Origin of the sequence: Kineococcus rubinsiae (assembly GCF_011839805.1) — a bacterium.
GTDB lineage: Bacteria > Actinomycetota > Actinomycetes > Actinomycetales > Kineococcaceae > Kineococcus > Kineococcus rubinsiae.
In genome coordinates, this window is the sequence record NZ_VWPY01000018.1 from 1 (window position 1) to 57671 (window position 57671).

Genomic DNA, 57671 nt, shown 5'->3' on the forward strand with positions numbered 1-57671 from the left:
TGGCCCCCAGGACCGCCACCAGCAGGACGCCCAGCGCGCAGAAGAGGAACGCGTCGGCCGTGGAGCGCAGGTAGATCCCGTAGCCGACCGCACCCTCGGCGAGGAACACCCCGCCCAGCAGCGCCGCCCCCGACACCGCCCACCGCAGCGACCGCGCGCGGCGCCAGCACCACCCGGCCGCCCCCAGGACCGGGCCGCCGACCACCCCCGCGACCGCCCACTGCACCACCATCGCGGGGTTGACCCCGAAACCCCGCAGGGCGGAGAGGACGTGGTAGCCCGCGACCTCGCCGGAGCACACGAGGACCCCGGCCACGACGGCGACCCACCAGCGCCTGCTCCACACCCCGACCAGGAAGGCCGGGGCGACCCACGGACCGACCGCGTTGGCCAGCCCGGCCAGGGGTCCGGGCAGCACGGTCTGCAGACCCGAGGTGGCGGCACCCCACACCAGACCCACCAGGACCGCTGCATCGAGCACCGCGGCGGCGCGGGAAGGGGAGTCCGCCCCGGGGCGCCCACCGACCCGTGCGCCGGAGGGGCTCGTTGTGACGGACGGGTTGGTCATGGTCCGACAGTGACGCACCGCGGACGCCCTGCCGTCCCCGCACGGTCTGATCCTCGGCACCGAGATCGTCATCCCCGCGGTTGACCACCGGGACCCCCGCTCCCCCGGGTCGTCCCGCCGCCACCGTCCTGGCGCTGGGGAACGCGCGGCCGGCGGGTCGCTCAGGCCTCGCGGCGGGGGTCCTCCAGCACGTCACGCCACGAGTGCTGGGGGTCGAACCCGAGGAGGCGACGGGCCTTGTCGATGCTGTAGAAGGTCTCGTCGCGGCCCATCTCGCGGCGCACCTCGACGCCGGCGTAGAAGGTGTCGATGACCTCCTGCGTCGTCGCGGCGACCGACATGTCGGCGTTGGCGACGTTGAACACCTCGAAACCGAGCCCGTCGGTCTCGAGCGCGCGCAGGGTCATCTGGCCCAGGTCGCGGGTGTCGATGTAGGCGAACACGTTGCGGCGCCGCAGGGACGGGTCCGCCAGGAACGCCGGGAACTTCTCGGCGTACTCGTGGGGCTCGATGACGTTGTTGATGCGGAAGCCGTAGACGTCCGCGCCGCTGCGGGCGTGGAAGGAGCGCGCGACGACCTCCCCCGCCACCTTCGAGATCGCGTAGGAGTCCTCCGGCACGACGGGGTGCTCCTCGTCGACGGGCACGTAGAGCGGCTTGCGCTCGCCCTGCGCGAAGCAGATGCCGTAGGTCGTCTCCGAGGAGGCGAAGACGACCTTGCGGATGCCGAGCCGGGTCGCCGCCTCGAGGACGTTGTAGTGCGCCACGATGTTGGTCTCGAACGTCAGGGCGTCGGGGGCGAGGAAGGCCGAGGGGATCGCCGCGAAGTGGACGACGGCGTCGTACGCCGACGCCGTACCCGCCGGACGGGGCGGCTGGTCGAGGTCGGCCGTCGTGGGGATGCCCGCCATGGCCGAGTACACCTGGCCGGCGTCGGTCAGGTCGACCCGGAGGTCGGTGACGTCGGGGTGCCTGAGCGGGGTGAGGTCGACGTTGGTGACCTGGTGACCCTGGGAGGCCAGGTAGGGAGCGACGTGGTGACCGGCCTTGCCGCTGCCGCCGGTGAAGAAGATGCGCATGCGTGCAGCCAACCACCCTGCGGCGGACCCGGCGCGACGGTCCGCCGGGCCACGATGAGTTCCGCGCCTCCCGGCGGTCCACACCGTCGACGATCCTCACGACCAGCGACAGGAGCACCCCGTGCCCGAGACCCCCCGGGGACCCGCGTCCTACTTCCCCTCCATCGAGGCCAGGTACGGACAGCCGATCGCCCACTGGCAGCAGCTGCTGCGCGAGCACCGCACCGAGAACCCCGGGGTGCGTCACGGCGAGCAGGTCACCTGGCTCAAGACCGAGCACGGCCTCGGCCACGGCCACGCCAACGCCCTGGTGGCCGCCACGCGGGCGGAGGACGACGGCGCCTGAGGACGCACCGCCCTCCCCCGGACGACGCGGCGCCTAGACCTTGCCGCGCAGCAGACGGCGGAAGTAGACCTGCGGCAGGACGTGGCGGTCGAACCAGAACGCCGAGGGGCGGGGCGCGAACGGGTTCAGCAGCGGCAGCGGGCGGGGGCCCTTGCGGTCGGCCTGCACCAGCATCAGCCGTCGGCGGCTGGTCGTCACCGGCATGACGGTGTAGCCGTCGTAGGAGTGCAGCCGGCGACCCCTGGACGCCGCGGCGATGTTGTGGGCCAGCACCTTCACCTGCTTGCGCAGGGCCCCGCCGGAGGACCGCGTGGCGATCCCGGCCGCGTCACCGATCGCCCAGACGTCGTCGTGGCGGCGGGACCGCAGCGTCTCGGGGTCGATGTCGACGAGGCCCGCGGGTGAGGGGCCGCCCAGCCCGCTCTCGGTGATCCACTCCGGGGCGCGGTAGTGCGGCACGGCGTGCGCGTAGGCGACGTCGTCCAGGCGTCGCGTCCCGGTCGGGGTGGCGATCTCCACCGTGCGGAGCACCGGGTCCACGCTCGCCAGCCGGGACCGGCGCAGCACCGTCACGCCGTAGCGGGCGAAGGCCGCCTCGAGGTGCTCGTCGGCACCCGCCACCCCCAGCGGCTCGGCGTCGGGCAGGACCACGGTGACGTCGAGGTTCCCCAGCACCCCGGCGCGGCGCCAGTAGTCGCACGCCATGAGGGCGGGCTTCAGCGCGGTCGGCCCGCACGGCGCCGGCTCGGGCGGCACGGTGAACACCACGGACCCCTCGCGGAGCCCCTTCAGCGCCGGCCACACCAGGGGCGCGGAGCTCGGGACGTACGTCGAGCCGGCCCACCCCGCGGTGTAGGCGTCCTGCAGCCCGGGGGTGGCCGCCCAGTCCTCGCGCATGCCCGGGCAGACCACCAGGGTCGTGTAGCCGATGGTCGCGCCCCGGCGGGTCAGCACGGTGCGGGCCGCGGGCTGGACCGAGGCCACGGCGTCCTGGACCCAGCGGCACCCCGGGGGGACCACCGTGCTCGTCGGCCGCTCCACGTCGGCGGGCGTGGCCTGGCCGCTGCCGACGTAGTTCAGCAGGGGGCGGTAGCGGTGCACCGGGGACGGTTCGAGCAGCACGACGTCGCGGGCCCCGTCCCTCAGGAGCTTGGCGGCCAGGGAGATGCCGGCGTTGCCGCCACCGACGACGAGGACCTCGGCGTGGGGGACGGGCTCGCCGGTACGGGGGCCGCGGAGAGGGGTGGGCACGAGCTCACCTTGATCGCCGCGACCGCTGCCCGCCAGTCGGTGGCCCGGCCCCGGCCACCGGCGGGGTTCAGAGGCCCGTCATGCGCTGCAGGTGCTCGGGGTAGCGGGCTCCGCGCACCGTGATGCGCGAGGCCGCCGCCTCGATGTCGGCGAGGTCCTGCGCGCCGAGGTGCAGGTCGGCGGCGGCAGTGTTCTCCTCCAGGCGCGACAGGCGGCGGGTCCCGGGGATCGGGACGATCCAGGGCTGCCGGGCGAGCAGCCACGCCAGGGCCACCTGGGCCGGCGTGGCGCCCAGGGTTCCGGCGACGCGGGTCAGCAGGTCGACCAGGGCCTGGTTGGCCGTCCGGTTCTCCGCGGTGAAGCGCGGGATCCCCGCGCGGACGTCACCGGTGCCGAAGCTCGTGGTGGCGTCCACCGTGCCCGTGAGGAAACCCTTGCCCAGCGGGCTGAACGGCACCAGGCCGATGCCCAGCTCGGCCAGGGTGGGCAGCACCTCGGCCTCCAGCGTCCGCTGCCACAGGGAGTACTCGCTCTGCAGTGCGGTCACCGGCTGCACGGCGTGCGCGCGGCGGATGGTCGCGGCCGCGGCCTCGGACATCCCGAAGAACCGCACCTTGCCGGCCTCGATGAGTTCCCGGACCGCGCCGGCCGTCTCCTCGATCGGCACGTCCGGGTTGACGCGGTGCTGGTAGCACAGGTCGATCACGTCGGTGCCGAGGCGCCGCAGGGAACCCTCGACGGCGGCCCGGACCTCCTCGGGTCGGCTCCCGAGGCCGGTCTGCCTCCCGTCGGCGTCGAACGTGAACCCGAACTTGGTGGCGATGACCACCTGGTCGCGGACCGGGGCCAGGGCCTCGCCGACGAGCTCCTCGTTGACGAAGGGGCCGTACACCTCCGCGGTGTCGAAGAACGTGACCCCGCGGTCGACGGCGCCGCGCAGGACGCCGATCATCTCGTCGCGGTCACCAGGGTTGGGCCCGTAGCTCTGGCTCATGCCCATGCAGCCCAGGCCGATCGCCGAGACCTCGAGGGCCGAGCCGGCCGCGGCGCTGCCGAGGGTGCGCCGGTGCCCCGCAGCTCCCGGCGGGGTGGGGATGGCGCCGGTCACGGGCGCACCAGCACCTTGAGGGCCTCGCGGGCGTCCATCGCGCGGTAGCCCTCGGGGACCTCCTCGAGGCCGACGGTGCGGTCGAACACGCGGCCCGGGTCGATCGTCCCGTCCAGGACCGTGGGCAGGACGTCCTCGAGGTAGGCGCGCACCGGTGCCGGCCCGCCGTTGAGCGTCACGTTCCGGCCGAACAGCGAGGCGAACCCGATCGGCGCCTCCTCGTACTGCGGCACCCCGACCCGGCTGATGACCCCGCCGGCGCGCACGACGCCGTAGGCCTGCTCGTAGGCGGGCAGGTGCCCCACGGCCTCCAGCACGACGTGCGAACCCTGCCCGCCGGTGAGCTCGCGGACCTTCGCGACGCCCTCCTCGCCGCGCTCGGCGACCACGTCGGTGGCGCCGAACTCCCGGCCGAGGTCGGTGCGGGAGGTGTGGCGGCCCATGAGGATGATCCGCTCGGCGCCCATCTGCCGCGCCGCGAGGACCGCGGAAAGCCCGACCGCACCGTCGCCGATGACGGTGACGGTCTTGCCGGCCTCCACCCGGGCCATGAAGGCGGCGTGGTAGCCGGTCAGGTAGACGTCCGACAGCGTCAGCAGCGAGGGGTACAGCGCCTCGTCGACGCCGGCGAGCCCGCCGGGGACCGTCACCAGGGTTCCGGCGGCCTGCGGGACGCGGACGGCCTCGGCCTGGGCGCTGGAGAAGAACCCGCCGTGGGGGCAGGCGGTCTGGAACCCCTCGCGGCAGAGGTCGCACGTGTTGTCGGAGAACGCGAACGGGGAGATGACGAAGTCGCCCACGGCGACCCCGGTGACCGCGGAACCCGTCTCCTCGACGACGCCGATGAACTCGTGGCCCATCGGCTGACCCTGCTGCGACGGCTCCATCGAGTGGTAGGGGTGCAGGTCGGACCCGCACACGCAGGCCCGGACCACGCGCACCACGGCGTCGGTGGTTTCCTGCACCGCGGCGTCGGGGACGTCCTGGACGCGCACGTCACCGGCGCCGTACATCACTGCTGCTCGCACGTTCGTCTCCTCTGGGGCTGGAACGGGTTCGGGCGGTGCGGCACTGCGCACCGGGCGACCGGGGCCGGGCGCCGGGCGCCGGAGCACCGCAGCGCGCGTGCTCGCCCCGTCCCCCGAGGCTAGGTCGCCGCACCCCCGCCCTCCAGCCGTGAAGGGCGCCCTGTCGGGGCACCCCCGGTCAGGGCACCGCTGCGCCGGAGCTGCCCGCTCCCCCGGAGGTGCCCGCTCCCCCGCCCGGTGGCCGCCACGCCCCGGCCGGACCGGTGGTCGTCAGGATCCGCTGGACGATCCCCTGGAGCTGACGGCGCTGCGCCCCGGTCAGGGGTTCCAGGACCAGCCGCCGGACCGTGGCGACGTGCCCGGGCGTCGCCCGCTCGACCTCGGTCCGGCCGAGGTCGGTGAGGATCGCCAGGGTGTAGCGCCCGTCACCCGGATCGGGCGCGCGGCGGACCCACCCCCGCTGCTCCAGACGCGTCACCGCCCGGGAGAGCCGGGTCAGCGAGCTGTTCGCGTGACCCGCCAGGACGCTCATCCGCAGGGAGCCCTCGTCCGCGGCGCCGAGGGCGAACAGGACGCCGAACTCGAAGTGGGTGACGCCGGCGGCCGCCCCGAGCTGGGCGTCGAGCGCGGCGGGCAGCCACTCCAGCAGCGTCGCCAGCCCGGACCAGGTCAGCAGCTCGTCCGCGGTGAAGCCCGGGACGTCGCCGGGCGCGGCCGCGTCGGGCGGCGGGGTGGGAGGCACCCGCACAGCCTAGATGAGTTGCTCAGGCAAGTCGTCACGACCTACAGTCACGTGCTCAGGCAAGTCATCGAGACGGGACGGGCGAGACGTGGACCTTGAGCTGGCGGGCCGGAAGGCCTTCATCAGCGGTTCGACGCGGGGCATCGGCTACGCCGTGGCGCAGGCCCTGGCCGCCGAGGGCGCCGACGTCGTCCTGCACGGCCGGAGCGGGGCGGGGGTCCGGGCGGCCGTGACGCGCCTGGAGGCCGAGGGGCACGGGGTCGCGGTCTCCGGCGTCGCGGCGGACTTCGCCGACCCCGGGCAGGCCCGGGACGCGGTCGCCTCCCTCGGGCCCGTCGACGTCCTGGTCAACAACCTGGGGGTGTTCGAGGTCCGGCCGTTCGCGGAGATCGCGGACGAGGACTGGCACCGGTTCTTCGACGTCAACGTCATGAGCGCCGTGCGCCTCTCGCGGCAGCTCCTGCCCGCCATGCTCGCGGACGGCTGGGGGCGGATCGTGTTCGTCAGCAGCGAGGCCGGGGTCGACGTCCCGGCCGACATGCTCCACTACGGGGTCAGCAAGGCGGCGCTGCTCGCGCTGAGCAACGGCCTCGCCAAGCTGACCCGGGGCACCGCGGTGACCGTCAACGCCATCGTGGGCGGCCCCACGTACTCCGACGGTGTGGCGCAGGCGGTCCGGGGCATCGCGGACGCCCGGGGCCTCGCCGAGGCCGACGTGAAGGCGGCCGTCGTGGCCGGGAACACCACGTCCCTGGTGCAGCGGTTCCTGGAACCGGCGGAGCTGGCCGGCCTGGTGGCCTACCTGGCCAGTCCCCGGTCCGCGGCCGTGAACGGCAGCGCGCTGCGCGCCGACGGCGGGACGCTGACGCAGGTGCACTGACGGCCCGGACCGGCCGGCGGGGCGGGAACGGGCCCGCCGGCCCGCACCGGCCCTAGGCGCCGGCCCCGCCGTCGACCGGGACGATCGCGCCGGTGACCATCGAGGCGCGCTCGCTCAGCAGCCACGCGGCGACCTCGGCGACCTCCCGCGGCTGGGCCATCCGCCCCAGCGGGGTCGAGGCGCTGATCTGGTCGACGATGCCCGGCGTCGCGGCTTCCCACGCGTCGATCATCTCCGTCGCGGTGCCGCCGGGGGTGATGCCGTTCACCCGGATGCCCTCGGGGCCCCACGTCACGGCGGCCGTCTCGGTGATGCTGTTCAGCGCCCGCTTCATGGCCCCGTAGACGGGCAGGTGGGGGTTCGCGCGGCGGCTGCCGATGCTCGAGGTGTTGACGATCGCGCCACCGCCGCCGCGGCGCATGAGGGCCGCCTCGGCGGTCATCGCCGTGTAGTGCGCGCGGAAGTTGACCGCGAACTGCTCGTCGAGGTCCTCCTCGCTCGTGGTGTCCAGCGGGCCCGGCTGCTGGATGGCCGCACCGTTGTTGAACGCCCCGTCGAGGCGTCCGTGCAGGTCGTCGACCCGCTGCACCGCAGCGCGGACGCTCGCGGGGTCCGCCAGGTCGAGGGCGACGGCGTCGGCCACGCCGCCCGCGCCGCGGACGTCGGCGACGACGCGCTCGAGGGCGTCGGTGCCGCGGGCGGCGAGCACGACGGCGGCGCCCTCCGCGGCGAAGAGGCGGGCGGCGGCCGCGCCGATGCCGCGGCTCGCGCCGGTGATCAGGACGACCTTGCCGGTGAGCAGGCCGATCGGGGTGCCGGGGTTCTCGTTCGTCATGCCGGGATCGTTCCCCCGGGAGGCGGGGCGGAGGCAGGCACAGGCGGTACCAGGATCGCCGGCCGCGCAGCGGGCACACTCGGGGCATGGACAGGCGAGAGCTCGGAGCGTTCCTGCGCAGCCGGCGCGAGCGGCTGGCGCCGCAGGACGCCGGCCTCGTCGCCGGGTCCCAGCGCCGCACCCCCGGGCTGCGGCGCGAGGAGGTGGCCGTGCTCGCGCACATCTCCACCGAGTACTACGTGCGGCTCGAGCAGGGCCGGGCGCCGCGCCCCTCGGCCGAGGTGCTGGCCGGCATCGCGGCGGCGCTGCGGCTCACCGACGTCGAGTCCGCGCACCTGCACCTGCTGGCGGGCACGGCCCCGCTGCGCACCGGCCGCCACCGCCGCGACGTGCGCCCGAGCATCCTGGCGCTGCTCGAGCGGGTGCCCCTGACCGCGGGGTTCGTCGTCTCCGCGACGTTCGAGGTGCTGGCGTGGAACGACCTGGCGGCGGCCCTCATGGAGGACTTCGCGGCCCTCACCCCGGCGGAGCGCAACCTCGCCCGCGCCGCGTTCCTGCGCCCCGCGCGGGCCGGGGACCGACCGCTGTACGGCGTCTCGGACGCGAGCGAGTTCGGGCTGCACGTCGTCCTGGAGCTCCGCGCGACCCTCGCCCGCTACCCCGGCGACCCGGCGGTGGTGGGGCTCGTCGAGGAGCTCCGCGCGGGCAGCGAGCAGTTCGCGCGGCTGTGGGAGCGCCACGACGTCCAGGCGGCGCCCACGCTGCGCAAGACGTTCCACCACCCGGTCGTGGGCGAGGTCACCGTCGACTGCGACTCGCTCGCCCTGACCGAGCGCGACCAGCACCTCGTCCTCTACACCGCTTCGCGAGGTTCCCGGGACGCCGAGGCGCTGGCCCTGCTGGCCGTCCTGGGCACCGAGCGCATCGGTGTGGATTCGGCGACCTGACGGCGCGCGAACCCTCGCGACCCGGTCCGGAGAACCCGAGCCGCGCGGGCCTCAGAGGACGAGGCGCTCGAGCAGCGGGAACTCCTCGCACGGGTCGTCGACGTCGCCGAAGTGCCCGCGGGGCCGGACGACCTGGGTCCCGCCCAGGTGCTCGAGCAGGACCCGCCCCTGCGCGGCGTCGCAGCCGTAGGGGTCGACGACGGAGTTCACGAACACGAACTCCCCGGCCCGCTCGCGGATGCGCGCCCAGTCGTAGCTCTCCTGCAGCACGGGTTCCTCGTTGTCGTTGGGGCGCGTGGAGTACCCCGCGACCAGGACCGCCTGCGCCACCGGCGTCTTGAGGTGCTCCAGCAGCGCCAGGAGGAACGCCGCGCCGCCGGAGTGGCCGATCAGCACGGTGTCGGCGCCGAACTCGTGGGCCGCGAGCACGGTCGGCAGGAAGGTCGCGACCGGGTCCACGTTCAGCCGCGGCAGGTGCGGCACCTCGACGGTGTACCCGCGCGCCCGCAGGCGCCCCGCCAGCCACGGGTACCAGGCGACGTCGGGGTTCCCGCCCGTGCCGTGGACGATGACCGCCCGCCGGGCCTGCGCTCGTTCCTCCACGTCAGTCCCCTCCCGGGGCGGCGGCGACGAGCCGGCCCGCACCCTCGATCGTGAGCGGGTGCTCGGCAGCCGTGACGAACGCGCTCTGCCCCCGCTCCAGCCGCAGCTCCCCCGCCGTCGAGGTCGCCGTCACGGAACCCTCCAGGCACAGCAGCGCCCGCGGGACGGGCCGCTCCCACGTCGTCGCGCGGTGCACGTCGAGGACGGTGAGCGCGAAGTCGTCGACGCCCGGGTCGAACAGCAGCTCGTCCTCGCCCACGCGGCGGGGTTCCAGCAGCGGCGCCGGCAGCACGCGGAAGTCGACGACCTCCAGCAGTTCCCCGACGTCGACGTGCTTGGGCGTCAGGCCGCCGCGCAGGACGTTGTCGGAGCTGGCCATCAGCTCCACGCCCGTGCCGGACAGGTAGGCGTGCACGTTGCCCGCCGGCAGGTACAGCGCCTGCCCGGCCTCGAGGCGGACCTGGTTGAGCAGCAGCGACACCAGCACGCCCGGGTCCCCGGGGTGGTGCCCGGCGAGCTCGACGACGCACCGGGCGGAGGGGTCGTCGAGCTCCGCGCACGCCGTGGCGACGGCCTCCACGAGCGGGGCGACGGCCTCCGCCGGCGCGGTCAGCGCGTGCGCGGTCGCGGCCCGCAGCGCCTCCGTCTGGTCGGGGTCGGCGAGGTCCAGCAGCAGCTGGTCCAGCAGGTCGGTCGCGTCCGGCGGCAGGGCCGGCAGTTCCAGGCCCGCGAGCAGCTCGTGGGCCAGGGCGGGACGGCGGAAGCCCGCCATGGCCGCGAACGGCTCCAGCGCGAACAGCAGCTCCGGCTTGTGCTCGGTGTCGCGGTAGAGGCGCTCCGGGGCGTCCGCGGCGAGGCCCGCCGCCTCCTCCTCGGCGTACCGGCGCGCCGCGCGCTCCCGGTCCGGGTGCACCTGCAGCGACAGCGGCGCCGCCGCGCTGAGCACCTTCAGCAGGAACGGCAGGCGGTCGCCCGTGCGCCCGCGCCCCAGGACGCCGTCCGGGTCGGCGGCCACGACCTCGTCGAGCCCCCGCCCGGAGCCCTCGACGGTCGAGGGCGCCGACGGGTGCGCGCCGATCCACAGCTCGGCCTGCGGGGACCCGTCGGCCTCGACCCCGAGGAGGTCGGCGATCGCGGAGGTGGACCCCCACGCGTAGGGCTGGACGCGGTTGGTGAGGCGCTGCACGGCGGCGAGCCTAGCCAGCCGGGCCCCACCGCGGGGCGCTCTCGCGGCCTCTCCCGGGTCCCGCCACCGGGCCCCGCCGACGGCCTCGCGGGCCCGGGCCTCGTCATGACGGCCGGGAGGCCCGGGCAACTAGGCTCGCGGGCATGAGCGTTCTGGTGACGGGTGGCGCGGGCTACATCGGCTCGCACGTGGTGCGACTGCTGCAGGAGCGGGGGGAGTCCGTCGTCGTCGTGGACGACATGAGCAACGGCGTCGAGGAGCGCGTCGGCGGCGCGACCGTCGTGGAGGTCGACCTCGCGAGCGACGCGTCCACGGCGCTGCTGGGTGCGGCGATCGCCGCGCACGACGTCAGCGCGGTCGTGCACTTCGCGGCCCGCAAGCAGGTCGGGGAGTCGGTCGCCAAGCCCGCGCGCTACTGGCACCAGAACGTCGGCGGGACGGCGAACCTGCTGCAGGCCATGGAGGACGGCGGCGTCGGCAAGCTCGTCTTCTCCTCCTCCGCGGCGACCTACGGGGCGCCCAGCACCGACGTCGTGCGCGAGGACGGCCCCGCGGAACCCATCAACCCCTACGGCCAGACGAAGCTCGTCGGCGAGTGGATGACGCGGGCGGCGGGCCGCGCGTGGGGCCTGCGCGCCGCGAACCTGCGCTACTTCAACGTCGCCGGCGCCGGCTGGCCCGACCTGGGCGACACGGCCGTCATGAACCTCATCCCCATCGTCTTCCAGGCGCTGGCCGAGGGCCGCGCGCCCGTCGTGTTCGGCGGCGACTACCCGACGCCGGACGGCAGCGCGGTCCGCGACTACGTGCACGTGCACGACCTGGCCGCCGCGCACCTCGCCGCCCTGGACCACCTCGACAGCGACGACCGCCCGCACGACGTGTTCAACGTCGGCACGGGCGTCGGCGCCTCCGTGTTCCAGGTCCTCGCCGAGATCCGCGCCGTGACCGGCATCGACGTCCAGCCCGAGGTCCGCGAGCGCCGGGCGGGCGACCCGCCGCAGCTGGTGGCCGACGTCAGCCGCATCCGGGAGACCCTCGGCTGGTCCGCGAGCAAGGACCTGCACGACATCGTCGCCTCGGCCTGGGAGGCCCGCCCCGGCGCACGCTGACCCGCCCCTCCTCCGTGGCCGAGCCCGCCCGGTCACGGAGGGGTCACGGGCGATGCACGCATCTGCACACGATCCGCGCACCACGGGGCCGCGGCGGGAGGTCGTGCGTCCGGGGCGTTGCTAGGGTCGATCAGCGGTCGGGGCGGGTCCAGGACCCGCCCGGTCGGCACGTGAGCGCCACCGTGCGAGCCGAGCAGCGGCACGCGGTGCGCGCCGCCGCCGTCCCGGGGCCGCCCGACGTCCGACCGCCAGGAGAGTCCCGCTGTGATCGATGCCCTCGGCAACCCCCGCTCCGTGCTGCTGCTCGGCGGCACGTCCGACATCGGGCTGGCCGTCGTCGAGCGCCTCAGCCCGGAGCGGTCGCTGCAGGTGACGCTGGCGGCGCGCCCCGGCCCCCGCCGCGACGCCGCGGTGACCCGGCTGCACGCGCGCGGGCACGAGGTGCGGACGGTGGACTTCGAGGCCACCGACCTGGACTCCCACGACCGGGTGCTCGAGGAGTCCTTCGCCGCGGGCGACGTGGACGTCACCGTCCTCGCCTTCGGCCTGCTGGGCGACGCCGAGCAGCTGTGGCAGGACCCGGCCGCCGCGATCGAGCTGGCGACCGTGAACTACACCGCCCCCGTGAGCCTCGGGGTGCGCCTCGCGCATCGTCTCGGCGGGCAGGGGCACGGCGTCCTGGTCGCGCTGTCCTCCGTCGCCGGGGAGCGCCCGCGCCGCTCGAACTTCGTCTACGGCTCCACCAAGGCCGGCTTCGACGCCTTCTTCACGGGCCTGCGCGAGGCCCTGCGCCCGGCCGGGGTGCGCGTCGTCGTCGTGCGGCCCGGCTTCGTGACCACCAAGATGACGCAGGGGCTGAAGGCCGCGCCCCTGTCCGTGTCCGCCGAGCGAGTGGCCGAGGTGACCGTGGACGCCGTGCGCTCCGGCAAGGAGACGGTGTGGGCCCCCGAGCCCATGCGCTACGTCATGTCGGCCCTGCGCCACGTCCCGGCGCCGGTGTTCCGCCGCCTGCCCATCTGATCGCCGGAGCCGGTCCTGTCGAGCACACGGTCCGCCCCCGGGTCCGGGGGGCAGCCCTTCGTCGAGCGCCGCTCGAGCGAGAGGGTCCCGCCGGCCCGCCGCGGCTCCGCCCGCACGCCGCGTCCCGCGGCGGCTGAGCGCGGCGCCCGCGCCGACCGCCTCGCGGGGCTCGCGGCGCTCGCCCTGGGTCTGCTGGTCTTCACCTGGCGCCTGGCCACGCCGAGCCCCTGGCGCGACGAGGCCGTCACGGTCGCCGTCGCCTCGCGCAGCGCCCGAGAGATCTGGGACCTCGTCCAGACCGTCGACCTGGTCCACGCGCCCTTCTACTTCCTGGCCCACGCCCTGTTCGGCGCCGGCGTCGACGTCACCGAGGTGCGCAGCATCTCCGTGGTCGCGGCCGCGCTCACCGGCCCGCTGCTGTACGGCACCGCGCGGCGCGCGGCCGGGGGCGGGCGGACGGGGCGCCTCGCGGGGGCGATCGCGGCGCTGCTGTGGGTGTCGATGCCCTTCGCCAGCCGCTACGCGCAGGAGGCCCGGCCCTACGCCGTGGTCGCGCTGCTCGTGACGGCCTCGACGTACCTGCTGCTGCGGGCGAGCACCGGGCGCTCCGGTGACCGCGCCCCGCACGGCTGGTGGGTGGCGTACGCGCTGTCCCTGCCGGCCATCGTGGCGACCAACACCGTGGCGCTGCTCGTCGTGCTCGGCCACGCCGGCTGGATCCTCTCCGGACCGGCGCGCCACCGCTGGCCGGGGCTCCTCGCCGCGGGCGCGGGCGCGCTGCTGTGCCTGCCCCTGCTGTGGGCGCAGAGCACCCAGCAGGCGCAGGTCGCGTTCCTGCAGCGTCCCGAGGCGCACGAGCTGGTGGCGCACGCGACCTTCGCGCTCGGCTCCCCCGCCGGCGCGGTCGTCGCCGCAGTCGCGGCCGTCGTCGCGGTCGTCCTCGCCCGCGCCCGCCGCCTGGTGCTGCTGGGGGCGCTGTGGGGGGTCGTCCCCGTCCCGCTGCTGTGGCTGGTCTCGCAGGTCCACCCGTTCTGGACGACCCGCTACCTCGTCTTCGTGGCCCCCGGGACGTGCCTGCTGCTGGCCGCGGTCGCGACCGTCGCCCTGCCCGCCGCCGTCCCCCTGGGCCGGCGGGTGCGCGGCGCCCTGCCCGTCGCCGCGGCCGCCGTCCTCGTCGCGGCGATGACCGCCACCGGGCTGCCCATGCAGGTCGTCTTCCGCAGCCCCGTGATCGGCCACGGCGAGAACATGCGCGCCACAGCCGCCTACGTCGAGCGCGAGAAGCAGGCCGGCGACGCCGTCCTCTTCCTGCCCGACGGCGACTACCGCTACCGCGTGATCAACCAGCTCTACCCCGCGGCCTTCGCGGGCGTGCGCGACGTCGCGCTGGCCCGCACGGCCGAGGAGTCCTCGACGCTGGTCGGCGTCGAGCGCACGCCCGACGACCTCACGGCCGCGATGGCCGGGGTGCAGCGCGTCTGGGTCATCGGCGGGCCCGGGCCCGTGGTCACCGCGAGCGCGGGCGACAAGCGCAAGGCCGAGCTGCTCGCGCAGGGCTACCGGCTCGTGTCCGAGCACGACGAGCGCGCCTTCAGCGTCCGGCTCTACGTGGCGGTCCCCGCCGCCGGCTGAGCACGGCCCCGCGGGCCCCTGAGGCCCGCTCACCCGGTCGGCTCAAGCTCCCTTGATCGTCCGCCGACAGAGGTTCGTGCCTTCGCCCCGCCTGTCCGACGCACCCGTCGTGAGCCGTGCCCGTCGCTCCCCGGCGCCCTCCTCGCGCCTCATGGCCGGCGACGAGGCCGCTCAGCTGCACCTGCTGCGCCGCGCGACCCACGGCCCCACCCCCGAGTCCCGCGCCGAGATCGCGCGCCTGGGCACCCGCGGCTGGCTGGAGGCGCAGCTCAACCCCGCCTCGATCGACGACAGCGCCCTCGAGGCGTTCGTGCGCCGCTTCCCGAACTACCAGCGCTCCGCCGAGGACGTCGTCCGCGGCGGCTACCAGGCGGTGGAGTGGAACCTCATGTTCGACGTGGGCCGGATCACCCTGGCCCGCCAGATCTGGTCGCGCCGGCAGCTGCTGGAGGTCGTGGTCGACGTCTGGAACAACCTCCTGCACGTCGCCTGCCCCAGCTCCGACGTGTGGTCGAGCCGGCAGGACTACGACCGCACCGTGATCCGGCGGCACGCGTTCGGCTCCTTCGCGGACATGCTGGTCGACTCGGCCCGCAACCCCGCGATGCTGCAGTTCCTCGACAACTCCAGCTCCCGCGCCGGCGCCCCGAACGAGAACTACGCCCGCGAGCTCCTCGAGCTGCACACCGTCGGCGTCGACGCCGGCTACACGGAGGCCGACGTCAAGACCGGTGCCCGGCTGCTGACGGGCCTGCGCGCCAACGACGCCGGCGTGTCCGTCTTCGACGCCTCGCGCCACGACGCCGGCGGCGGCACGGTCTTCGGGTTCAGCTACCCGGCCCACGCGCCGGGCGACGGCTTCCGCTGGATCGAGGCCTACCTGCGCTACCTGGCCGTCCACCCGGCGACCGCCGCCCGCGTCTGCCGCCGCCTCGCCGTGCGCTTCGTCAGCGACGAGCCGCCCGCCTCGCTCGTCGACCGGATGGCCCAGGTGTGGCGCGCCGGGGGCGCCCAGATCGTCCCCGTGCTGCGGACGCTGTTCACCTCGCCGGAGTTCGCCGCCTCGGCCGGGGCGAAGGTCCGCACGCCGCAGGAGGACTTCGTCGCCGCGCTGCGCACCCTGGGCACCGGCATGGAGGCCTCGGGCACCGCCGGCATCGTCAAGCTCTACTGGCACACCCTGGACTCGGGACACGCGCCGATGGCCTGGGGCGCGCCGAACGGCTACCCCGACGTCGCCGCCGCGTGGGCCTCCCCCAGCGGCACCCTGCTGCGCTGGAACCGGCACATGGACTTCGCGGGCGGCTGGTACCCGAAGGAGCTGCAGTTCAAGCCCGCCAACCAGCTGCTGGACGCGCTGCCCTCCACGTGGGGCGGCCTCGTCGACGCGCTCGCGCTGCGGCTGATCGGCTCGCCGCTCGGCGCCGAGGAGCGCGCGGCCCTGCTGCAGTACACCGGCCGCGGCGCCGGCACGCCGCTCGGCTCCGGGGACCGCTGGGTGCAGAACAACGTGCAGTACCTCGTGGCCCTCGTCCTGGACTCCCCGACCTTCTGCAAGAGGTGACCTCCCCCATGGCGCTCCCGACCGCCCGTCCCACCGCCACCGGCCTCCCCGTGAAGAGCAGGGCCGCCGACCGCTGCGCCTGCGACGAGGGCGCGGCCGCCGCGTCGCAGCTCTCGCGCCGCACCGTGCTCAAGGCCGCCCTGGGTGCCGGCACGGCCGGGGCGACGGCCTTCGCCGTGGGCGACGTCTCCACGCAGGTCTCCTGGGCCGGCTCCGGCTGGACCGGGGAGACCCTGGTGGTGCTCAGCCTGCACGGCGGCTTCGACGGCCTGTCCGCCGTGGTCCCCGGCGGCGACCCCGGCTACTACGCGGCCCGCCCGAACATCGCCGTGCCGCGCGCGACGCTGCTCGGCCTGGACCAGACGTTCGGCCTGCACCCGGCCATGGCGCCGCTCATGCCGTTCTGGCGCAACGGCACCTTCGGCGTCGTGCACGCCGTCGGGCAGGACAACCCCTCGCGCTCGCACTTCGCGGCCATGCAAGAGATGGAGCGGGCCGCCCCGGGCACCTCGGTGCGCACGGGCTGGATCGACCGCACACTGGGCAGCACGGGCACCGGCTCGGTGCTCAACGGCGTGCAGATCGGGGTGCAGTCGCCGCCCTCCTTCGCCGGCCCGGTGCAGGAGACGACGATGAACTCGATCGACGCCTTCTCCCTCATCGGCCCCGGCGACGACCGCGCCACCTGGCACTCGGTGCTGCGCAGGATGCACACCGGCGCCACGGCGACCGTGGCGCAGCCCGCCACGACGCTGCTGACGGCCATGGAGGACGTGGCGCGGATCCGCACCGCGGCCACCGGCCCCGCCAACGGCGCGGCCTACCCGGCGGGCGACCTCGGGGCGGCGCTGGCGCAGTCGGCGACCCTGATCCGCTCGGGCGCCCCCGTGCAGGTCCTCACCATCGACTACGGCGACTGGGACATGCACGCAGGTCTCGGGCGCGTGGACGCCGGCTGGATGCGCGACAAGCTCGTGGAGCTGTCCTCGGCCCTGGCGGCCTTCGCCACGGACCTCGGCGGCAAGCTCGCCACGACCACCCTGGTCACGCTGTCGGAGTTCGGCCGCCGCGTCGGGGAGAACCTCTCCGGCGGGCTGGACCACGGCCACGGCAACGCCGTCCTGCTGCTCGGCGGGCCCGTCGTGGGCGGCCGCGTGCACGGCCGGTGGCCCGGCCTGGGCGCCGGTCAGCTCCTCGACGGCGACCTGGCGGGCACCACCGACTACCGCGCCGTCATCGGCGAGGTGCTCACCAAGCGGCTCGGCGCCGGCACCCTCAGCGACGTCTTCCCGGGCTTCCGCGGCGACGCGCTGGGCGTCGTCCGCAGCCGCTGACCGGACCGCCGCGACTCTCCCCACCCTGTGAGGGGCCTGGGAGATCGCTCTCCGTCCCGCGCGTCGCCCCCGCCACGGGGGCGACACGTGGGACGCTTGTGACGTAGAGTGACCTTGTGATCACAGGTGTGTTACAGAGTTGTTCACTCCTGCACCTTGTCTCACACGGCTACCGCCTCGTACGTTGCGTAACGATCCGGTCGCACGCTCAAGCTCCCCCCCGACCAGGCCGATGCCTGACACGAGCGTTCACCCATGTGGGTGCGACCTCCCGTTGATGTCGATCCAGAGCGAGGCCTCCATGCGCGCCACCGGCAACCCCCCGCACAGCCCTGCCCGCGTCTCCCGGCGGGCCCTGCTCGGAACCGGCGGAGGCCTCGGAGTGCTGTCCGCCCTCGCGTGCTTCGGCGCCCCGAGCGCCTCCGCGCTCTCGGCGGCACCGCTGCAGCTCGGCGGCGGGACGCAGGCCTTCAGCCTCGCCGCCCACGCCCCCACCGGCGGCGCCCGCGTCCTGCGCGCCGGGGGCGGGCTCACCACCGTCGCGGTCGAGGTCAGCGGGGGTCACATGCTCGGCGTGACGTTCCCCGCGGGCGCCTCGACCGACACGATCTCCGTGCGCACCCGCGTCGGCGGCACGTGGAGCGCGTGGGCGGACCTGCCCCTGAACGACTCCGAGCCCGACCCGGACTCCCTCGACGCCCGCACGGCCGTCGCCGGTTCCGACCCCCTGTGGGTCGGCGCCCTCGGGAGCTCCGCCACCGTCGAGGTCCGCCTCCCCGCGGCCGACGTCGCCACCGCCGAGCTGCACGTCGTGGACGCCGGCAGCAGCCGCACGCTGCTGAGCGCGGACGCGACGGACACCGACGTCGAGACCGACACGGACACCGAGATCGCCGCCGGCGACACCGACCTGCCCCCCGTGAGCACGCTCTCCGTGGCCCGGCCCACGATCAACTCCCGCGCCGCCTGGGGCGCCGACGAGTCGCTGCGCAAGGGCGTCGCGAGCTACAGCGACACCATCAAGGCGTGTGTCGTGCACCACACCGCCGACGGGGGTTCCTACGGCCGCGCCGACGTCGCCGCCGTCATGCGGGGCATGTACCGCTACCACACGGTGAGCCTCGGCTGGAGCGACCTCGGCTACAACTTCGTCGTCGACCGCTTCGGCGGGATCTGGGAGGGGCGCGCGGGCGGCACGAACCTGCCCGTCGTCGGCGCGCACGCCGGCGGTTTCAACACCGACACCTTCGGCGTCTCGATGATGGGCGACTTCACCTCCGTCGCCCCCTCGGCCGAGACGCTCGAGTCCGTGGCGCGCGTCATCGCCTGGAAGCTCTCGATGTACGACCTCAGCGCCAAGGGTTCCGCGGTCCTCACCTCCGCGGGCGGCGGGACCGCGCGCTACAAGGCGGGCACCACCGTCACCCTGCGCACGATCAACGGCCACCGCGACGTCGGGTTCACCGCGTGCCCCGGCAACGTGGGCTACACGAAGATGGACTCGATCCGCACCCGCGTCGCCGCGCTGCTGAGCTCCGCCCCCGCCTCGCTGAGCGCCATCGCGACGAAGTACGCCGCCCTCGGCGGCGCCGGTGGGTTCCTCGGCCGTCCGGCCACCGCCGAGGGCAAGGTGCCCAGCGGCAAGGGGTCGTTCCAGTACTTCTCGGGCGGCGCCATCTACGCCACGCCGGCCCTGGGCGCCCACGTGGTGCGCGGCGCGATCCTCGCGGAGTTCGCCCGCCTCGGGTGGGAGAACGCTCTCGGCTTCCCCACGAGCGACGACGGCCCGGCCGCCGCGGGCGGCGCCTACACGCACTTCCAGAACGGCTCGATCTACTGGTCGCCGAAGACCGGCGCCCACGACGTCCGCGGCGCGATCCGCAGCAAGTGGGCGGCGTCGGGCTGGGAGCGCGGTTCCCTCGGGTTCCCCGTGACCGGCGACAGCCCCGCCCGGGGCGGGTTCTACACGCACTTCCAGGGCGGCTCGATCTACTGGTCGGCCAAGACCGGCGCCCACCTCACGCGCGGCGCGATCCGCGACAGGTGGGCCGCCCTCGGCTGGGAGGGCGGCCTCGGCTTCCCCCTCACCGACGACACCGCGACCCCCAACGGCAAGGGCTGGTTCACGCACTTCCAGGGCGGGTCGATCTACTGGTCGCCCGCCAGCGGCGCGCACGCGGTGCGCGGCGGGATCCGCGACAAGTGGGCGTCGCTGGGCTGGGAGAACGGCTGGCTGGGCTTCCCCACGCGCGACGAGTACGCCGTCGCCGAGGGGCTGCGCACCGACTTCCAGGGCGGCACCATCACCTGGAACGCCCGCACCGGTGAACTGACCGCGAAGCGCTCGTGAGGCGGACGCCCTCGCGGCGCGCCCGGCTGACGGCCCTCGTGGCCGGCCTCGCCGCGACGGTCGCCGCCCCCCTCCTGACCGCCCCCGCCGCGCAGGCCGAGGTCCTCCCCCGGCCGCCGGTGAACCTGCCCGCCGACGTCGACGCCTTCGCCGCCTACCAGGGCCCCGCGTCCTGCCAGGCGCCCCAGCCGGGGACCCTGGCCCTGCGCCAGCTCCTGCTGGACACCTACGGCCGCCAGACCATCGGCAGCGCCCGGGCCTGCCCCGCCGGCGGCGTCCCGGTCAGCGAGCACTCCGAGGGCCGCGCCCTGGACTGGATGCTCAGCGCGGCCGACCCGGCGCAGAAGGCCACCGCGGACGCGTTCCTGGCGTGGCTGCTGGCACCCGACGCGGCCGGCAACGCCGCCGCGAACGCGCGCCGGCTCGGCGTCATGTACGTGATCTTCAACGCCCAGGTGTGGAAGGCGTACCGCCCCGGCGCGGGCTGGCAGCCGTACACGGGCGCCGAGGACCACACCGACCACATCCACCTCAGCCTCACGCCGGCCGGGGCGGCACGCGAGACGTCCTGGTGGACGGGCACCGCGGACCCGCTCGAGGGGCACTGGATCCGCCTCGGCGGGGAGCGCTCCGTCCTGGGCGGGCCCGTCAGCGGCCCCCGCACGCTCGCGGGAGGCAGCCGCTGCCGCAGCTACCGCAACGGCAGCGTGTGCGGCTCGCCGACCGTGCCGGCCCGCGAGGTGCACGGCGCCATCAGCGGGGCGTTCAACGTCGCCGGCGGTCCCGGCGGTCTCGGCCTGCCGCTGACCGACGAGCTGGCCACCCCGGGCCGCACCGGCGCCTACAACCACTTCCAGGGCGGGTCGGTCTACTGGTCGCCCGCGACCGGCGCGCACGTCGTGCGCGGCGGGATCCGCGAGCGCTGGGCCTCCCTCGGCTGGGAGCGCGGCCTCGGCTTCCCCACCACGGACGACGCCCCCACCCCGGCCCGCACCGGCTACTACACGCACTTCCAGGGCGGCTCCGTCTACTTCTCCCCCGCCACGGGTTCGCACGCGGTGCGCGGTGCGATCCGCGACCGCTGGGCCGCGCTCGGCTGGGAGAAGGGCTGGCTCGGCTACCCCGCGGGCGAGGAGCACGCCGTCCCCGGCGGGCTCCAGCTGGACTTCCAGGGCGGCTGGATCACGTACGACACCGCCCGGCGCACCGCCACCGCCACCCGCCGCTGACCTCTTCCGCCGCTGACCGTCACCCGTCGCCGACCGCCCCCCCGAGGAGCCCCCGTGCACCGCCGCCGAACCCCCCGCCGGTCCGCCCTGGTGACCGTCACCGCGACCGCGTCGCTGCTCGCCACCCTCGGGGGCGGCCTGCTGACCGCCACCTCCGCCCAGGCCGACGAGGTGCGCCCCGTCCCCGCCGGCGGGCAGTGGACGTTCAGCGGCCACGGCTTCGGCCACGGGATCGGCATGTCGCAGTGGGGTGCGCAGTCGCGCGCCGTCGCGGGCCAGAGCCACCAGCAGATCCTCGACGCCTACTACCCCGGGACGTCCGCCGGCTCCCACGAGGACCGCCTGCTGCGCGTGGGCCTGACGGCCTTCACGGGGCCGAGCGTCACGGTCGCCGCTCCGGGCGCCAACCCGCTGACGCTGTCGACCTCGGGCCGCGTCCTGGCGCCCGGGCAGCGCCTCACGCTGGCCTCCAGCGCAGGTTCCGTCATCGCCACGGCCACCCCCGGGTCCGGCGGCGTCGCGGGCTGGACCGAGACCTGGACCTCCAGCCCCACCCTCAGCAGCCCCGACGGCGTGCTCCTCGTGCGCGGCGACGGCAGCTCCACCCGCTACGCGGGGACCGTGCGCGTCGTGCTGGGCGCGAGCCTGACCGTGGTCAACGACGTCCGCCTCGAGACCTACCTGCGCGGCGTCGTGCCCGCGGAGTCGCCCTCGTCCTGGTCGGCGCAGGCGCTGCAGGCGCAGGCCGTCGCCGCGCGCAGCTACGCGCTGTCGGTCCTGCGCCCCGGCGCCGAGACGGACATCTGCGACACGACCTCGTGCCAGGTCTACCGCGGCGCCGAGAGCCGCAGCGCGAGCGGCGCCGTGACGTGGAGCCAGCCCGCCTCGACGAACGCGGCCATCGCGGCGACCGCCGGCGAGGTGCGCACCTACGGCGGGAACGTCGCGTTCACGCAGTTCTCCTCCTCCAACGGCGGCTGGACCGTCGCGGGGTCCAAGCCCTACCTCACGGCGGCGGCCGACCCGTTCTCCTCCCCCACCGGCAAGGCCGCGGGCGACCCGGTCGCGAGCTGGAGCACCACCGTGCCGGCCGCGGCGTTCGACGCGGGCTGCGCCCCCGGCGGCCGCGTCACCAGCCTCGTGATCACCGCCCGCGACGGCCGCGGGGCCGACGGCGGCCGGGTCACGAAGGCGAACCTCGTCTGCACCAACGGGGCGGTCGCCGTCACCGGGACGAAGCTGCGCCAGCTCGGCGGGCTGCGCTCGGACTGGTTCACGCTGCCCAGCCCGATCGCCCTCGCCCACGTGGCCCTGGGCGGGAACTCCGGCCCCCTCGGCGCCGCCCGCACCGGCGAGCAGGCCACGCCCGCCGCGGCCGGCGCGTTCCAGCACTTCGCGGGCGGCTCGATCTACTTCTCCGCCGCCACCGGCGCCCACGACGTCCGCGGGGCGATCCGCGACCGCTGGGCCGCCCTCGGCTGGGAGAACGGCCTGGGTTTCCCGACCTCCGGTGACTCGCGCACCCCCGCCGGGACCGGCTGGTACACCCACTTCCAGGGCGGTTCCGTCTACTCCACGGCCGCCACGGGAACCCACGAGGTGCGCGGGGCGATCCGCCAGCGCTGGGCCGCGCTCGGCTGGGAGAACGGGCTCGGCTACCCCGTCACGGGTGACGTCCGCACGCCGAACGGCGCCGGGTACTACACGCACTTCCAGGGCGGTTCGATCTACTTCTCGGCGGCCACCGGCGCCCACGAGGTCCGCGGCGCGATCCGCGACGCGTGGGCCCGGCAGGGCTGGGAGACCGGACCTCTGGGGTTCCCGACCAGCGGTGACCAGCGCACGCCCGCCGGGACCGCCTGGTACACGCACTTCCAGGGCGGTTCCGTGTACGCCTCCTCGGTCGGCGGCGTGCACGCCGTGCGCGGGCCGATCCGCGACGCGTGGGCCGCGCAGGGCTGGGAGACAGGGACCCTCGGCTACCCCGTCGGCGACCAGCAGGGTTCCGGAACCTTGTCGCAGCGCTTCCAGGGCGGAACCCTGACCTTCGACCCGGCGACGGGCCGCACCACGCGCTCCTGACCGGCCGGGGCCACCCATCGGGTGTCTGACCCGCCTCGCGTTGACAACCCGTGCAGGGAGTTCCATCCTCTGACCGGGGCTCCGGGCCTGCGGTCGACGGGGCCCAGCGCCCCCACGGCCACCGGCCCGGCTCTCCGCACTCACTTCAGCGACGAGGGAGAGCCGTGAGCGGCAGCAGTTCCGAGAAGCCCGGACGTCCGGGCACCGGGGTCGTGGAGAACGCCCTGGAGGTCGCCGTCAACCCCGGCACCAGCAAGCCGTGGCTCCCGAAGGGCCACGCCATGTCGTGGTGGACGCTCGTGGTGACCACGGGCGCCATCCTCATGACCTCCATCGACGGCGGGATCCTGCCCGCGGTCCTGCCGGCCATCACCGACGAGTTCGGCCTGAACAGCGTCCAGGCCGGGCTCATCAACTCCGTGTTCTTCGCCTCCCTCATCGTGGGCGCGATCGCCTTCGGGTGGGCCTCGGACCGCGTCGGCACGGGCTACCGGCGGACGTGGACGTGGAACGTGGCGATGCTCTTCGCCATCGTCGGCGGCGCCCTGACGTTCGGGTTCGCGGGCAGCTTCGTGGCCTTCCTGCTGCTGCGCATCCCAATGGGCATCAGCCGCGGCGGGTCCGAACCCGTCAACGTGGCCCTCGTGGGCGAGTGGTGGCCGAAGGAGCACCGCGGCTTCGCGCTCGGCGTGCACCACACGGGCTTCCCGATCGGGCAGTTCCTCACCGGCGCGATGATCGCCGTCATCCTCGGCGTCGCCGGCTGGCGCGAGGCGTTCCTGCTGATCCCCCTGCTGGGGATCGTCATCGTCGTCCTGCAGGCGTTCATCGGGACCCGGCGCAACCAGCAGAAGGTCTACGACTGGATCGACGAGAACCACCTGACCCGGCCGCTGCCGGAGCTGTCGACGCGCCTGTCCGGCAGCGTCCTCGCCCCCGTCAAGGCCGCGCTGGCGAACCGGAACGTGCGCTGGGCCGTCGCCCTCGTGTTCCTGTTCCTGTGGGGCGAGGCCGGCGCGGTCACGTTCCTCACCACCCAGTTCGTCGGCCAGGGCATGAGCCAGGGCCAGGCCGCGCTGATCGCCGGGGCCTCCGGCATCACGGGCTGGATCGGGCAGATCGTGTGGGGCACGCTGTCGGACCGCACGGGCCGCAAGTCGGCCATCACGTTCCTCGTGATCGGCTGGTCGGTGTCGCTGCTCGGGATGATCTTTATCACCGGCCCCGCCAGCGCGTGGCTCGTCCTGCTGTTCTGGGGCCTGTTCCGCAACGCGCCCTTCCCCGTCGTCTACGCCCTCCTGCTCGACTCGGTGCCGAAGGCGGCCGGGACGGCGATGGGCCTGATGATCGGGGTGGCGCTGGGGCTCTCGGGCGTCTTCGCCTCGGTGGTCGCCGGCGGGGTGATCGACCGGTTCGGGTTCACCACCCACTACGTCGTGCTCGCGGCCGTCGTCCTGCTGGCGCTCGTCCCGCTCTCCCGCATCAAGGAGACGGTGGCGGTCGGCACGCACGCCTGAAGCGGACCGTGCGCGGCCGCCCCCGGTCGGGGGCGGCCGCGCTCGCGCTCAGGCCTGCAGCACGTCCTCGCGGGTGTCCGGCGTCGCGGTGAGCGGCGGGCCCGGCACGACGAGGTCGGCGGGTTCCGGCTCGTCCCACTCCGCGGGGTAGCGCACGGCGCTGCGGTCCAGCTCGTCCAGCGAGCGCCGGCCCAGGAGGATCAGCGTCTCGCACAGCTCGGTCGTCAGCAGCTCCGCGACGCGGGCGGCGCCGCGCTCCCCCGCCGCGCTGAGGCCGTAGACCCAGGGGCGGCCGATGCCCACGGCGTCCGCGCCCATGGCCATCGCCTTGGCGATGTCGCTGCCGTGCCGGATGCCCGAGTCGAAGATGATCTCCGCCCGCCCGCCGACGGCCTCGGCGATGCGCGGCAGGACGCTGATGGTGCTGGGCTGGGAGTCGAGCTGCCGGCCGCCGTGGTTGCTGACCCACACGGCGTCGGCACCGACGCGGACGGCGTCGAGCGCGTCCGCGACCGACGTCACGCCCTTGACGACGAGCGGCCCCGACCAGCGCGAGCGCAGCCAGGCGACGTCCTCCCAGCTGGCCTTGAGGTTCGACAGCTCGGTGTTCACGTACTCCTGGTGGCTCATGGCGCTGGAGCCCTCGGCGATGCCGAGCAGGTTGCGGAAGCCGATCGGCGGCCCGTCCAGGAGGCCCAGGAACCACGACGGGTGCCGCGCCACCCCGGCCGCGTTGGCCGCGGTCACCTTGGGCGGGATCGACATGCCGTTGCGGTGGTCGCGCGAGCGCTTGCCGTTCACCGCGACGTCGATGGTGACGACCAGCGCCTTGCAGCCCACCGCCTCCGCGCGGTCGACGAGCTGGGTGATGACGTCCTTGGAGCGCCACATGTACAGCTGGAACCACAGCGGCCCGGTGGCGTGCGCGGCGATCTCCTCGATCGACCAGCTCGCCGCCGTGCTGATGGTGAACGGCAGCCCGGCCCGCCCGGCCGCCCGCACGGCGCTGAGCTCGCCGTCGCCGCCCGCGATCCGCAGCAGACCCGTCGGCGCGCAGACCATCGGCGACGTCAGCCGCTCGCCCAGCAGCGTCGTGCCCAGGTCCTGCGTCGACACGTCGCGCATCGAGCGGGCCCGGAACGTCACCGCGGCCAGGTCGCGCACGTTGGCGCGCAGCGTGTTCTCCGCGTCCGCGCCCCCGTCGACGTAGTCGAAGGCCATCTTCGGCAGCCGCTTGCGGGCCAGGGTGCGGATGTCCTCGATCGACGGTGCGGAGGCCAGGCGATCGGTGGAGAAGCCGCCCGCGACGAGCATCTTCGAGACCTCGCCCACCGCGTCGAGGCGCCGCCGGATCGGCGCAGGCAGCCGGCCGGTCAGCCGGGACGTCGAGGAGGAGCGGGGCGTGCTCATGGCTGGGTTCTCCTCGGCTGGTGCGCGGGCACGCCGCCGTGCGCGCCCGTCCTGGGCTCACCCTCGGCGCGGGCCTGCGGGGTGTCAAGGCGGGACGGCCGGTGGGCGCGCAGCAGCGGCACGGCCAGCAGGACCACGAGCAGCAGCAGCGACAGGGGCCGCGTCTCGGCCAGCAGGGTGCCCGCGACGTCGGCCGCACCGCGCCCGGCGTGCAGCCGGTCCGCCCACTGCAGGACGGGCAGCAGCCAGGGCACGAGGGCGGCCGCCGCGAGCCCGCGGGCGCGGCGGGTCGGGGCGAGCCGGACCAGCAGCAGCACGCCCGCCAGCGGCGCCGCCAGGGCGTGGTGGTTCCAGGTGACCGGCGAGACCAGGCACGTGACGAGGCTGACGACGAGGCCGAGGCCGAGGCGCTCGGCGGCCCGCTCCCACCGCACCCGCCGCGCCACCAGGAGGGTGACCAGCACCAGGGGCACGGCCAGGAGCGCACCCACCAGGGAGCTGCCCCACGTGCCCAGCCCGGCGTGGGCGAAGGCGCCCGCGAGGGAGTTGTTGGACGGGGTCCCCGGCTCGGCGACGCGCGCGGAGTCCCACAGCAGCTCGGTGAAGTAGCTGCGCCACGAGGCGGGGGCGGTCAGCGCCCCCAGGAGCGTGACGCTCGCCCCGACCGCGACCGTGGGGACCACGAAGCGCCGCCGGGCGGCGGGGTTGGCGACCGCCACCAGGACGAGCGCGGGCGTCACCTTGACCGCGGCGGCCAGCGCCGCGAGCACCGCCCCGCGTCCGCCCGCGAGGGTGCAGCCCGCGACGAGGCCGAGCACCACCAGCGGGCTGACCTGCCCCAGCACGAACGCCTCGCGGAACGGGTCGCTCACGAGGACGGCCGCGAGGCCGAGGCCGGTCGCGAGCGGCCCGGCCCCCACCAGCCGCAGCAGGCGGGCGCCGGCGAGGACGGTGACGACGACGAGGACGGCGTCCCACACCCACAGCGCCAGGGCGGCGGGCAGCAGCAGCACGGGGCTGAACAGGACGGCCGCGAAGGGCGGGTAGACGAAGTAGTGACCGCGGTCGGTGACCCGCAGGTACACGTCGCGGCCGGAGAGCAGGTCCCGCACGCCGTCGCGGTACACCGCGAGGTCGTAGCCGCGCTCCCACGACTGCGCGCCCCAGCCCGTCGCCACCAGCAGCAGCAGCCAGGCCACGGCCAGCCCGACCGGCACCAGCACCGCGGGCACGAGCACCGCGCTCCCCCACCGCGCACCGCGTCGCGGGGCGCTCGTCCGCACCGCGGACTGCTCCGGCGCGGGGTCGGGCACCACGGCCCGCGGCTGCTCGGCCGGCTGGACCGGAGTCACCGGCACCGCGGGCACCGGCACGGCGGGCTGCTGGACGAGCTCCGGCTCCGCGCTCACCCTCGTGCCGCCCTGCCCCGTTCCGCCCTGCCCCGTTCCGCCCTGCCCCGTCCCGCCCTGCCCCGCGGTCGCCTGCAGCGGCCGCCCGGGCGCGACCCGGTCGGCCGTCACGAGCCGGTGGCCGCGCTGCGGTCGGGGAAGACCAGCGACCGGAACGTCAGGAAGCGGAAGACCGTGGCGATGGCCATGCCGACCACGTTGCTGGACAGGTTGTCCACCAGCGGGCTCGTCCAGCCGAGCCCGTAGTGCGTGATGACCAGGCACAGGAGCTGGAGCCCGGCCGCGACGACGCTGAGCAGGAGGAACATCGCGTACTCGCGCACGGGGTGCTCGCTGCGGCGGTCGCGCCACGTGTAGTAGCGGCTGCCGACGAAGGCCACGGCGATGGCGATGACGCTCGAGACGACCTTGGCGGGCGCCGAGCCGGTCCCCGTGAAGAGCAGGACGTTGAAGACGAGCAGGTCGGCCAGGTACGCCGCGCCGCCCGTGACCAGGAAGCGCAGGGCCTCCCCCACCCGCTCGGGCGTCGCGACCGAGCGCACCCGCCGGCGCAGCAGGACGGTGCGGCTCACGCCCACACCGCCAGCAGCAGCGTGACGACCCAGGCCCCGGCGAGCCCCACGAGCACCCGGTCGTGCAGGGCGATCTCCTCGGGCTCCTCGGCGGCCCCGCGGTCGACGTCGACGGCGTAGCGCAGCACGGCCAGCACGAACGGCACGATGGAGACGACGCCCCACGTGGAGTCCGGCAGCACCTCCAGGCACCACAGCGCGTAGGTGGTGACGACGACCGTCGCGGCCAGCGTCCACACGAAGCGCAGGTAGCTCGTGGAGTACTTCTCGACGACGCGGCGCACGGACTCGCCCGTGAGCTCACCGCGGCGCGCCTCGCCGTAGCGCTTGCCGGCCGCCATGAACAGGGAGCCGAACGCGGCGGTCAGCAGGAACCAGCGCGAGAGCGGGATGCCCGCCGCGGTGCCGCCCGCGAGCATGCGCAGCAGGAAGCCGGAGGCGACGCTCGCGAGCTCGATGACCGGCTCGTGCTTCATGCCGAAGCAGTAGGCCAGCTGGATCGCGAGGTAGACGGCCAGGACGACCGCCAGCGCGGGCTCCCACAGCGCCCCGGCGACGAGGGCGACCACGGCGAGGACGACCGCCAGCGCGACCGCCCGGCCGACGCCCAGCTCCCCCGCCGCGATGGGCCGGAACCGCTTGCGCGGGTGCGCCCGGTCGGACTCGACGTCGCGCGCGTCGTTGACCAGGTAGACCGCGCTGGAGATCAGGCAGAACAGGACGAACGCGACCCCGGCGCCGACGAACGTCGAGCCGCGGACCTGCTCGCCCGCGGGCAGCACGGGGGCCAGGACGAGGACGTTCTTGACCCACTGCCGCGGGCGCATGGCGCGCAGCCACGCGGGGCCCGTGGTCGCCGGGCGGGCGTCGGAGGGGCGGACGAGGGCGGGCATCAGCGCACCCCGAGGCGGGTCGCGGTGCGCCGGGCCACGACGGCCGTGGCGGCGCCGAGCAGCGCCCCCGCGGTCACGTCGCTCGGGTAGTGCACCCCGAGGACGAGCCGGGAGGCGGCCATGGCGGGCACCAGCGGCCAGGTCGGCACGCCCAGCAGGGGCGCGAAGACGACGGCCGCGGCGGTCGTGGACGTGGCGTGCGAGCTCGGCATGCTCCAGCGGCTCGGGACGGCGACCCGCACCTGGACGCGCTCGTCGAGCGGGCGGTGGCGGCGCGCGACCCGCTTGAGGACGACGCTCGCCCCGTGGGCGGCGACGACGGCGCCCGTGGCGACGAGCCACGCCCCGCGACGGCGGCGGTCCACGGCGGCCCCGAGCAGACCCGTGCCGATCCAGGCGGCGGCGTGCTCGCCCGCGTGGCTGAGCAGCCGGGCGCCGGAGACCACGGCGTCGCCGCGGGCGTGGTCCTGGACCCACCGCAGCACCGCGAGGTCCGCGGCGGCGATGGTCGGGGGGGCTGTCACGTGCTCTCCTGGCTGCTTCGTCGGCTGCTTCGTCGGGTGGGTCGTCGGCTGGGTCGTCGGCTGAGCTGCTGACGGCGCGGTGCCCTCGCGCGGGTCCGATGGTGCCTCACCCGTCGGAGAAGAGCACGACGCGACCCGGGGGCAGGATGTGCCCGGTCGCGGCGGGCCACGACTCCAGGTCCGGGGGCAGCGCCCGCACGTCGGCGTCGGTGAGCCACTGCAGCCGGCCGACGGTCGCGACGGGCTCCGTGCCGCGCGGGAAGCGCTCGTAGTTGGCGTCGATGACGTCCTGCAGCCAGCCGGGGCTGAGCTCGCGCCGCTCCTGCACGAGCGGCCACATCCGGGCGCGGTCGGCGAAGAGGTCGACGACGCAGTCGCACGTGTAGGCGAGGTGGCCGATCTCCCCCGGCGAGGCGACACGCGCGCCGTCCAGCCGGGTCGCCAGCGCGGCCCCCATGACGGCGTACTGGGCCGACGTCGCGTAGTTCGTCTGGATGGCCGAGAGCCGCCACGGCGTGCCCTGGCGGACGTCCGCCGCCGCGGCCCCCGCCACGAGCGCCGCGGCGCACAGCACGCCGAGCCCCGCGGCCGCGCGGGGCAGCAAGAGGCGGGCCCCCGAGGGGCGGGAGGTGTCGGGCCGGGACGCGTCGGGGCGAAGCAGGGCCGCCTGCCGGGCGCGGGCCACGAGCGCCCCCGCGGCCGCGACGGCGACCACGCTGCCCGTGCCGACGAGGACGCCGTAGTACCAGTGGAACGGCGGCACGACGATGAGCGAGAGGGCCTCCCAGTGGGCGAGCCCGCCCGCGCCCAGCGCGATCCAGGGCCCCGTGCGCGCGCTGCCCCGGCGCAGCCGCAGGACGACCAGGACGAGGACGCCCAGCACCCCGGCCGCGGCGGGCAGGAACGACGCGACCGCGCTCGGGCCGTAGAGGTCGACGTACCAGCGCCACCCGTTGGAGACGTCCCAGCCGGACCAGCGCTGCGCGGCGGTCTTGATGATCAGCGTGTCCGGGACGGCGGAGCCGAGGAACCACCAGCTCCACGCCAGCCACGGCACGACGACGAGCAGCGCGGCGAGGACCGCGAGGTGCAGGCGGCGGGTCACGGCGGGCACGCCGAGCGCGACGACCGCCACGACGACGCCGGCGTCCATGCGGGTCAGCACGACGGCCCCCGCGACCAGGCCGAACAGCACCGGGCGCCCCGCGCGGGCGGTGAGCAGCAGCAGCGAGAGCAGGAGCAGCAGGAAGGACGTCTCCAGGCCCACCGACGACAGCAGCAGCGGGTTCAGCCCGACGAGCAGGGCGCCGCCGGGACCCACCCAGCGGGGCAGGCCGCTGCGGCGCGCGCTCGCGCTGAGGCTGCGCTCCAGGGCCACCGCGATGAGGACGTGGAGCCCGCCGAGCGCGAGCACGGGGTGGCGCACCACGGCGACGGCCGCGGCCAGGACGAGGACCCACCCGGGGGCGGTCGCGGTGTTCGAGGGCACGTCGGAGAGCAGGCCCCAGTGCCCGTCGAAGGCGAGGTTCCGCGCGTAGGTCAGCGTGATGTAGGCGTCGTCGACCAGCGCACCGCGCACGAGCAGGAACGTGGCGACGGCCACCACCGCCACGACCGCGGGCCCCCACAGCGCTCGGGCGCGCCTCACGTCCCCTCGAGCGGCAGGAGCACGAACACGCTCCGCCCCTGCACCCAGGTCGTGCTGACCGGCCAGCTGCGCAGCGCGGGCGGCTCGTCGCCCGCGTTGAAGCGCAGCATCCGCCCGGCCAGCGGGACGGGCGCGGCGGAGGCGTCGCGGTGGCGGTAGTTCAGGTCCAGCAGGCGCTGCAGCAGCGGCGACCCGCCGGCCCGGACCTCCTGGATCTGCGGCTGGATCAGCGCCGGGTCCGCGAAGTAGTCCACGACGCAGTCGCACGCGTAGGCCAGGTGGCCGATCTCGCCGGGCGAGGCGACGTGGCGGGGCCCGCCCTGCGCGGCCAGGTAGCCCTGGAGGTCCTCGGCGACCGCCTGGTACTGCGCGGGGGTGGCGAAGTTCGTCTGGATGGGCGCGATGGTCCACGGGAGGCCCGTCCGCAGGTCCGCCGCACCGGTCGCGGCGAGCACCACGGCCGCGGCGACGAGCCCGCCGAGGCCCGCGGGCCGCGCACCCAGGCGCTCGCGCGTGCCCCAGCAGGCGCCGACCGCGGCGACGGCCACCAGCGACGTCGTCGCGATGAGCACCGCGTAGTACCAGTGGTACGGCGGCACGCCCAGAACGCTCAGCGCGCCGTAGTGGGCGAAGCCCGCGACCCCGAGCGCCACCCACGGCCAGACGCGCAGGCCCGGCGTCGTGGAGCGCCGCAGCCAGTAGCCCAGCAGCACGCACCAGCCCAGGCCGCCGAGCAGCGCGGGCAGGAAGGCGAGCACGGCGTGCCCGGCGTACTGGTCGAGGTAGAGCAGCGGCCCGTTGCGGACGTCGTACTCGCCCCAGGACTTCTGCAGCGTCTTGATGATGACCGTGTCCGGCAGCGCCGAGCCGAGGAAGAACCAGCTCCACACGAGCCACGGCACGACGACGACGAGGGCCGCCCCGACCGCGAGGTGCAGGCGGCGCAGCACCGCGGGCGTCAGCAGCGAGAGCACGACCACGACGACGGCGGCGTCCATGCGGGTCAGCACGACCGCCCCGGCCACGAACCCGAAGGCCACGGGCCGCGCCGCGGCGGCGCACAGCAGGAGCAGCGCGACGAGAAGGACGAGGAAGCCCGACTCCAGGCCCACCGACGACAGCAGCAGCGGGTTGACCCCGACGGCGACCGCGCCGGCGACCCCGACCCACGGCGGCAGCCCGGTGCGGCGGGCGGTGGAGCGCAGGGTCGCGGTGAGGGCGACGGCGATCGCGACGTGCAGCAGCCCGAGCGCGAGCACCGGCCGGCGCACCACGAACGTCACCGCGGACAGCAGCAGGACCCACAGCGGCGAGGTCGCGGTGTTGGACGTGACGTCCGACAGCAGGCCCCACGTGCCGTGGAAGGCGACGTTGCGGGCGTAGGCGAGGGTGATGTACGCGTCGTCGACCAGCGCGCCGCGCAGCAGCAGGAACGTCAGCGCCGCGAGGACGCCGACCGCGAGCGGCGGGACCCAGGTGGCGCGGGCCGGCCCGCGGCGGCGCGTGACGCGGGTCGCGGCCGCGGGCTCCACGTCGGTCACGCCCACGTCCGCGCTCCCGGGCCCGGCGTCCGCGCTGCGGTCGTCGTCACGTCAGCGCGCCCCGTCCGCGGCGGCCTCGGCGGCGCGGCGGGCGTCGGCCTCGGCGTGCTCGCGCTCGACGACGTCCGGGTCCTGCCCACGCATGCGCGCGACGACCCGCACGGCGCTCTCGTCGGCGACGATCCGCCCGCCCTCGAGCAGCACCCCGCGCGTGCAGAGGTTCGCGACCATGTCGAGGTCGTGGCTGACGATGACGAGGGTGCGGCCCTCGGCGCGCAGCTCCTCGATCCGGGCGAGGCACTTCTTCTGGAAGGGCTCGTCGCCGACGGAGAGGATCTCGTCGATGAGGAAGACCTCGGGGTCGGTGTGCACCGCCACCGCGAAGGCCAGGCGCAGGAACATGCCCGAGGAGTAGAACTTCACCTCGGTGTCGATGAACTTCTCGATCTCGGAGAACGCGACGATGTCGTCGAAGCGGGCCGTGATCGTGGCCTCGTCCATGCCGAGGATCGCGCCGTTGAGGAAGACGTTCTCGCGGCCCGTGAGGTCGGGGTGGAAGCCCGCGCCGACCTCGATGAGCCCGGCGATGCGGCCGCGGACGCCGACGGTGCCGGCGTCGGGCTGCATGACCCCGGAGATGAGCTTGAGCAGCGTGGACTTGCCCGAGCCGTTGAAGCCCAGCAGCGCCACCGACTCCCCCTGCCGCACGTGCAGGTCGACGCCGTCGAGGGCGCGGAAGGTGTCGGAGATCGGCTTGCGCCGCACCTTCGCCATCGCCAGCTCCTTCAGCGAGCGGTTGTGCCGCAGCGTGAAGTCCTTGACGAGGCCGTCGACCTCGATGGCCGTGGGCACCTCGGCCGCGAGGCCGGCGGACGCGTTCTCAGGGGTCGTCACGGTCATCACAGCTCCTGCGCGAAACGGCCCTCGATGCGCCGGAAGACGGCCTGACCGACCCCCAGCAGCACGAGGGCGATGAGCAGACCCGACAGCCCCGACCACAGCAGGTGCGGCGGCAGCGGCGGGACGACCTCGGCCGTGCGCACGGCGGAGGTCGGGTACCAGAACGCCCAGTGGAACAGCTCGACCGCGGACGTGATCGGGTTCAGCTGGTACAGCGTCATGATCCAGGAGTCGCGGCCGCCGACGGCGTCGGCCACGCGCTGCCAGTCGTAGAGGACCGGCGAGGTCCACGTCACGATCATCAGCAGCAGGTCGACGATGTTCTCGAAGTCCCGGTACAGCACGTTGACCGCGCCGAACAGCAGCCCCAGCCCGACGGCGAGCACGCCCACGATGACGAAGGCGAGCACGGCGCCGCCGAGCTGCTGGACCGAGGGCCGCCAGCCCGAGACGAGGGACGCCAGCAGCAGGATGATCAGCTGCGGCAGGAAGTGGATCGCCGCCACCCACGCGGAGCTCACGGCGAACAGCTCGCGCGGCAGGAAGATCTTCTTGATGAGCGGCGCGTTGCCGACCACCGAGCGCGTCGCGTTGCCGAACGCCTCGGAGTAGAAGTTGATGACGACGATGCCCGAGAACAGGTAGACCGCGAAGTTCGGGACGGAGTCGTTGAGCTTGAGGAAGTAGCCCATCGCGAAGTAGAAGACGGCGAACTGCACGCCCGGCTTCACGTAGGACCACAGCAGGCCCATGACGGAGCCGCGGTAGCGGACCCGCATCTCCTTGCGGACCAGCAGCTTCAGCAGGTAGCGGTCGCGCACCACGTCCAGCAGGCCCCGCCCGTGCCCGGGGGCGACGAGCGGAGCCTGCTGGGTGCTCACGGCGGCGGGGGCCGACACGGTCGTCAGGACTCCCCGCGCTCGGGACCGCCGGTGCCCGCACCGGCGGGGGCCGCCGGGGCGTCGCGGTCGGCTGCGAGGTCGACGCCGAAGGTGTCGGCCCAGGCCTGCATCGACGTGATGCGCGGCAGGGCCGCCTTGTACTGGCGGCGCAGCTCGGGCCAGCCCACGAGGGCGCGGCGGTGCAGCTCGGTCGCCTCGGTCAGCAGGCGGCGGAAGCGCAGCGGGTCGCGCCGGTACCAGACCGCGCCCTTGCCGTCGGCCATGGAGACGACGGCGCTGTCGTACAGCGACAGCTCCCACCACTTGCCCTCGGTCGCGGCCAGCGCGACGTCGGGACGCACCACGGCCTCCTGGCGCGCAGGGCGCAGCTGGCGCAGGACGGTCTGCGCCGCCCACGGCACGAGCATGACGCGCTTGGGCGCCTTGGGCTCCTTGCCCTTGTGCGGCGGCTTGCCGCGGTTCGGGCTCGGGTAGGCGTCGGGCGCCGAGGCGACCTGCGCGTCGGGGTAGTCGGCGCGCAGCGCCCGCACGGCCGGCAGCGTGCTGGCCAGCGTGCGGTGCAGGTGCTCCGGGCCCTCGAGCAGGTCCGACAGGGCGCGGTTGCGCAGGGCCTGCGCGTAGTACTGCATCGAGATGAGGTGCTTGACGTCGGTGTAGGAGCTCTCGCGGAACAGCCGGCCGCCGCGCTCGTACGGGGAGTACAGCAGCGCCACGAGGAAGCGGTTGCGCTCGTGGTAGTAGGCCTGCCAGTCGATCGTGTCGTCCTTGTCGTTCCACGACACGTGCCACACGCAGGCGCCGGGCAGCGACACCGTCGGGTAGCCCGCCTCGAGGGCGCGCAGGCCGTACTCCGCGTCGTCCCACTTGATGAACGCGGGCAGCGACAGCCCGATCTCCTCGACCACCTCGACGGGGATGAGGCACATCCACCAGCCGTTGTAGTCGACGTCGACGCGCTTGTGCATCCACGGCGTCTGGCGCAGGTTCGACGCGGCCAGGTTGTGGCCGTGGGTCATGCCGCGCGCGGGGCCCCAGAAGAACCGGTAGAGGTTCACGGCCTCGCCCATGGTGTGCAGCGTGGCGCGGTCGTACATGTCGAACATGTGCCCGCCGACGAGCGTCGGCTTGGCGCACGCGTCGCCGAACTGCACGGCCCGCACGATGCCCTCGGGCTCGATGTTGACGTCGTCGTCCAGGAGCAGGACGTAGCGGCTGGTGCGGCCGCGCACGGCCTCGAACATGCCGCGGGCGAAGCCGCCCGAGCCGCCGAGGTTGGCCTGCTCGATGATGCGCAGCGTCGAGCCCAGGCGGGCTGCGACCTCGTCGAAGCCCTCCTGGTCGCGCACGCGCTGGGTGCCCTGGTCGACGATGACGATCTCGTCGACGACGTCGAGGACGGTCGCGTCGGAGGCCAGCGCGCGCAGCGTCTCGACGCAGTAGTCGGGCCGGTTGAACGTCGTGATGCCGATGGTCGCGGTGCCCGCGGTCCGGTCGGCGACGGGGGCGCTCCAGGACGCCTCGACGAGCGTCAGCGGCTGGACGCCGCCGGACATGTCGAACCAGTACCAGCCGCCGTCGGCGAAGGGCGCGAGCGAGAGCTCCTCGGTGAGCACCGCGGTGCCCTCGACGCGCCAGGACGTGACGCGCTGGCGCAGGCCGCGTGCGTTGGACTTGTACATCGTCACGGTGCCGGTGCCCGAGAACGTGCCCGCGAAGCGGACGACGTCGGCGCGGGTCCAGCGCCGCCAGTAGCTGGCGGGGAACGCGTTGAAGTACGTGCCCAGCGAGTAGCGCTTGCCGGCCGGGACGGTCAGCGTGCGGCGCCCGCCCGCGGCCTCGGAGTCCTGCTCGCCCAGGCCCTGGCTGACGAACTCCAGGCCCTCGGTCTCGGACTGCACGCCCTCGGAGTGGGAGAAGTCCACGTACAGCGGCAGCACGTCGAGGTCCCCGCCGACGGGGAACACCACGCGGTGCACCTCGCGCCAGGTCCCGTCGTCGGGCAGCAGCCCCGCGCCCTGCAGCTCACCGGCCTGCACGTCCGCCGAGAGGTCCGTGCTCATGCGTCCACCCCACCGCTCGTCAGCGCGACCCCGTCGCGGAAGTGCGGGGTCAGCGTGTTGTCGACCATGGTCAGCGCGGAGCCGATGGCCATGTGCATGTCCAGGTACTTGTACGTCCCGAGCCGGCCGCCGAACAGGACGCCCTTCTCGTTCTTCGCCAGGTCGCGGTAGGTCAGCAGCCGGGCGCGGTCCTCCGCGGTGTTCACGGGGTAGTACGGCTCGTCCGAGGCCTCGGCGAAGCGCGAGTACTCGCGCATGATCACCGTCTTGTCGCGCGGGTAGTCGCGCTCGGGGTGGAAGTGCCGGAACTCGTGGATGCGCGTGTACGGCACGTCCTCGTCGGCGTAGTTCATGACCGGCGTGCCTTGGAAGTCGCCCGTGGGCAGGACCTCCTGCTCGAAGTCGAGCGTGCGCCAGGACAGCTTGCCCTCGGAGTCGCCGAAGTAGGTGTCCACCGGGCCCGTGTAGATGATCGGGACGTTGCCCACCACGTTGCCCTTCGAGACCTCCTGGGAGGTGTCGAAGAAGTCCGTGCCCAGGCGCACCTCGATGTTCGGGTGGTCGGCGAGGCGCTCGATCCACGCGGTGTAGCCCTGCGCGGGCAGGCCCTCGTGGGTGTCGTTGAAGTAGCGGTTGTCGTACGTGTAGCGCACCGGCAGGCGGGTCACGACGGCGCCCGGGAGCTCCCGGGGGTCGGTCTGCCACTGCTTGGCGGTGTAGCCCTTGAAGAACGCCTCGTACAGCGGGCGCCCGATCAGCGAGATCGCCTTGTCCTCGAAGTTGCTCGCCGTGGCCGTGTCCACCTCGGTCGCCTGCTCGGCGACGAGGGCGCGGGCCTGCTCCGGGCTGAGCGCCTTGCGGAAGTACTGGTTGATCGTCCCGAGGTTGACCGGCATCGGGAAGACCTCGCCGCGGTAGTTCGTGTACACGCGGTGCGAGTAGCCGGTGAAGCTCGTGAAGCGGTTGACGTGCTGCCAGACGCGCTCGTTGGACGTGTGGAAGAGGTGCGCGCCGTAGCGGTGCACCTCGATCCCCGTCTCCGGCTCGGCCTCCGAGTAGGCGTTGCCGCCGATGTGGTCGCGCCGGTCGATGACCAGGACCTTCAGGCCCAGGTCCTCCGCGCACTGCCGGGCGACGGTCAGGCCGAAGAAGCCGGATCCGACGACGACGAGATCGATGTTCACCGCTGCATCACCGCTGCTGTGGTCCTCTCCATGGTGCGGCCAGGGTAGCCGCTGGGGCTGCGTGCCCGGGTCAGGCGCGATCGGGCGGCGCGCTGACGGCGCGCTCGCGGCGCTGCCCGACACGCCGCAGCCGGCGGCGGGCGGGCTCCTCGACGAAGCGCCAGAGCAGGTAGCCGAGGACGATCGCGACCACCGGCAGGTTGGGCACGAGGAAGGCCGTCCAGGGCCCGCCGGGGGCGATGTTCGGCACCGTCTTCTGGAACGTCCAGAAGATCTCGTAGACCGGCACGTGCACCAGGTAGACGCTGTAGGAGATGCGCCCGCCGAGCACGACACCGGGCCGCGACAGCCACCGCGAGGGGCCCGCGTCGGTCAGGGCCAGGGCCCCGACCAGCAGCGGGAAGAGCAGCGAGACGACGACGAAGCGGTCGTAGGGGCGGCTCGCGGCCCACACCACGACGAGCACCGACTCCCCCACCGCGACCCACGCGACCCACGGCGCCCAGCGCCGGGCCCGCTCGGAGTCGCGCAGCCGCCGCACCGCGAGGCACGTCAGCGCGCCGGCGCCGAAGCCCGTGGCGATGCGCTGGACCCAGCTGTAGTCCCAGTACACCTCGCCCGTGCGGTAGCTGTGCAGGGCCGCGGGCAGCATGAGCGCGACCGCGCCGAGGCCCAGCAGCCACCACGGCAGGCGGCGCAGCCGGAAGAGCACCAGCGCCAGCACGGGGAAGACGACGTAGGCCGCCCACTCCGCCGACACCGACCACGTCGCGCCCACGAACGAGGCGCCGTCGAAGTCGGGGCGGTGCCACAGCTGCACCAGCAGCAGCTGCTCGACCCAGCTCTGCCAGCCCAGGCTCGGCTGGGTGTCCTGGTAGGCCAGGAACCCGCCGGCGCCCACGACGCTGCGCCGCCACAGCAGCCAGCACCCGAAGGCCACGACGACCACGGCGTAGGCGGGCCAGACGCGGCAGATGCGGGCCCACCAGAAGCGCACCCAGGCGCGCAGCCGCGGCCGCGGGCCCATCGAGTCGACGTAGGTCAGCGTGATGACGAAGCCCGACAGGACGTAGAAGAGGTCCACGCCGAGGTGGCCGGAGTCGAGCACGGGCCGCAGGAACGCCTTGACGCCGTCGTACTCGGGGCCGGGCGTGAACTTCCAGTGGAAGAGCAGGACCCACACGGCCGCGACGATGCGCAGGCCCGTGATCGCGCGGACCTCGCCGCGCGGGGGTGCGGCGGCGCTGGTCGCGGGGGTCGACTCGACGACGGCGGTCACGCGGGGCCTCTCGTTCCTCGGGGGGTGCTCCGGTCCTGCTCCCCGGACGGGTCCGGGGCGGGGGCGTCCTCGCGGGCGCGACCCGTCAGGAGGGCACGGTAGGCGAGGCGCCGCACGCGGGTCGGCACGAAGCGGTACCCGCCGCGCACGACCACGTTGCGGGCGGCCTGGGCGGGCGTCGTGAAGCCCTCGCGGCGCAGGTGAGCCTGCAGGCGCAGCTCGGAGGCGAACAGCCGGGCGCCCCCGCGGCGCGCGTAGGCCCCGCCGTCGGCGCTGTCGCCGACGCGGTAGAGCACGAGCGGCTCGGCGAGGTTCGCGACGCGGGCGCCGTCGGCGATCATCCGGGCGAACAGCCAGTAGTCCTCCATCAGCGGGAGGTGGCGGTAGCCGCCGGCCGCGGCGACCGCCGAGCGGCGGTAGACGACCGTGGGGTGGTTGAAGGGGTCGGAGAAGCGCGCCGAGCGGGCGATGCGCCGCGGGTCCGTCGGCGGCGTGCGGCGCCCGACGAGGTGGTGCTCGTCGGCGCCCATCTCCAGCAGCCCCGAGCCGACGAGGTCGGCCCCCGCCGCGACGACGGGCAGCTGGCGCGCGAAGCGCTGCGGCAGGCTGATGTCGTCGGCGTCCATGCGGGCGACGACGTCGTGCGCGCACGCCGCGAGCCCGGCCTCCAGGGCGCGCGCGAGCCCGACGTTGGCGGGCAGCGCGAGCACCCGCACGGGCACGCCCCCGGCCCCCTGCGCCGCCGCCTCGTCCAGGACCCGCTGCAGCGCGGGCGGCACCGGCCCGTCGCGGACGACGAGGACCTCCGCGGGCCGCAGCTCCTGCTCGGTCGTGACGCTGGCCAGGGCGCGGTGCAGCTGGGCGGGCTCGTCGGCCTCCCACACGGGCAGCAGCACCGAGAACGGCGGCAGCGGGGCGTCCGGGTCCGTGCGGCCCGTCGGTGCGTGCGCCGTCCCGGTGTCGCGGCCTGCGCCCACCTCTACCGCGAGGACGTCGAGGGCGACCTCCCCGAGGTCGGCGAGCACCTCGGCCGTCGGCCGGGGCCCGGCCCGCAGCCCCTGCGCGAGCCCCGAGGCGAGACCGCGCAGCAGTACGTCGCGGCGCGACGAGCGCGCCAGCGTCCGGCCCCAGCGCAAGACCGTCGCGCCGCCGTAGCGGACGGTGTCGGCGGCGCCGAGGGTCCGGCAGCGCGTGAACAGCCACACCTTGTTGCGGACCTCGAGGACGAAGCGCTCGCCCGGGTCGGCGTCGGTGCCCCCGAAGACCCGGGTGCGGTGCTCGACCTCGGCGTCGTGGCCCGCCTCACCCAGCGCCAGGCCGCGGCGGTGGCGCAGCAGCCGCGTCGTGAACTCGAAGTCGTCGTTCCACAGGAAGAAGGCCGCCAGCGGCAGGCCGTCGGTGCGCACGGCGCCGGCGTCGACCAGGACGGCCACGAAGGACGCCGAGCGCACGGGCGTGCTGCCCGCGGCGAGCGCGTCGCGCAGCTCCGCGACCGAGGCCCCGGGCCGCACGCGCGGGGTGTTCATGGGGTGCAGCCGCCCGTCGGTCCACACGACGCGGCTCGCCACGACGGCCGGGGCGGGGCCCGGGTGGCCGGCGCGGGCCGCGAGCGCCGCCGCCAGCGCCGCCCGGCGCGGGACGGTGTCGTCGTCCATGAGCCAGACGAGGTCGGCCCCGTGGCGGTGCACGGCGCGGGCGAGGCCGGCCGCGAAGCCGCCCGCACCCCCCGTGTTGCGGGGCAGCACCACGAGGTCGACGGGCAGGTCGTGCGCGTCGGCCCAGGCGCGGACGGCGTCGGCGGTCCCGTCGGTGGAGGCGTTGTCGACGACGACCACGAGCTCGGGGCGGCGGGTCTGCGCGGCCAGCGCGTCGAGGCCCGCGAGCAGCAGCTCGCGGCGCTGGTAGGCGACGACGACGGCCACCACGACGGGTGCGACGTCCAGGGCGCGGCCGCCGGCGGACGTCGCGGCGGGGTCCTCGGGCGGGCGGGGCACGGGAGCACCCTGCCAGGCCGTGGCGCCGCGGGACGAACCCCGCGCTGCGCGCGCCGTCGAGGTCGCCTGCCGTCCGCCCGGGCCCGAAGGCCTGCGTCCGGGACGGGTCGGCAGGCCCGTCCCGCCCCTGACCTGGATCGTGCCCGGAGTCCCAGGTCGCGACGGTGGCAGTCCTGGGCCGGTGGCGCAGCGTGGCGGTCAGGCGGAGGCGGGCGTGCTCGAGGGCCAGGCGCGCAACGCCCGCGTGACGGCGGTCTGCAGTTCCCGGGTGTCCGCGCCGTCGCGGGCCCGCGCTTCGAGACCGGCCAGGACCGTGTCGAGGTAGGCGCCCAGCTCGTCGGCCTCCTCGTGCGAGGTCAGCTCACCGGCCTCGACGGCGCGGTGCAGTCGCCGGGCGACGGCCTCCCGCGTCGCCGCGCGTCGGCTCGCGAGCATGGGCTCGCCCATGACCAGGCAGCCGGCCGGCGTGCCGGTGGCGGTGAACGCGTCGGCTGCGGTGCGCAGGACCGCCTCGACGGCCACGCGGGCCGTGGGAGCCGCCAGGTCCTCGTCCAGCCGCTCCTCGAGCCTGCCCACGTAGAGCTCGGTGACCTCGTCGAAGAGCGCCTGCTTGTCACCGAAGGCGGCGTACAGGCTGGGAGCCGCGATGCCGATGCGCCGGGTCAGGTGAGACACCGTCGTGGCGGCGTACCCCTGCTCCCAGAAGGCGTGCATGGCCTGTTCCAGGGCCACGTCTCGGTCGAAGGTGCGCGGTCGGCCAGCCATCCCACGAGTGTAACGGTCGTTAAAGAAGCGTGCTACGGTCATTCTGTAGTGACCACTACAGAAACCTGCGAGACGACGGGCTGACCACCATGACCTACGACGACTTCTCCACGCTGCGCGTCCACCAGGCCGACGGCGTGGCCTGGGTGACGCTGGACCACGCACCGGTCAACGTCCTGGGCGCCGCCCTGGGAGGCGACCTCAAGCGGTTCGCCGAGACCGTCGCCACCGACGAGACGGTCCGCGTGATCGTGCTGCAGAGCGCGAACGAGGACTACTTCGTCGCGCACGCCGACATGGAGTGGATGCTCGACGGCACCACGCTGATGGCTCTGGCCGACGAGGACGGCGATGCCCGGCTGAACCCGCTGCAGCAGCTCAACGAGCGCTTCCGCGCGCTGCCCCAGATCACGATCGCCAAGCTGCGCGGACGCCTGCGCGCCGGCGGTGCCGAACTGGCCATGGCCGCGGACATGCGCTTCGCCGCGGCCGGGCGGACCTGGCTGGCCCAGCCCGAGACCCGGATGGGGATCTTCCCCGGCGGCGGGGGCACCCAGTACCTGAACCGGCTGGTCGGGCGCCCGCGCGCCCTGGAGATCGTCCTCGGTGCCGAGCTCTTCCCCGCCGAGCTGGCCGAGCGCTACGGGTGGGTCAACCGCACCCTCGCCGACGACGAGCTCGACGCCTTCGTCGACGCGCTCGCCCGCCGCATCGCGGCGCTGCCCGCCGGCGTGGCCGCCGCCGCGGTGCAGGCGCTCGACGCCGCCGAGGCCAGCGGAGCGGTTCCGCACCTGCACGAGGAGGCGCAGGCGCACGTCCGCGTCTACCCCTCGCCCGAGCACGTCGTGGAACGCATCCGCACGGCGCTGCAGGCCGGGGCGCAGACGCCTGCCGGTGAGCACGACCTCGAGGGACTGCTGGACGCCGTCCCCTACTCCACGACGGCCTGATCCGGAGTCCCGGGCCCCGCTCCGCCCGGGGCAGGCCGTCAGGGGGTGGCCAGGCCTCGCAGCAGGGCGAGGACCTCGGCGACCCCGCGGCGGGCGAGCGCCTCGGGGCGGGCCAGGACGTCGATGCTGCGGCGCACGTCGAGGTCGGCCAGCGGGCGCAGCACGAGGCGCGGGTCGGGGCGGGTGGTGCGGGCGGGCAGGAGGGCGACCGCGTCGCCGGTGGCGACGACGTCGGCCGCGACGGCGAACTCGTTGAGGTGGTGGGCGACGTCGAGGGGGTGGCGGGCGGCGACGGCGACGGCGTCCAGCGCGCCCGTGAGCGGGAAGCCGTCGTGGACGCTGATCCAGCGCCGGCCGGCGACGTCCGCCACGCGCAGCACCCGCAGGCGGGCGAGGGGGTCCCCGGCCGCGAGGGCGACGTGCATCGGCTCCAGCAGCAGGTGGGTCGTGTGCAGGGACCGCCGCGGCCAGGGCGGGCCGGTCTCGGGGCGGTGGGCGATCACGAGGTCGTGGTCGGCGACGAGGCGGGGGAAGTCCTCCTGGGCCACGTCGTGGTCGGCGAGGTGCACGGGCGGGCCGCCGGTCTCCCCCACCGCGCTCAGCAGCGGCCCGAACCAGGCCAGCGCGGCGCTGTGGAACGCGCAGACCCGCACGGGCACGGTGCGGGACTCGAGGTGCTCGCCGACGGCGCGCTCGGCCCGGTCCAGGGCCGCGGCGACGTCCACGGCGGCCTCGGCCAGCGCGTGCCCGGCCGGGGTCAGGGCCAGGCGCCGGCCGCGCTTCTCGGTCAGCGGGGTCGCGACCGTGCGCTGCAGCGCGGCCAGCTGCTGCGACACCGCGGACGGGCTGACGTGCAGGGCGAGGGCCACGGCGGTCAGCGAACCTCGCTCGGCGAGCTCGCGGAGCAGCAGCAGCTGCCGGACGTCCATGAAGCGATGCTAAAGCGCCGCTTCACGAACTGGCCCCTGGTCTGAACGGTCCGACCGGCCGATGATCGCCGGGTGAGCGCTCTCCGACCCCCCTCCCCCGCCCCGGGCACCCGCGCGGGCCGGTTCTCCCGCGTCGACGTCGTCCTGCTCCTCGTGGCGGTCGTCTGGGGCAGCAGCTACCTCGCGGCCCAGCGCAGCGTCGGGGACCTGGGCGTGGCCGCGACCCTGGCCCTGCGCTCGGGCGGGGCGGCGCTGGTGCTCGGGCTCGTGGTCGTGGCCCGGCGGCGGGCGGTGCGGGGCCGCGACGTGCTCCTGGGGCTCGTCTTCGGGCTGACGCAGACGGCGGTGCTGGCCCTGGAGACGCAGGGGGTGGCCACGACGACGGCGACCTCAGCGGGGCTCCTCATCTCCACGACCGTGCTCCTCACGCCGCTGGTGGAGGGCGCGTTCACGCGCCGCCTGCTGCCGCCGGCGTTCTTCGCCGCCGGGGTCGTCGTCCTGGCCGGCGTGGCCCTGCTCGTGGGCCGCGGCGGGCTGGGGCGGCCCGCCGTCGGGGACCTCCTGGTCCTCGCCGCCGCCGTCGTGCGGGCGGTGCACGTCACGTGCCTGGGGCGGGCCACCCGCGGCCGGGCCGTCGACCTCGTCGTGCTCTCCACCGCGCAGGCCGCGACGGGCGCGGTCGCGGTCACCCTGCTCGCCCCGGGCGCCGTGCTCGCCGGGGTCCGCGCGGCCGGGCCGGAGCAGTGGCTGCTCGTGGCGCACCTGGCCGTGGGCTGCACCGCGTTCGCGTTCCTGGCCCAGTCGTGGGCGCTGGCGCGGGCCTCGGCGGCGCGCACCAGCCTGCTGCTGGGGACGGAACCGCTGTGGGCCGTGCTGTTCGGGCTCGTCGTGGCCGGGGAGCACCTCGGCGCGGTCGGTGCGCTGGGCGCGGTGCTGGTCGTCGCGGGCGCCGCGTGGGGCCAGCGCGTGGAGCGGCTCGCGCACGACGCGACCGGCCCCGGCGAGAAGGTGCTGGGCGGCGGGCCGCCCCCTCAGCCGGCGGCGAGCGCCGCGGGGTCCACGGCGTAGACGGTCACCGTGCCGCTGCGGAAGACGGCGCTGACGCCCGGCACGTCGTCCAGGCCCTGGAGGCCCGGCGGCACCTGGTAGACGTCGGAGGAGAAGAACTGCGCGACCTCGCCGCGGATCGGGAGCCACGGCGCGTCGCCGTCGACGACGACCCAGCGGACGTCCTCCTCGCGCGCGATCGCCCGCACGGCGGGGTCGGTGGGGAACTCGCGGAAGTGCGCGAGCAGGGTGCGGACGCCGGGCAGGCCGCCGGTACCGACGACCGTGGCGCTGAGGATCGGGACCTCGTAGAGGACGTAGTCGTAGGTCGAGCCGTCGTTGCCGGAGTTGAGCACCCGCTCGCCCGGGGCGACGTTCGCGGCGAGCCAGCGGCCCGCGGCCAGGTCGTCGTCGTCGACGCGCTGGTACTGCGGGTCGGCGTAGCGCTCGCGCAGCGCGCGGACCTCGGTGGGCCCGCTCTGCACCGCGGTCCCGGCGGCCACGGCGAGCGCCAAGACCCCGGCCACGACGGGCACGGCGACGGCCGCCCGGGACGTGCGCGCGCCGACGAGCTCCGCGAGCCGCACGGCGCCGACGCCCGCGAGCAGCCACGCCCAGCCGGAGCCGTGCCCGCTGATGCGGAAGTAGGAGTTGTAGGCCGTGTCCCAGATCGTCGTCAGCCCGGGCCCGGTCGCGCCCGTGAGGAAGGCGACGGAGACCGCCGTCCACAGCAGCCACGCGACGAGGGCTCCCCCGGCGCGGCGGCCCGCGAGCAGCGCCCCGACCACCACGGCGACCGCGAGCCACCACTGGTGGTGCGTGAGGTCCGGGTCGATCGCGCCCTGCAGGGGCTGCGACAGCACGCGCCACAGCGCCGAGCGCAGGTCCGTGGCGGGCACGTCGCGGGCGAAGCGCGTCGAGGACCCGACGCCCGCGGTGGCGGCCGAGCCCAGCATGGGCCGCAGGACGAGGCCGGCGAGGACGGCGGCCCCGGCGACGACGACGGCCCACCGACACGGCAGGGGCCAGCGCCGGCGCAGCAGCAGCTCACCGAGCAGCCAGCCGCCGACGCCGCCCGCGGCCGTCACCGCCGCGGTGGGGTGCACGCTCACGGCGCCGATGCAGCCCAGCGCCACCGGCAGGACCCGCGGCAGCAGGGGCCGCAGGCCGAGCACCGCCCCGGCGACGGCCCGTCCGCGGGCGGCGACGTCGCGCGGGGGCAGCAGCAGCGCGATGAGGCCCGGGCCGAGGGCGATGGCCGTGGCGTTGGGCAGCGCGCCGGAGTCGTGGTGCATGGCCTGCAGCGGCTGGTAGGCCAGGACCGAGACCAGGGCCGCGGCCGCCCCGGCCACCCGGCCGTGCCGCTCGAGGGCGCGGTCGCCGAGGGCGAGGAGGCCCAGCGGCTGGACCAGCGCCAGCACGAGGACGCTCGTGGCGTTGAAGCCGCTGACGGCCGTGGCGCCCCAGGACGAGCCGGTCCCGGCGACGATGGCCGCCCACTCGTGCAGGCCGCTCGGGTAGTACCGCGCGCCGGCCCCGGTCACCGGGTCCAGCGCCAGGGCCCGCCACGGGGCCGCGTCGCCCGTGAAGAGCAGGCGCGCCGTGACCATCGTGTGCGTGACGACGTCGTACTCCTGCGACGGTGTGCCGAGCGTCCCGAAGCCGCGGCGGGTGAGCTCCAGGACGTAGGCGGCGGCCGCCACGAGCAGCACCGCGACGACGACCGTCTCGGTGCGGGCGCGCGGCGTCCGGGCCCGCTCCCCGTCCGGGTCCCGGCGCCCGCGCAGCACGCGGTGCGCAACCGCGGTGAGCAGGACGACGACGACCGCGACGACGGCCGCCGACCACCACGCGAACGGGACGCCCGCGAGGGCGGCCCCCGCGGCCGCGAGCGTGAGGACGCCCAACGAGACCGGTGCCGCGGCCCCCAGCAGGAGCGCGAGGCGCCGCACCCCCGCGGCGCGCAGCACGAGGACGCCCGGCACGAGGATCCACGCGGCCGCGGCGAGCAGGGTCGCGGCGTCGGTCAGCGGCGTCCCCGCCTCGACCCAGCGGCTGGCGGTGCCGATCACCGGTGGTCCGCGGCGGCGGGGACCCCGCGGCCCAGCACCACCCGGCGGACACCGTCCCAGCCCTGCGCGCGCGTGGTGCCGCGCCCGTCGACGAGCGCCAGCAGCCCGGGCAGGTCCGCCGCCGACAGCTCGGCGTAGCCGCGGTGGTCGGCCTGCACGATCGCGGCGTCGGCGGGCTCGCCCAGGTGGTGCGGGGCGAGGCCGCGCTCGCGCAGCTCCGCGTCGGTGAACAGCGGGTCGTGCACGACGGGCACCGCACCGCGCGCGGTGAGCGCGGCGACCAGGGGGAAGACCCCGCTGAACGCCGTCTCCCGCACCCCGCCGCGGTAGGCCGCGCCCAGCACGACGACGCGCAGCCCGGTGAGGTCGCGGCCCAGCGCGGCGAGCTCGGCCGCGAGCAGGTCGACGGTCGCGGCGGGCATCCGCTCGTTGGCGGCACGGGCCGTGCGCACGACGTCGGCGTCCGGGTCGGAGTGCAGGTAGAGGCGCGGGTAGACGGGGATGCAGTGGCCGCCGACCGCGACGCCGGGGCGGTGCAGGTGGCTGTAGGGCTGGGAGTTGCAGGCCTCCGCGACGGCCGTGAAGTCGATGCCCCGGCCCTGCGCGAAGAGCGCGAACTGGTTGGCGAGGGCGATGTTCACGTCGCGGTAGGTGGTCTCGGCGAGCTTGGCGAGCTCCGCGGCCTCGGCGCTGCCCAGGTCCCACACGCCGTTGGGCCGCGGCAGGTCCGGGCGCTCGTCGAAGCGCAGCACCGCGTCGTAGAAGGCGGTGGCCCGGCGCGCGCTGGCCTCGTCCACCCCGCCGACGAGCTTGGGGTAGCGGCGCAGGTCGGCGAAGACCCGGCCGGTGAGGACGCGCTCAGGCGAGAAGGCGACGAGCAGCTCGTCGTCCGGGGCCAGGGTGCTGTGCTCGCGCAGCAGCGGCAGCAGTCGGTCGCGCGTGGTGCCGACGGGCAGGGTCGTCTCGTAGACGACGAGGGTGCCGGGGCGCAGGCCGCGGGCGACGTCGCGGCTGGCGGCGTCCATGGCCGTGAACTCCGGCCGGGCCTCGTCGTCGACGACCAGCGGGACGACGACCACGACGACGTCGCTGCCGGCGACGGCCGCGGCCGTGTCGGTCGTGGCGGTCAGGGAGCCGGCCGCGACGACGGCGGCGAGCCGCTCGGCCAGGTGCGCCTCTTCGGCCCACGGCGCGGTGCCCGTGGCGACGGTCGCGATGAGGGAGGCGTCGAGGTCCGCCCCGACGACCTCCGCGCCGTTGACGGCGTACTCCACCGCGAGCGGCAGACCGATCTTCCCCAGACCCACGACGGTGACGCGCACGACGGGCAGCCTGCCACTGCTCACGGCCTGCTCCCGCCGCCGGCCCGCGCCCCGGCCACCCGCAGGACGGCGGCCGCGGCGCGGTCGGCGACTCCGGTCAGGGACGCGTCGGTGCGCGTCCACGCGGCCAGCCGCCGCCGCTCATCGGGCGCAGGTGGCGCGGCCAGCGCCTCCTCCATCGCCGCCGCGACGGCGTCGGGCGTGAAGTCGACGGCCCAGCCCAGGCCGTGGCGGCGCACGAGGCCCGCGCACGGGCCGGGGCCCGCGTAGACGACGGGCGCGCCGCACGCCGTGGCCGCGAACACCTTGGTGACGATGGCGAACTCGTACCCGCCGCCGGGCCGCAGGGACGCCAGGCCCGCGCGGGCACCGCGGAAGGCGGCCGCGACCTGCGCGGCCGGGACGGGGCCCGGGAACGTGACGCGGCCGGGGGCGAGCTCCTCGGCGCGCGCCCGCATCGCCTCGCGGTCCACCCCGCCGCCGAACATGACCAGGCGCGCACCGGGGCGGCGCGCCGCGACGAGGCCGAAGGCCTCGACGAACAGCCCCGCGCCGTGGACCTCGGACATCGTCCCCGCGTAGACCAGCAGCTCCTCCTGCTGCGCCGCAGCGGGTTCGCTGGCGAACGCGTCGACGTCCACACCCGAGCCGACGACCTCCAGCCGCTCGTCGCGCACCCCGAACGTCCGCACCACGTCGGCCACGGGGTCGGACACCGTGAGCACCCGCGCGGCGCGGCGCAGGACCGCCCCCTCCACCGCGCGCAGCACCCGCACGACGGCCGGCGACACACCGCTGCCGGCCGCGGCGACCGACAGCAGGTCGGCCGCGTAGTAGACGTACGGGATCCGGCGCGCGGCGCACACCGCGGCGACCACGGCCCCCGTGGTCGGCGGCGGCTCGACGACCACCACGTCCGGGCGGCGCGCGAGCGCCAGCCGCAGCAGCAGCGGCACGTCGTAGCTGGCGTAGGGCAGGTAGCCGCGGACCGCGCCGCTCGCGTCGCGCAGGACGGGCCAGCGGCGCACGCGCACCCCGGCGTCCGTGGTCCGCCCCTGCGGGGCGCGGCTCGTGAGGACGTCGACGGCGGCGCCGCGCCGCGCCAGGGCCCGCCCCAGCGCCCCCAGCCGGTAGGCCGCGGCCGCCGGTTCGGGGGCGTAGATGCGGGAGGCGATCACGACGCGCGGCACGCCGCCGACCGTACCGGCGCCCCCGTCCGCGACCCGGCCCGCGTCGCCCGCGCCCCTATCCTCGCCGGGTGCCCCGACCGCTGCGGATCCTCGTCATCACCGTCGCCCACCCCCCGATGGACGCGCGGATCCACAACCGGCAGGTCCGCAGCCTCCTCGAGCGGGGTCACGAGGTCACCTACCTGGCGCCGTTCACGGCCTTCGGCGTCGAGCCGCCCGCGGGGGTCCGCGGGGTCGACGTCCCGCGCTCGGTGGGGCGCCACCGCCTCGGCCCCGTGGTGACGGCCGGGCGGATCGCGCGGCGCCTCGCGCGCCACCACGACGTCGTCATCGGCCACGACCCGGAACTGCTCCCCGTCCTGCTCGCCCTGGGCCGCCCGCGCCGCGGCCGCCGGGACGCCCCGGCCGTCGTGTGGGACGTGCACGAGGACGTCCCCGCGCAGATGGAGATGACGACCTGGATCCCCGGCCCCGTGAAGCGGCCCGCCACGGCGGTCGCCACCGCGGTCGAGGGGTACACCGAGCGGCGCCTGCACCTGACCCTGGCCGAGCACGCCTACGCGGGCCGGTTCGCGGGGACGCACCCGATCGTCCCGAACTCCCCGCGCGTGCCCGCGGAGCTCCCCGAGGAGGTGCCGCCCGGCCCCGGCGAACCCCACCGGCTGATCTACGTGGGCGCCCTCACCACGGCCCGCGGCATCGAGGAGATGCTCGAGCTCGTCCGGCGCCTGCCGGACGACGTGCGGCTGGAGCTCATCGGCAACGCCGCCCCGGCGCTGGACGCGCGCCTGCGGGCCGTCGACGACCCCCGCCTGGACTACCGCGGCTTCGTCCCCAACGCCGTTGCGCTGCAGCGCCTCCCCGGCGCCCTGGCCGGGCTCGTCCTGCTGCACCGCCACGACAACTACCTGCAGAGCCAGCCCAGCAAGGCCCTGGAGTACCTCGCCCACGGCGTGCCGTTCATCACCACCCCGAACCCCGCGTGCGCGGCGCTCGCCGAGAGCTCCGGCGCCGGGGTGGTCGTGGACCACGGCGACGTCGACGGGCTCCTCGCGGCCGTGCTCGCGCTGCGCGACGACCCCGCGCGGCGCCAGGCCATGCGCGTCGCCGGGCACACCGCGGCGCTCGCGCACCACGACTGGAACACGCAGGGCCGCGAGTTCGCCGAGGCCGTGGAGGCGTGGGCGGCGCAGCGGTGAGCGTCGTCGTGCGCCCGGCGCGCCCGGCGGACGCCCCGGCCGTCGCGGAGGTGCACGTCACCGGCTGGCAGGTCGGCTACCGCGGCCTCGTCGAGGACGCCTACCTCGACGCGCTGTCCGTCGCGGACCGCGTCGGGACCTGGGCCCAGCGCCTGGCCGACGGGGCCCGCGTCCTGGTCGCCGACGACGGGCGGGTGCGGGGCTTCGCCACGACCGGCCCGGTGCGCGACGACGACGTCCCGGCCGAGGCGGGTGAGGTGTACGCGCTCTACGTCCACCCCAAGGCGTGGGGGCGCGGCGTCGGCGGCGCCCTGCTCACCGCCGCCCTGGACGACCTCGCCGCCCGCGGGCACCAGGGGTGCGTGCTGTGGACGCTGGAGGGCAACGCCCGCGCCCGTGGCTTCTACGAGCACCGCGGCTGGGTCGCCGACGGCGGCGTCAAGACCGAGGACCACCGGGGCGTGCTGCTGCGCGAGGTCCGCTACCGCCACGCCTGACGCAGCGGCTCAGTGCGGCTGGGCGCGGGCCCGGCGCCCACGCATCGCGAAGGTCACGACGACCACGACCAGCGCGCCGACGACGAGCCCGAGGACCGCGCTGGCCAGCGTGTTCACCAGCCAGCCCACGAGGCCCCCGAGGGACCCGGCCGCGTCGTGGGCGGCCTCCTCGACGTGGTGCACGGCGCCGTAGAGGGCGTGCAGCCCCAGCTCGTCGGTCCCCACGAGCAGGATGTGCCCGCCGACCCAGAGCATCGCGGCGGTCCCGACCACAGTGAGGACGGTGAGCAGGCGCGGCATCGCCGTCACCAGACCGCGGCCGAAGCGGGCCGCGGCCCGGCTCGGCAGGGACGCCAGGCGCAGGCCGGCGTCGTCCATCTTCACGATCAGGGCGACGACGCCGTAGACGAGGACGGTGATGACGACCCCGACGACCGCGAGGATCACCGCCCGGGACAGGAACGGCTCGTCGGCCACCTCGTTGAGGGAGATCACCATGATCTCCGCGGACAGGATGAAGTCGGTGCGCACGGCCCCCGAGACGATGGTCCCCTCGTCCGGCAGCTCCCCCTCAGGGGCGCCGTGCCCGTGCCCGCTCACCTTTGCCCAGACCTTCTCCGCGCCCTCGTAGCAGAGGTACGCGCCGCCGACCATGAGGATCGGGGTGAGCAGGAAGGGCAGGAACTGGCTCAGCAGCAGCACCGCCGGGAGGATCACCAGCAGCTTGTTGCGCAGCGAGCCCAGGGCGATGCGCCGGATGATCGGCAGCTCGCGCTGAGCGCTCAGGCCGCGCACGTACTGCGGCGTGACGGCGGTGTCGTCCACGACGACCCCGGCGGCCTTCACGCCGGCCCGCGCGGCGGCGGCACCGACGTCGTCGAGGGAGGCGGCGGCCGCCCGGGCGAGCACGGCCACGTCGTCCAGCAGGGCCACGAGTCCACCACTCACCGGAGCTCCTCGTCCTCGACCGTCACGCGCACCTGCCCGATCGTGCCAGGCCGGAGCCGGCCGGCCCTCCCCTAACGTGCCGCCATGACCGTCGCGCGCTCCCTCGTCCTCTTCGTGGTGGCCGCGGTGGCCGAGATCGGCGGCGCGTGGCTGGTGTGGCAGGGCGTCCGCGAGCACCGCGGCTGGGCGTGGATCGGGGCCGGCGTCATCGCCCTCGGCCTCTACGGGTTCGTCGCCACGCTGCAGCCCGAGGCGCACTTCGGGCGGATCCTCGCCGCGTACGGCGGCGTCTTCGTCGCCGGGTCGCTGGTGTGGGCCGCCGCGGTCGACGGGTACCGCCCCGACCGCTTCGACGTCGTCGGCGCCCTGGTCTGCCTCATCGGCGTCGCCGTGATCATGTACGCCCCGCGCGGCGCGGCCTAGGCACCGCCGCGTACCGGAACGCTGGCGTCATCACGCGACGCGCCGGTCAGGCTCCCCGCTGCGGCGGCGTGTCGCAGCACGAGGCCAGCGTTCCGGTACGCCGGGCGAGACAGGCGGGGTCCGAGCGCGGCTGATCAGACGACCGCGACGCCCACCTCGTCCTGCACCCGCCGGCGCGGGCGGGAGGCGACGCCGAGAGCCAGCAGCGACACGACGGTCGCCGCGAGCATGACCGACGCCATCGCGACGGCGTCGCCGCCGAGCGCCCCGGCCATGATGCCCACCCCGCCGCCCACGCCGGACTGCGCCGCGGTGATGAGCGCGGAGGCCGACCCGGCGGTCCGCCCGTGCTCGGCGAGGGCGAGGGTCACGGCGTTCGGCGGCACCAGGCTGCCCACGCCCAGCAGGAACCACAGCGGGACCAGCAGTCCGACGAGCCCGCCCGCACCGGTGAGGACCACTGCGAGCAGCACCCCCGCGAGCAGGACCGCGAGCGGCACGGCGACGCGGAGCACCCGCGCCGGGGCGACGCGCGTCACCAGCGCCGCGTTGACCTGCGACCCCCCGACGAGCGCGACGCCGTTGACGGCGAACAGCAGCGCGAACTGCGTCGTGCTGAGGCCGTGCGCCTCCTGCAGCACGAACGGCGAGACCGAGACGTAGCAGACGATCACGGCCATCGAGAGGCCCGGCAGCGCGGCGAAGGCCACGAAGCGGGCGTCGCGCAGGAGGCGGACGTAGGTCGTGAGCACCTGCAGGACGAAGCCGCGCGAGGCCCTCTCGGGGGCCGGCTCCGGGGAAGCAGCGGGACGGTGCGTCTCCGGCAGCCGCCGCCACGTCGCGAGCAGGACGCCGACGCCCGCGAGCGCCAGGACCACGAACACGAACCGCCACCCCGCCAGGCCCGCGAGCGCGCCGCCGACGGTCGGGGCGAACAGCGGCGCCACGCCGATCACGAGGACGAGGCGCGACATCAGCCGCGCCGCCACGGACCCCGTGTAGAGGTCGCGGACCACGGCCACGCCCGTGACCGCGCCCGCCGAGACACCGATGCCCTGCAGGAAGCGGAGCCCGACGAGCAGCGGCAGGTTCGGCGCCACCAGGCAGCCGAGCGACGCCAGGACGAACACGGCGCACCCCACGACGACCGGGCGGCGGCGGCCGTACCGGTCGCTCAGCGGGCCGACGGCCAGCTGGCCGAGCGCCATCCCCACGAGCACGACGGTGATGGTGAGCTGGGCGGCCGCGGCGGAGCCGTGCAGGTCCCTCGCCACCCGGGGCAGGGACGGCAGGTAGAGGTCGGTGTTGATCGCGCCCAGCGCGGCCATCGACCCGAGCAGGACGACCAGCCCGGTCGTGCGGGGCGGGGCGGGCGCCGGGGCCGTGAGGAGCTCCGGCGACTCCGGGCCGGCGACCGACGGGGCGACCTCGGCGGTCGCGGCGTCCGCGACGGCGGTGCTCTCGTCGGGGACGACGTCCCGGGCATCCGACGTCCCGGAGTCCGGACGGCGGGGCGGGGCGACGGCGCCCGCGGGGGCGTGCGGACGACGCGGGCGGGGGGTGCGGGGAGGACCGGCGGGGGCGGTGCGGCGCGGCATGGGCAGCGGGATCTCCTCGCGGGTGGTCTCGGGCGCGCCCGGGAGGCCGCCCACCGCCCGTTGCCCGGGCGCACCGGTGAGCTTTCCCCGCTGCGCCGCGACGAAACGTCGCAGCAGCGCGCTGCGTCGGTGCGCCTGCGACCACGCGCGGGTGGCCCTGATCACCCCGACCGGGCCGGACGGGGGAAGCGGAGGCACGATGTCCAGGTGAGCCACGAGGCGTCCGGTGAGCAGAACCCGGCGGGCACGATCCGATGAGCAGTGTCGTCTCCGGGCTCCCCCCGGCGGGCGCCGGTGCGCGCACCGCCGCCGTCGTCGCGGCGCGGCACGCTCCGGCCCCGGCCCCCGACCCGGAGGTCGAGGCGGCCCTGCGCACGGGTGACCCGCTGGGCGAGGCCGCGGCCGCGGCGCTCTCGGCCGACCCGGCGCTGCGTGCGCAGGTCTCCCTCGGGCTGCGCTCGGGCCTGGCCGCCGTGGCCGACCCGCACCCCGCGGTCGCGGCCCTGCTCGCCGAGCTCGAGGCGGCGTGCGACGCGGTCGACGACGAGCTCCTCGACCGCGGCAGCCTGCCGTACTTCACCATCCCGTTCCCCGCGCACATCTACGACCTGGGCGCGGGCGCGCTGATCCGCTCCTACGCCCCGCCGGAGCCCGCGGCCGTGCTCGTCGGCACCGGCGAGCTGGTCGAGCGCGCCTACCAGCGGCTGCTCGACACCGCGCACTGGATCAACCTCTGCATGCTGCCGGGCGGCCTGCGGCGCGGAGCCCCGGGCTACGTCGCGACCGCCGAGGTGCGGCTGCTGCACGCCCGCATCCGCAACGGCCTCGCACGGGCGCGCCCGCAGGCGCAGGTGCTGCCGCTGCACCAGGTCGACCTGGCCCGCACCTGGCTCGACTTCACCCTCGTGACGATCGAGGCCGCGGCCACGATCGGCATGGACCTCACCGACGAGGAGCAGCGGACGCTCTACCGCTTCTGGCAGCACCTGGGCCGGCTGCTGGGCATCGGCCACCGCGCGGACCCCGGGCTGCTGCGCGGGGTGCTCGACGGGTGCACCGCGTCCCGGCTGGAGCGGCGGGTCGCCGCCGTCACCGGCCCGCCCAGCGAGGACTCGCGCCGGCTCACCGAGGTGGGGCTGGGCGCGATCGCGCAGGCGCTGCACGACCTGGGGTACGTGCCGCTGTGGGCGGCCGGGCAGCTGGTGCACACGGTGTCGCGGCGCATGCAGGGCGAGGAGCTGGCCGACGCCCTGGGAGTCCGCCGGCACCGCACGGCCCTCGCCGTGGCTCCCGTGGCCGTCGCCGCGATGCGGTGGCAGCGCCGGGCCCTGCGCCGGGTCCCGCCGCTGTGGTCGGCCGTGCTGCGGGTGAACGTCCTCGTGGCGCGCTGGCACGCGAAGGGCCGTCGCGACGCGACCGGCTACGAGCACGGCTGACGCCGGCCCTCACCGGCTCACTCACCGGTCGGCGAGCCCCGCGTCCAGCGGGCGGACGGGCTGGCGCAGGACCGTGCGCAGCCGCTCGGGCCGCGTCCGGCGCGGGTCGTTCAGGTACACCTCGTGGTGGTCGCCCGCGAACGTGAGGCCGTGGGCGGCAGGAACTCCTCGTGCAGCCGCGCCAGCACGGGGCCCTCCTCGTCGTAGGGGCCGACGTGCAGGACGTGGACGCAGAGCCCCTCCTCGAGGGTGCGGCGGCGCGGCCGGTCGAGGGTCACGAGCGGCTTGCGCGCGGCCGCCGACGCCCGGGTCCGCTCCAGGGCCTCGTCGGTGGTCCCGGCCGGCAGCGTCAGGAGCGCGGTCCACGCCCACGCGTCCTTCTCGCGCCGGGTGAAGGCGCGGGGGTCCGCCGCGCGCCACAGCGCCTCCAGCGGACCGACCCGTCCGTCCCGGCCCTCGGCCCGGTCCTGGAACCTCAGCGCGTAGGCGAGGGTGAACAGCGCCTGGACCGCGCCGGCGTAGGCGGGCGCCGTGTTCGGGTCGCCCTCGCCGTCCACCGCGATGACGTCGAGCGGCGGGACCCGCACGAGCGCGAGCTCGCGGGGCGGCGCGTAGAGCTCCCGGTGGACCCGCCGGACGTCCCAGGGCTCCGCGGTGGTTCCGGACACTCCAGCGGTCCTCCCTCGCAGCGGGTCCCGGGCGGCGCGGTCAGAGCAGCTCGACGTCCTCCGCCGGCGAGCGGCGCGTGTGGCCGCGGGCGTCGAACAGCAGCCGGGCGTGCTCGATCAGCAGGTCCGGGAAGTACTCGGCGTGCGCGGTGAGCAGGACCGACACGTCCGCGCCCGCGAGCGCCTCGGGGAGCGTCGCGGGGGTGGGGGTCACGGCCTCGCCGTCCACCGCGAACGCCGCGACGTGCGGGTCGTGGAACTCCACGACGGCGCCCCGCGCACGGAGCGCCCGGACGACGGCGGTCGCGGGCGTCTCCCGCGTGTCGGCCACGTCGGCCTTGTAGGCGACGCCGAGGACGAGGGTGCGGGCGCCCCGCAGCGCCCGGCCGCGCCCGGCGAGCAGCGCCTCGACGCGGTCGACGACGTGCGCGGGCATGCCGTCGTTGATCGACTGGGCCAGCTCGACGAACTGGAACTCCCGGCCGGACGTGCGCACGGCGTAGGAGAGGTAGTTCGGGTCGATGGGGATGCAGTGCCCGCCGACGCCGGGGCCGGGCCGGAACGCCTCGAACCCGAACGGCTTGGTGGCGGCCGCGTCGATCGCGTCCCAGAGGTCGACGCCGAGGTCGTGGCAGAACACGGCCATCTCGTTGACCAGGGCGATGTTGACGTGGCGGTAGGTGTTCTCGAGCAGCTTGGCCATCTCGGCCTCGCGGGCGCCCTTGGCCGGCACGACCTCGTCGACGACCCGGCGGTAGAACTCCGCGGCCGCGGCGGTGCAGGCCGCGGTCACCCCGCCGACGACCTTGGGGGTGTTGCGCAGCGAGAAGTGCGCGTTGCCCGGGTCGATGCGCTCGGGGGAGAACGCGAGGGAGAAGTCCTGCCCGGCGCGCAGGCCGGAGACCTCCTCCAGCACGGGGCGGACGACGTCGTCGGTCGTGCCCGGGTACGTCGTGGACTCCAGGACCACGAGCATCCCGGGGTGCAGCCGCTCGGCGACGGCCTGCGTCGCGGCGCGCACCGAGCGCAGGTCGGGCTGGCCGTCGAGCAGCGGGGTCGGCACGCAGATGACGACGACGTCGGCCTCGGCCAGGACGGCCGGGTCGGTCGTGGCGGTGAAGCCCTGCGCGAGCATCGTGGCGACGTCGGCGTCGGACACGTCGCCGACGTGCGAGCGGCCGGCGCTGAGCCCGCCCGTCGCGGCCTCGCTCGTGTCCAGGCCCGTGACGTGCAGCCCGGCGCGGCAGGCCTCCAGCGCCAGCGGCAGCCCCACGTACCCCAGGCCGATGACGACCAGTCTCACGGATCCCCCACCCCTCGCGGTTGCCCCGGTCACTGTAGGCGGCCCCCGAGCAGGGCCCGGACGTCGCGCGCCGAGGCCGCGGCCCACCCGGCGACGAGCACCGCGGCGGGCAGCGCCGTCCCCCACCAGGTGCCCGCGGGCAGGGCGGCCTGGACGGCCAGCGCCGCGACGATCGCCGCGAGCCCCAGACCGGTGCGCACGGTGAGCCCCGTCCAGCGCTGCCCCTGCGCGCGCCACGTCCACGCCCACGGCAGCGCGACCGTGACCAGGGCGCCGAGGAGGTAGGCGACCGCGATGCCCTCGATGCCGAACGGCCCGGTGAGCACGGAGAGCCCGACGACGCCCACGGCGAGGCCCGTGGCGCTCATGAGCGCCGAGCGGCGGATGCCCGCGGCCACCCCGCTGGTCATGGCCGCGACGGCCGCGACCGGCAGCGTGGTGAGCAGGACGGCGACGAGCAGGATCCGCAGGGCCGTGGTCCCGCCGCCGAAGTCGGTGCCGACGAGCCGCAGCAGGGGCCGCGCCGCGAGCACGAGGACGGCGAAGGCGGGGACGAAGACCGTGACGATGCCGCGCGTGACGACGTCGGTCTGGC

Annotated in this window: 50 protein-coding genes (1 of these 50 running past the window's edge); 18 read left to right on the forward strand and 32 right to left on the reverse strand. The window is 75.5% G+C overall.

Annotation, left to right across the window (positions count from 1 at the left end; genetic code table 11):
• Both F1544_RS10875 and F1544_RS10880 read right to left on the reverse strand, forming a co-directional pair.
• Positions 1 to 568: DUF6518 family protein (locus F1544_RS10875; RefSeq protein WP_167585160.1), on the reverse strand; the 568-nt coding region annotated here is incomplete at its 3' end.
• 161 nt (positions 569 to 729) lie between these two features.
• Entirely contained in the window at positions 730 to 1647 is a 918-nt protein-coding gene (locus F1544_RS10880; protein WP_167585162.1) for an NAD-dependent epimerase/dehydratase family protein, read from the reverse strand.
• A 121-nt stretch (positions 1648 to 1768) separates the two neighbouring features.
• On the opposite strand from F1544_RS10880, the gene F1544_RS10885 reads away from it, so the two are divergent.
• A complete protein-coding gene (locus F1544_RS10885; RefSeq protein ID WP_167585164.1) occupies positions 1769 to 1993 on the forward strand; it encodes a DUF4287 domain-containing protein in 225 nt (74 codons plus the stop codon).
• A 33-nt stretch (positions 1994 to 2026) separates the two neighbouring features.
• On the opposite strand, the gene F1544_RS10890 is transcribed toward F1544_RS10885, so the two are convergent.
• The 4 genes from F1544_RS10890 to F1544_RS24345 all read right to left on the reverse strand — a co-directional run bounded on the left by F1544_RS10890 (position 2027) and on the right by F1544_RS24345 (position 6122).
• Positions 2027 to 3244 (reverse strand): NAD(P)/FAD-dependent oxidoreductase, encoded by a 1218-nt coding sequence (locus tag F1544_RS10890; RefSeq protein WP_167585166.1) that lies wholly within the window; start codon positions 3242 to 3244, stop codon positions 2027 to 2029.
• A gap of 67 nt (positions 3245 to 3311) precedes the next feature.
• Positions 3312 to 4352: an aldo/keto reductase gene (locus tag F1544_RS10895; protein WP_208971676.1), complete on the reverse strand. Its 1041-nt coding sequence runs from the start codon at positions 4350 to 4352 to the stop codon at positions 3312 to 3314.
• The gene (locus F1544_RS10900; protein WP_308470005.1) at positions 4349 to 5380 is read right to left on the reverse strand and encodes a zinc-binding dehydrogenase; all 1032 of its coding nucleotides are present in this window, start codon (positions 5378 to 5380) and stop codon (positions 4349 to 4351) included. The genes F1544_RS10895 and F1544_RS10900 overlap by 4 nt, the downstream gene beginning before the upstream one ends.
• 178 nt (positions 5381 to 5558) lie before the next feature.
• Positions 5559 to 6122, reverse strand: coding sequence for a MarR family winged helix-turn-helix transcriptional regulator (locus F1544_RS24345; RefSeq protein ID WP_167585168.1), 564 nt, complete (start codon positions 6120 to 6122; stop codon positions 5559 to 5561).
• Positions 6123 to 6210: 88 nt separating this feature from the next.
• Between F1544_RS24345 and F1544_RS10910 the strand changes: the two genes are divergently transcribed.
• On the forward strand, positions 6211 to 7002 hold the full coding sequence (locus F1544_RS10910; RefSeq protein ID WP_208971677.1) for an SDR family NAD(P)-dependent oxidoreductase: 792 nt from the start codon (positions 6211 to 6213) through the stop codon (positions 7000 to 7002).
• Between the two features lie 52 nt (positions 7003 to 7054).
• Here the strand turns inward: F1544_RS10910 and F1544_RS10915 are convergent, their stop codons facing one another.
• A complete protein-coding gene (locus tag F1544_RS10915; RefSeq protein WP_167585172.1) occupies positions 7055 to 7837 on the reverse strand; it encodes an SDR family NAD(P)-dependent oxidoreductase in 783 nt (260 codons plus the stop codon).
• Between the two features lie 86 nt (positions 7838 to 7923).
• On the opposite strand from F1544_RS10915, the gene F1544_RS10920 reads away from it, so the two are divergent.
• Entirely contained in the window at positions 7924 to 8784 is an 861-nt protein-coding gene (locus F1544_RS10920) for a helix-turn-helix transcriptional regulator (protein WP_167585174.1), read from the forward strand.
• Positions 8785 to 8835: 51 nt separating this feature from the next.
• On the opposite strand, the gene F1544_RS10925 is transcribed toward F1544_RS10920, so the two are convergent.
• Both F1544_RS10925 and manA read right to left on the reverse strand, forming a co-directional pair.
• Entirely contained in the window at positions 8836 to 9387 is a 552-nt protein-coding gene (locus F1544_RS10925) for an RBBP9/YdeN family alpha/beta hydrolase (RefSeq protein WP_167585176.1), read from the reverse strand.
• 1 nt (position 9388) lies between these two features.
• Positions 9389 to 10573, reverse strand: coding sequence for a mannose-6-phosphate isomerase, class I (gene manA, locus F1544_RS10930; RefSeq protein WP_167585178.1), 1185 nt, complete (start codon positions 10571 to 10573; stop codon positions 9389 to 9391).
• Positions 10574 to 10716: 143 nt separating this feature from the next.
• Between manA and galE the strand changes: the two genes are divergently transcribed.
• The 9 genes from galE to F1544_RS10975 all read left to right on the forward strand — a co-directional run bounded on the left by galE (position 10717) and on the right by F1544_RS10975 (position 24413).
• Entirely contained in the window at positions 10717 to 11685 is a 969-nt protein-coding gene (galE, locus tag F1544_RS10935) for a UDP-glucose 4-epimerase GalE (protein ID WP_167585180.1), read from the forward strand.
• Between the two features lie 264 nt (positions 11686 to 11949).
• Positions 11950 to 12705 carry a decaprenylphospho-beta-D-erythro-pentofuranosid-2-ulose 2-reductase gene (gene dprE2, locus F1544_RS10940; protein ID WP_167585182.1) on the forward strand — a complete coding sequence of 252 codons (756 nt, stop codon included), beginning with the start codon at positions 11950 to 11952 and terminating at the stop codon, positions 12703 to 12705.
• A 372-nt stretch (positions 12706 to 13077) separates the two neighbouring features.
• Positions 13078 to 14337: a glycosyltransferase family protein gene (locus tag F1544_RS23475; protein WP_373368071.1), complete on the forward strand. Its 1260-nt coding sequence runs from the start codon at positions 13078 to 13080 to the stop codon at positions 14335 to 14337.
• Between the two features lie 109 nt (positions 14338 to 14446).
• Positions 14447 to 15901, forward strand: a complete 1455-nt coding sequence (locus F1544_RS10950; protein WP_208971678.1) for a DUF1800 domain-containing protein — start codon at positions 14447 to 14449, stop codon at positions 15899 to 15901.
• An 8-nt stretch (positions 15902 to 15909) separates the two neighbouring features.
• Positions 15910 to 17235 carry a DUF1501 domain-containing protein gene (locus F1544_RS10955; protein ID WP_167585184.1) on the forward strand — a complete coding sequence of 442 codons (1326 nt, stop codon included), beginning with the start codon at positions 15910 to 15912 and terminating at the stop codon, positions 17233 to 17235.
• Positions 17236 to 17512: 277 nt separating this feature from the next.
• Positions 17513 to 19585: an N-acetylmuramoyl-L-alanine amidase gene (locus F1544_RS10960; RefSeq protein ID WP_167585186.1), complete on the forward strand. Its 2073-nt coding sequence runs from the start codon at positions 17513 to 17515 to the stop codon at positions 19583 to 19585.
• Positions 19582 to 20814 (forward strand): LGFP repeat-containing protein, encoded by a 1233-nt coding sequence (locus F1544_RS26315; protein WP_167585187.1) that lies wholly within the window; start codon positions 19582 to 19584, stop codon positions 20812 to 20814. The genes F1544_RS10960 and F1544_RS26315 overlap by 4 nt, the downstream gene beginning before the upstream one ends.
• Before the next feature lie 54 nt (positions 20815 to 20868).
• Positions 20869 to 22896, forward strand: a complete 2028-nt coding sequence (locus F1544_RS10970; protein ID WP_167585189.1) for a SpoIID/LytB domain-containing protein — start codon at positions 20869 to 20871, stop codon at positions 22894 to 22896.
• Positions 22897 to 23060: 164 nt separating this feature from the next.
• Positions 23061 to 24413, forward strand: coding sequence for an MFS transporter (locus tag F1544_RS10975; RefSeq protein WP_167585190.1), 1353 nt, complete (start codon positions 23061 to 23063; stop codon positions 24411 to 24413).
• A 48-nt stretch (positions 24414 to 24461) separates the two neighbouring features.
• Here F1544_RS10975 and F1544_RS10980 read toward each other — a convergent pair whose 3' ends face one another.
• The 14 genes from F1544_RS10980 to F1544_RS11045 all read right to left on the reverse strand — a co-directional run bounded on the left by F1544_RS10980 (position 24462) and on the right by F1544_RS11045 (position 41494).
• Positions 24462 to 25823, reverse strand: coding sequence for an alpha-hydroxy acid oxidase (locus F1544_RS10980; protein ID WP_167585192.1), 1362 nt, complete (start codon positions 25821 to 25823; stop codon positions 24462 to 24464).
• Positions 25820 to 27232 (reverse strand): glycosyltransferase family 87 protein, encoded by a 1413-nt coding sequence (locus tag F1544_RS10985; RefSeq protein ID WP_167585194.1) that lies wholly within the window; start codon positions 27230 to 27232, stop codon positions 25820 to 25822. The genes F1544_RS10980 and F1544_RS10985 overlap by 4 nt, the downstream gene beginning before the upstream one ends.
• Before the next feature lie 107 nt (positions 27233 to 27339).
• Entirely contained in the window at positions 27340 to 27804 is a 465-nt protein-coding gene (locus tag F1544_RS10990; RefSeq protein ID WP_167585196.1) for a GtrA family protein, read from the reverse strand.
• Positions 27801 to 28697 carry a decaprenyl-phosphate phosphoribosyltransferase gene (locus F1544_RS10995; protein ID WP_167585198.1) on the reverse strand — a complete coding sequence of 299 codons (897 nt, stop codon included), beginning with the start codon at positions 28695 to 28697 and terminating at the stop codon, positions 27801 to 27803. Before F1544_RS10995 ends, F1544_RS10990 begins: the two co-directional genes overlap by 4 nt.
• Positions 28697 to 29221 (reverse strand): phosphatase PAP2 family protein, encoded by a 525-nt coding sequence (locus F1544_RS11000; protein WP_167585200.1) that lies wholly within the window; start codon positions 29219 to 29221, stop codon positions 28697 to 28699. Before F1544_RS11000 ends, F1544_RS10995 begins: the two co-directional genes overlap by 1 nt.
• A 106-nt stretch (positions 29222 to 29327) precedes the next feature.
• The gene (locus tag F1544_RS11005; protein ID WP_167585202.1) at positions 29328 to 30869 is read right to left on the reverse strand and encodes a hypothetical protein; all 1542 of its coding nucleotides are present in this window, start codon (positions 30867 to 30869) and stop codon (positions 29328 to 29330) included.
• Entirely contained in the window at positions 30866 to 32410 is a 1545-nt protein-coding gene (locus tag F1544_RS11010; RefSeq protein ID WP_167585204.1) for a hypothetical protein, read from the reverse strand. The genes F1544_RS11005 and F1544_RS11010 overlap by 4 nt, the downstream gene beginning before the upstream one ends.
• Positions 32411 to 32461: 51 nt before the next feature.
• Positions 32462 to 33262, reverse strand: coding sequence for an ABC transporter ATP-binding protein (locus F1544_RS11015; RefSeq protein ID WP_373368072.1), 801 nt, complete (start codon positions 33260 to 33262; stop codon positions 32462 to 32464).
• 47 nt (positions 33263 to 33309) lie between these two features.
• Positions 33310 to 34209 (reverse strand): ABC transporter permease, encoded by a 900-nt coding sequence (locus tag F1544_RS11020; RefSeq protein WP_308470007.1) that lies wholly within the window; start codon positions 34207 to 34209, stop codon positions 33310 to 33312.
• A gap of 5 nt (positions 34210 to 34214) precedes the next feature.
• A complete protein-coding gene (locus tag F1544_RS11025; protein ID WP_167585206.1) occupies positions 34215 to 36272 on the reverse strand; it encodes a glycosyltransferase in 2058 nt (685 codons plus the stop codon).
• The gene (gene glf / locus F1544_RS11030; protein WP_167585208.1) at positions 36269 to 37456 is read right to left on the reverse strand and encodes a UDP-galactopyranose mutase; all 1188 of its coding nucleotides are present in this window, start codon (positions 37454 to 37456) and stop codon (positions 36269 to 36271) included. The genes F1544_RS11025 and glf overlap by 4 nt, the downstream gene beginning before the upstream one ends.
• Positions 37457 to 37526: 70 nt before the next feature.
• Positions 37527 to 38735, reverse strand: a complete 1209-nt coding sequence (locus F1544_RS11035; protein WP_167585210.1) for an acyltransferase family protein — start codon at positions 38733 to 38735, stop codon at positions 37527 to 37529.
• A complete protein-coding gene (locus F1544_RS11040) occupies positions 38732 to 40729 on the reverse strand; it encodes a glycosyltransferase (RefSeq protein ID WP_208971679.1) in 1998 nt (665 codons plus the stop codon). The genes F1544_RS11035 and F1544_RS11040 overlap by 4 nt, the downstream gene beginning before the upstream one ends.
• A 198-nt stretch (positions 40730 to 40927) precedes the next feature.
• Entirely contained in the window at positions 40928 to 41494 is a 567-nt protein-coding gene (locus F1544_RS11045) for a TetR/AcrR family transcriptional regulator (RefSeq protein WP_167585212.1), read from the reverse strand.
• Positions 41495 to 41583: 89 nt separating this feature from the next.
• Here F1544_RS11045 and F1544_RS11050 point away from each other — a divergent pair, with 89 nt between their 5' ends.
• Positions 41584 to 42444, forward strand: a complete 861-nt coding sequence (locus F1544_RS11050; protein ID WP_167585214.1) for an enoyl-CoA hydratase/isomerase family protein — start codon at positions 41584 to 41586, stop codon at positions 42442 to 42444.
• Between the two features lie 38 nt (positions 42445 to 42482).
• Here the strand turns inward: F1544_RS11050 and F1544_RS11055 are convergent, their stop codons facing one another.
• Complete coding sequence (locus tag F1544_RS11055) at positions 42483 to 43373, reverse strand: LysR family transcriptional regulator (RefSeq protein WP_167585215.1); 891 nt, start codon at positions 43371 to 43373, stop codon at positions 42483 to 42485.
• Between the two features lie 72 nt (positions 43374 to 43445).
• Here F1544_RS11055 and F1544_RS11060 point away from each other — a divergent pair, with 72 nt between their 5' ends.
• On the forward strand, positions 43446 to 44441 hold the full coding sequence (locus tag F1544_RS11060; RefSeq protein WP_167585217.1) for a DMT family transporter: 996 nt from the start codon (positions 43446 to 43448) through the stop codon (positions 44439 to 44441).
• Here F1544_RS11060 and F1544_RS11065 read toward each other — a convergent pair.
• From F1544_RS11065 to F1544_RS11075, 3 genes are read right to left on the reverse strand one after another with little or no spacing between them, the layout of a single operon-like run.
• Complete coding sequence (locus F1544_RS11065) at positions 44405 to 46492, reverse strand: DUF6541 family protein (RefSeq protein ID WP_167585219.1); 2088 nt, start codon at positions 46490 to 46492, stop codon at positions 44405 to 44407. The genes F1544_RS11060 and F1544_RS11065 overlap by 37 nt on opposite strands.
• Positions 46489 to 47814: a nucleotide sugar dehydrogenase gene (locus F1544_RS11070; protein ID WP_167585259.1), complete on the reverse strand. Its 1326-nt coding sequence runs from the start codon at positions 47812 to 47814 to the stop codon at positions 46489 to 46491. The genes F1544_RS11065 and F1544_RS11070 overlap by 4 nt, the downstream gene beginning before the upstream one ends.
• A 20-nt stretch (positions 47815 to 47834) precedes the next feature.
• A complete protein-coding gene (locus F1544_RS11075; protein ID WP_167585221.1) occupies positions 47835 to 49004 on the reverse strand; it encodes a glycosyltransferase in 1170 nt (389 codons plus the stop codon).
• A 68-nt stretch (positions 49005 to 49072) separates the two neighbouring features.
• Here F1544_RS11075 and F1544_RS24355 point away from each other — a divergent pair, with 68 nt between their 5' ends.
• Both F1544_RS24355 and F1544_RS24360 read left to right on the forward strand, forming a co-directional pair.
• Positions 49073 to 50203 carry a glycosyltransferase gene (locus F1544_RS24355; RefSeq protein ID WP_208971681.1) on the forward strand — a complete coding sequence of 377 codons (1131 nt, stop codon included), beginning with the start codon at positions 49073 to 49075 and terminating at the stop codon, positions 50201 to 50203.
• Entirely contained in the window at positions 50200 to 50700 is a 501-nt protein-coding gene (locus F1544_RS24360; protein WP_208971682.1) for a GNAT family N-acetyltransferase, read from the forward strand. Before F1544_RS24355 ends, F1544_RS24360 begins: the two co-directional genes overlap by 4 nt.
• Before the next feature lie 9 nt (positions 50701 to 50709).
• Here F1544_RS24360 and F1544_RS11085 read toward each other — a convergent pair whose 3' ends face one another.
• Positions 50710 to 51648 carry a DUF808 domain-containing protein gene (locus F1544_RS11085; protein WP_167585223.1) on the reverse strand — a complete coding sequence of 313 codons (939 nt, stop codon included), beginning with the start codon at positions 51646 to 51648 and terminating at the stop codon, positions 50710 to 50712.
• A gap of 84 nt (positions 51649 to 51732) precedes the next feature.
• Here F1544_RS11085 and F1544_RS11090 point away from each other — a divergent pair, with 84 nt between their 5' ends.
• Positions 51733 to 52071, forward strand: a complete 339-nt coding sequence (locus F1544_RS11090) for a YnfA family protein (protein WP_167585226.1) — start codon at positions 51733 to 51735, stop codon at positions 52069 to 52071.
• A 134-nt stretch (positions 52072 to 52205) separates the two neighbouring features.
• Here F1544_RS11090 and F1544_RS11095 read toward each other — a convergent pair whose 3' ends face one another.
• On the reverse strand, positions 52206 to 53723 hold the full coding sequence (locus tag F1544_RS11095; RefSeq protein WP_208971683.1) for a multidrug effflux MFS transporter: 1518 nt from the start codon (positions 53721 to 53723) through the stop codon (positions 52206 to 52208).
• A 200-nt stretch (positions 53724 to 53923) separates the two neighbouring features.
• Here F1544_RS11095 and F1544_RS11100 point away from each other — a divergent pair, with 200 nt between their 5' ends.
• Positions 53924 to 55105 carry an oxygenase MpaB family protein gene (locus tag F1544_RS11100; protein ID WP_167585228.1) on the forward strand — a complete coding sequence of 394 codons (1182 nt, stop codon included), beginning with the start codon at positions 53924 to 53926 and terminating at the stop codon, positions 55103 to 55105.
• A 110-nt stretch (positions 55106 to 55215) separates the two neighbouring features.
• Here F1544_RS11100 and F1544_RS11105 read toward each other — a convergent pair whose 3' ends face one another.
• The 3 genes in view from F1544_RS11105 to F1544_RS11115 are tightly spaced (at most 40 nt apart) and all read right to left on the reverse strand, a layout consistent with a single transcriptional unit that may run on beyond the window.
• On the reverse strand, positions 55216 to 55773 hold the full coding sequence (locus tag F1544_RS11105; RefSeq protein WP_208971684.1) for a GyrI-like domain-containing protein: 558 nt from the start codon (positions 55771 to 55773) through the stop codon (positions 55216 to 55218).
• A gap of 40 nt (positions 55774 to 55813) precedes the next feature.
• Positions 55814 to 57076 (reverse strand): nucleotide sugar dehydrogenase, encoded by a 1263-nt coding sequence (locus tag F1544_RS11110; RefSeq protein WP_167585230.1) that lies wholly within the window; start codon positions 57074 to 57076, stop codon positions 55814 to 55816.
• Positions 57077 to 57105: 29 nt separating this feature from the next.
• Positions 57106 to 57671, reverse strand: partial view of a lipopolysaccharide biosynthesis protein gene (locus F1544_RS11115; RefSeq protein ID WP_167585232.1) — the 3' end only. It continues 859 nt past the right edge of the window; 566 of the gene's 1425 nt are visible here — the last part of the coding sequence; its start codon lies beyond the right edge, outside the window — the gene reads right to left on this strand; its stop codon occupies positions 57106 to 57108.

Excerpts from the sequence above, each read along its gene's own strand:
- F1544_RS11090 (WP_167585226.1), top strand. The coding sequence starts at position 51,733 with ATGACCGTCGCGCGCTCCCTCGTCCTCTTCGTGGTGGCCGCGGTGGCC.
- F1544_RS10980 (WP_167585192.1), bottom strand. The coding sequence starts at position 25,823 with ATGAGCACGCCCCGCTCCTCCTCGACGTCCCGGCTGACCGGCCGGCTG.
- F1544_RS10915 (WP_167585172.1), bottom strand. The coding sequence starts at position 7,837 with ATGACGAACGAGAACCCCGGCACCCCGATCGGCCTGCTCACCGGCAAG.
- F1544_RS10995 (WP_167585198.1), bottom strand. The coding sequence starts at position 28,697 with ATGCCCGCCCTCGTCCGCCCCTCCGACGCCCGCCCGGCGACCACGGGC.
- F1544_RS10955 (WP_167585184.1), top strand. The coding sequence starts at position 15,910 with ATGGCGCTCCCGACCGCCCGTCCCACCGCCACCGGCCTCCCCGTGAAG.
- F1544_RS10960 (WP_167585186.1), top strand. The coding sequence starts at position 17,513 with ATGTCGATCCAGAGCGAGGCCTCCATGCGCGCCACCGGCAACCCCCCG.
- F1544_RS10920 (WP_167585174.1), top strand. The coding sequence starts at position 7,924 with ATGGACAGGCGAGAGCTCGGAGCGTTCCTGCGCAGCCGGCGCGAGCGG.
- F1544_RS11045 (WP_167585212.1), bottom strand. The coding sequence starts at position 41,494 with ATGGCTGGCCGACCGCGCACCTTCGACCGAGACGTGGCCCTGGAACAG.
- galE (WP_167585180.1), top strand. The coding sequence starts at position 10,717 with ATGAGCGTTCTGGTGACGGGTGGCGCGGGCTACATCGGCTCGCACGTG.
- F1544_RS11025 (WP_167585206.1), bottom strand. The coding sequence starts at position 36,272 with ATGAGCACGGACCTCTCGGCGGACGTGCAGGCCGGTGAGCTGCAGGGC.
- F1544_RS11050 (WP_167585214.1), top strand. The coding sequence starts at position 41,584 with ATGACCTACGACGACTTCTCCACGCTGCGCGTCCACCAGGCCGACGGC.
- F1544_RS10880 (WP_167585162.1), bottom strand. The coding sequence starts at position 1,647 with ATGCGCATCTTCTTCACCGGCGGCAGCGGCAAGGCCGGTCACCACGTC.
- F1544_RS11055 (WP_167585215.1), bottom strand. The coding sequence starts at position 43,373 with ATGGACGTCCGGCAGCTGCTGCTGCTCCGCGAGCTCGCCGAGCGAGGT.
- F1544_RS11100 (WP_167585228.1), top strand. The coding sequence starts at position 53,924 with ATGAGCAGTGTCGTCTCCGGGCTCCCCCCGGCGGGCGCCGGTGCGCGC.